This is a genomic window from Chitinibacter sp. GC72, assembly GCF_009760905.1.
Lineage (GTDB): Bacteria > Pseudomonadota > Gammaproteobacteria > Burkholderiales > Chitinibacteraceae > Chitinibacter.
Map to the genome: position 1 here is coordinate 1 of NZ_VIRW01000021.1, position 49,650 is coordinate 49,650.

Annotated in this window: 43 protein-coding genes and 1 rRNA gene; 25 read left to right on the forward strand and 19 right to left on the reverse strand. The window is 54.7% G+C overall.

The genetic code is table 11. The annotated features are described in order from the left end of the window. Both FLS37_RS13925 and FLS37_RS13930 read left to right on the forward strand, forming a co-directional pair. The coding region (locus FLS37_RS13925; protein ID WP_198314570.1) for a transposase at positions 1 to 161 on the forward strand (161 nt) is incomplete at its 5' end. 97 nt (positions 162 to 258) lie between these two features. Beyond that, positions 259 to 1,422, forward strand: coding sequence for an MFS transporter (locus FLS37_RS13930; RefSeq protein ID WP_198314640.1), 1,164 nt, complete (start codon positions 259 to 261; stop codon positions 1,420 to 1,422). A gap of 105 nt (positions 1,423 to 1,527) precedes the next feature. On the opposite strand, the gene FLS37_RS13935 is transcribed toward FLS37_RS13930, so the two are convergent. From FLS37_RS13935 to FLS37_RS13985, 11 genes are all read right to left on the reverse strand, one after another. Continuing rightward, the gene (locus FLS37_RS13935; RefSeq protein ID WP_157670582.1) at positions 1,528 to 2,289 is read right to left on the reverse strand and encodes a flagellar brake protein; all 762 of its coding nucleotides are present in this window, start codon (positions 2,287 to 2,289) and stop codon (positions 1,528 to 1,530) included. 3 nt (positions 2,290 to 2,292) lie between these two features. Then, on the reverse strand, positions 2,293 to 2,871 hold the full coding sequence (locus FLS37_RS13940; protein ID WP_157670583.1) for an SCO family protein: 579 nt from the start codon (positions 2,869 to 2,871) through the stop codon (positions 2,293 to 2,295). A 41-nt stretch (positions 2,872 to 2,912) separates the two neighbouring features. Then, the gene (bioD, locus tag FLS37_RS13945) at positions 2,913 to 3,635 is read right to left on the reverse strand and encodes a dethiobiotin synthase (protein ID WP_232522613.1); all 723 of its coding nucleotides are present in this window, start codon (positions 3,633 to 3,635) and stop codon (positions 2,913 to 2,915) included. Further along, positions 3,635 to 4,537 (reverse strand): malonyl-ACP O-methyltransferase BioC, encoded by a 903-nt coding sequence (gene bioC, locus FLS37_RS13950; protein WP_157670584.1) that lies wholly within the window; start codon positions 4,535 to 4,537, stop codon positions 3,635 to 3,637. The genes bioD and bioC overlap by 1 nt, the downstream gene beginning before the upstream one ends. Beyond that, complete coding sequence (locus tag FLS37_RS13955) at positions 4,534 to 5,172, reverse strand: DedA family protein (RefSeq protein WP_157670585.1); 639 nt, start codon at positions 5,170 to 5,172, stop codon at positions 4,534 to 4,536. The genes bioC and FLS37_RS13955 overlap by 4 nt, the downstream gene beginning before the upstream one ends. A gap of 125 nt (positions 5,173 to 5,297) precedes the next feature. Beyond that, complete coding sequence (gene secF, locus FLS37_RS13960; RefSeq protein ID WP_157670620.1) at positions 5,298 to 6,233, reverse strand: protein translocase subunit SecF; 936 nt, start codon at positions 6,231 to 6,233, stop codon at positions 5,298 to 5,300. A gap of 18 nt (positions 6,234 to 6,251) precedes the next feature. Next, entirely contained in the window at positions 6,252 to 8,081 is a 1,830-nt protein-coding gene (secD, locus tag FLS37_RS13965) for a protein translocase subunit SecD (protein WP_157670586.1), read from the reverse strand. Positions 8,082 to 8,140: 59 nt separating this feature from the next. Further along, positions 8,141 to 8,464, reverse strand: a complete 324-nt coding sequence (gene yajC, locus FLS37_RS13970) for a preprotein translocase subunit YajC (RefSeq protein ID WP_157670587.1) — start codon at positions 8,462 to 8,464, stop codon at positions 8,141 to 8,143. A 214-nt stretch (positions 8,465 to 8,678) separates the two neighbouring features. Beyond that, the gene (locus FLS37_RS13975; RefSeq protein ID WP_157670588.1) at positions 8,679 to 10,646 is read right to left on the reverse strand and encodes a DUF3488 and transglutaminase-like domain-containing protein; all 1,968 of its coding nucleotides are present in this window, start codon (positions 10,644 to 10,646) and stop codon (positions 8,679 to 8,681) included. Further along, the gene (locus tag FLS37_RS13980; protein ID WP_157670589.1) at positions 10,643 to 11,623 is read right to left on the reverse strand and encodes a DUF58 domain-containing protein; all 981 of its coding nucleotides are present in this window, start codon (positions 11,621 to 11,623) and stop codon (positions 10,643 to 10,645) included. The genes FLS37_RS13975 and FLS37_RS13980 overlap by 4 nt, the downstream gene beginning before the upstream one ends. After that, the gene (locus FLS37_RS13985) at positions 11,624 to 12,556 is read right to left on the reverse strand and encodes a MoxR family ATPase (RefSeq protein WP_157670590.1); all 933 of its coding nucleotides are present in this window, start codon (positions 12,554 to 12,556) and stop codon (positions 11,624 to 11,626) included. Positions 12,557 to 12,763: 207 nt separating this feature from the next. Between FLS37_RS13985 and FLS37_RS13990 the strand changes: the two genes are divergently transcribed. The 6 genes from FLS37_RS13990 to astE all read left to right on the forward strand — a co-directional run bounded on the left by FLS37_RS13990 (position 12,764) and on the right by astE (position 19,358). Continuing rightward, positions 12,764 to 13,651 carry a histone deacetylase family protein gene (locus tag FLS37_RS13990; protein ID WP_157670591.1) on the forward strand — a complete coding sequence of 296 codons (888 nt, stop codon included), beginning with the start codon at positions 12,764 to 12,766 and terminating at the stop codon, positions 13,649 to 13,651. Then, positions 13,644 to 14,180 carry a C40 family peptidase gene (locus FLS37_RS13995; RefSeq protein WP_157670592.1) on the forward strand — a complete coding sequence of 179 codons (537 nt, stop codon included), beginning with the start codon at positions 13,644 to 13,646 and terminating at the stop codon, positions 14,178 to 14,180. The genes FLS37_RS13990 and FLS37_RS13995 overlap by 8 nt, the downstream gene beginning before the upstream one ends. Positions 14,181 to 14,319: 139 nt before the next feature. After that, complete coding sequence (gene astA / locus FLS37_RS14000) at positions 14,320 to 15,342, forward strand: arginine N-succinyltransferase (protein WP_157670593.1); 1,023 nt, start codon at positions 14,320 to 14,322, stop codon at positions 15,340 to 15,342. 3 nt (positions 15,343 to 15,345) lie between these two features. Beyond that, the gene (astD, locus tag FLS37_RS14005) at positions 15,346 to 16,824 is read left to right on the forward strand and encodes a succinylglutamate-semialdehyde dehydrogenase (RefSeq protein ID WP_198314641.1); all 1,479 of its coding nucleotides are present in this window, start codon (positions 15,346 to 15,348) and stop codon (positions 16,822 to 16,824) included. Beyond that, on the forward strand, positions 16,824 to 18,206 hold the full coding sequence (gene astB, locus FLS37_RS14010) for an N-succinylarginine dihydrolase (RefSeq protein ID WP_157670594.1): 1,383 nt from the start codon (positions 16,824 to 16,826) through the stop codon (positions 18,204 to 18,206). Before astD ends, astB begins: the two co-directional genes overlap by 1 nt. 144 nt (positions 18,207 to 18,350) lie before the next feature. Then, on the forward strand, positions 18,351 to 19,358 hold the full coding sequence (gene astE, locus FLS37_RS14015; RefSeq protein ID WP_157670595.1) for a succinylglutamate desuccinylase: 1,008 nt from the start codon (positions 18,351 to 18,353) through the stop codon (positions 19,356 to 19,358). Between the two features lie 23 nt (positions 19,359 to 19,381). Here astE and arsJ read toward each other — a convergent pair whose 3' ends face one another. The 4 genes from arsJ to FLS37_RS14035 all read right to left on the reverse strand — a co-directional run bounded on the left by arsJ (position 19,382) and on the right by FLS37_RS14035 (position 23,368). Then, positions 19,382 to 20,602 carry an organoarsenical effux MFS transporter ArsJ gene (gene arsJ, locus FLS37_RS14020; protein WP_157670596.1) on the reverse strand — a complete coding sequence of 407 codons (1,221 nt, stop codon included), beginning with the start codon at positions 20,600 to 20,602 and terminating at the stop codon, positions 19,382 to 19,384. 178 nt (positions 20,603 to 20,780) lie between these two features. Then, a complete protein-coding gene (locus FLS37_RS14025) occupies positions 20,781 to 21,674 on the reverse strand; it encodes a hypothetical protein (protein WP_157670597.1) in 894 nt (297 codons plus the stop codon). A gap of 185 nt (positions 21,675 to 21,859) precedes the next feature. Beyond that, positions 21,860 to 22,867, reverse strand: coding sequence for an ArsJ-associated glyceraldehyde-3-phosphate dehydrogenase (locus tag FLS37_RS14030; RefSeq protein ID WP_157670598.1), 1,008 nt, complete (start codon positions 22,865 to 22,867; stop codon positions 21,860 to 21,862). A gap of 18 nt (positions 22,868 to 22,885) precedes the next feature. Further along, positions 22,886 to 23,368, reverse strand: a complete 483-nt coding sequence (locus tag FLS37_RS14035; protein WP_157670599.1) for an arsenate reductase ArsC — start codon at positions 23,366 to 23,368, stop codon at positions 22,886 to 22,888. A gap of 78 nt (positions 23,369 to 23,446) precedes the next feature. On the opposite strand from FLS37_RS14035, the gene FLS37_RS14040 reads away from it, so the two are divergent. From FLS37_RS14040 to FLS37_RS14115, 16 genes are all read left to right on the forward strand, one after another. Beyond that, complete coding sequence (locus FLS37_RS14040; protein ID WP_157670600.1) at positions 23,447 to 23,812, forward strand: helix-turn-helix transcriptional regulator; 366 nt, start codon at positions 23,447 to 23,449, stop codon at positions 23,810 to 23,812. Beyond that, entirely contained in the window at positions 23,809 to 24,870 is a 1,062-nt protein-coding gene (gene arsB / locus FLS37_RS14045; RefSeq protein WP_157670601.1) for an ACR3 family arsenite efflux transporter, read from the forward strand. Before FLS37_RS14040 ends, arsB begins: the two co-directional genes overlap by 4 nt. Next, positions 24,867 to 26,156, forward strand: a complete 1,290-nt coding sequence (locus FLS37_RS14050; protein ID WP_198314642.1) for a hypothetical protein — start codon at positions 24,867 to 24,869, stop codon at positions 26,154 to 26,156. Before arsB ends, FLS37_RS14050 begins: the two co-directional genes overlap by 4 nt. Positions 26,157 to 26,167: 11 nt before the next feature. Beyond that, complete coding sequence (locus tag FLS37_RS14055) at positions 26,168 to 26,683, forward strand: tyrosine-protein phosphatase (RefSeq protein WP_157670602.1); 516 nt, start codon at positions 26,168 to 26,170, stop codon at positions 26,681 to 26,683. Between the two features lie 161 nt (positions 26,684 to 26,844). Beyond that, positions 26,845 to 32,553, forward strand: a complete 5,709-nt coding sequence (locus FLS37_RS14060) for an alpha-2-macroglobulin (protein ID WP_157670603.1) — start codon at positions 26,845 to 26,847, stop codon at positions 32,551 to 32,553. Positions 32,554 to 32,610: 57 nt separating this feature from the next. Continuing rightward, positions 32,611 to 34,779 (forward strand): penicillin-binding protein 1C, encoded by a 2,169-nt coding sequence (gene pbpC / locus FLS37_RS14065; RefSeq protein WP_157670604.1) that lies wholly within the window; start codon positions 32,611 to 32,613, stop codon positions 34,777 to 34,779. 365 nt (positions 34,780 to 35,144) lie between these two features. Then, positions 35,145 to 35,948 carry a hypothetical protein gene (locus FLS37_RS14070; RefSeq protein ID WP_157670605.1) on the forward strand — a complete coding sequence of 268 codons (804 nt, stop codon included), beginning with the start codon at positions 35,145 to 35,147 and terminating at the stop codon, positions 35,946 to 35,948. Positions 35,949 to 36,001: 53 nt separating this feature from the next. Then, entirely contained in the window at positions 36,002 to 36,439 is a 438-nt protein-coding gene (locus FLS37_RS14075) for a DUF1877 family protein (RefSeq protein WP_157670606.1), read from the forward strand. A gap of 37 nt (positions 36,440 to 36,476) precedes the next feature. Beyond that, entirely contained in the window at positions 36,477 to 36,818 is a 342-nt protein-coding gene (locus FLS37_RS14080; protein WP_157670607.1) for a ribonuclease E inhibitor RraB, read from the forward strand. A gap of 131 nt (positions 36,819 to 36,949) precedes the next feature. Then, on the forward strand, positions 36,950 to 37,582 hold the full coding sequence (upp, locus tag FLS37_RS14085; RefSeq protein WP_157670608.1) for a uracil phosphoribosyltransferase: 633 nt from the start codon (positions 36,950 to 36,952) through the stop codon (positions 37,580 to 37,582). Positions 37,583 to 37,590: 8 nt separating this feature from the next. Next, a complete protein-coding gene (locus tag FLS37_RS14090; RefSeq protein ID WP_157670609.1) occupies positions 37,591 to 38,820 on the forward strand; it encodes a uracil-xanthine permease family protein in 1,230 nt (409 codons plus the stop codon). A 198-nt stretch (positions 38,821 to 39,018) separates the two neighbouring features. Further along, positions 39,019 to 40,704, forward strand: a complete 1,686-nt coding sequence (locus FLS37_RS14095; RefSeq protein WP_157670610.1) for a glutamine--tRNA ligase/YqeY domain fusion protein — start codon at positions 39,019 to 39,021, stop codon at positions 40,702 to 40,704. A 120-nt stretch (positions 40,705 to 40,824) separates the two neighbouring features. Continuing rightward, a complete protein-coding gene (locus FLS37_RS14100; protein ID WP_157670611.1) occupies positions 40,825 to 41,250 on the forward strand; it encodes a hypothetical protein in 426 nt (141 codons plus the stop codon). Positions 41,251 to 41,320: 70 nt separating this feature from the next. Then, the gene (locus tag FLS37_RS14105) at positions 41,321 to 43,039 is read left to right on the forward strand and encodes an ABC transporter ATP-binding protein/permease (protein ID WP_157670612.1); all 1,719 of its coding nucleotides are present in this window, start codon (positions 41,321 to 41,323) and stop codon (positions 43,037 to 43,039) included. A gap of 62 nt (positions 43,040 to 43,101) precedes the next feature. Continuing rightward, the gene (gene hemE, locus FLS37_RS14110; RefSeq protein WP_157670613.1) at positions 43,102 to 44,169 is read left to right on the forward strand and encodes a uroporphyrinogen decarboxylase; all 1,068 of its coding nucleotides are present in this window, start codon (positions 43,102 to 43,104) and stop codon (positions 44,167 to 44,169) included. A gap of 391 nt (positions 44,170 to 44,560) precedes the next feature. Next, positions 44,561 to 46,741, forward strand: coding sequence for a primosomal protein N' (locus FLS37_RS14115; protein ID WP_198314644.1), 2,181 nt, complete (start codon positions 44,561 to 44,563; stop codon positions 46,739 to 46,741). A 69-nt stretch (positions 46,742 to 46,810) separates the two neighbouring features. Here FLS37_RS14115 and FLS37_RS14120 read toward each other — a convergent pair whose 3' ends face one another. The 4 genes from FLS37_RS14120 to grxC all read right to left on the reverse strand — a co-directional run bounded on the left by FLS37_RS14120 (position 46,811) and on the right by grxC (position 49,152). After that, the gene (locus FLS37_RS14120; protein ID WP_157670614.1) at positions 46,811 to 47,803 is read right to left on the reverse strand and encodes an NAD(P)H-dependent glycerol-3-phosphate dehydrogenase; all 993 of its coding nucleotides are present in this window, start codon (positions 47,801 to 47,803) and stop codon (positions 46,811 to 46,813) included. Positions 47,804 to 47,823: 20 nt separating this feature from the next. After that, positions 47,824 to 48,273 carry an SH3 domain-containing protein gene (locus FLS37_RS14125; protein WP_157670615.1) on the reverse strand — a complete coding sequence of 150 codons (450 nt, stop codon included), beginning with the start codon at positions 48,271 to 48,273 and terminating at the stop codon, positions 47,824 to 47,826. Further along, a complete protein-coding gene (gene secB / locus FLS37_RS14130; RefSeq protein ID WP_157670616.1) occupies positions 48,254 to 48,742 on the reverse strand; it encodes a protein-export chaperone SecB in 489 nt (162 codons plus the stop codon). Before secB ends, FLS37_RS14125 begins: the two co-directional genes overlap by 20 nt. Positions 48,743 to 48,885: 143 nt before the next feature. After that, the gene (grxC, locus tag FLS37_RS14135; protein ID WP_157670617.1) at positions 48,886 to 49,152 is read right to left on the reverse strand and encodes a glutaredoxin 3; all 267 of its coding nucleotides are present in this window, start codon (positions 49,150 to 49,152) and stop codon (positions 48,886 to 48,888) included. A gap of 422 nt (positions 49,153 to 49,574) precedes the next feature. Between grxC and FLS37_RS14140 the strand changes: the two genes are divergently transcribed. After that, positions 49,575 to 49,650, forward strand: a 16S ribosomal RNA gene (locus FLS37_RS14140); the annotation flags it as partial.

Here is a 49,650-nt window from a genome sequence, read left to right on the forward strand (position 1 = left end):
GGCAATTTGGTGGTAGGACGAAAAACTTCACCGGTGAAGTTTTTTGGGCGCGCGGCTATTTTGTTTCGACGGTGGGTTTGGATGAAGCAATGGTCAGAGCCTATATCCGAAATCAAGAAAAGGAAGATGAGCGTTACGACCAGATGAAGCTGGGGTTGTGACTCGCCGCCTTGGGCGGCACTTGGTTTGTTGACGCCTTCGAGGCGTTCCTCTAATAAGCCCCCAGCTTTGCTGGGGGTCATTTAACTCGGATTCTTCGTGACGACTTCTACCCTCAGTACCATGCCATCTCCCGCTAATGGCCACTCTATCCGCCGCACCCAGCTGGCTGTGGCTACGCTATTTCTTGTACTGGGCTTCAATTTTGGGACCTGGGCGTCCCGCATTCCGGCCCTGAAAGTCCAGCTGGGCCTGTCAACTGCCGAGGTGGGCTTTTTGCTGCTGGCCAGTGGTTTGGGCGCGGTATTTTCATTTCCAGTCACGGCGACTATTTTGCACCGGCTGGGCTCCAAGGCTGCTTGCCTGATCAGTGGCGCGCTGCTGCCGGTGGTGTTGATTGGTCTGGCGCTGGCGCCAAACTATCCGGTGGCTTTATTGATGATGCTGCTTGAAGGCGTGCTGGCTAGCCTGCTCAATGTGGGCATGAATGCACAAGGTGTGCAGGCGGAAACAGTCGGCAAGCAGGCCATTATGTCGCGCCTGCACGCCGTATTTAGTCTGGGTGGTTTGGCCGCGGCATTGTTTGCCTCCGGTATGACGTTTTTTACTGATGTGATCTGGGTACATTTTCTGTTGGCGGCGCTGATTTTGTGGCTGGCCGTCGCTGTCTCCATCCCGTATTTGCTGGCAGAAAAGCCGCAAGCCCAAGCCGGTGGAAAACGTTTTGCCCTGCCCGAAGGTGTAGCGTTGTGGCTGGGCCTGCTGGCATTGTGCGGCACTGTAGTTGAGGGCTCCATGGCCGATTGGTCGGCGCTGTATCTGAAAGATGCGGTGATGGCCAGTGCCCAGATAGCGCCGCTGGGCATCGCCTTTTTCTCAATCACCATGTTTATTGCACGCTGGTTTGGCGATGCCTGGCGCATGCGTTTTGGTGCGCCAAAGATGCTGTTGTGGGGCGGTCTGCTGGCAGGCGTTGGTTTGTCAGCAGCTTTGCTGCTGGGGGGGCTGATTCCAGCCCTGGTCGGTTTTGCCCTGGTCGGCTTGGGTATGGCGGCCGTATCGCCTTGCGTTTATACCCAGGCCGCGAAGCAAGGCGCAGTAGCGCTGGCCGCAGTGACCACCATGGGTTCGATCGGCGCCTTGATGGGGCCGCCGATGATCGGCTTTGTGGCGCATGAAACCAGCTTGAGCTGGGGAATGGGGCTGGTGGCGTTGGCCGCGCTAATGATTGCTGCGCTGACACCACGAGTGAAGTGGGATTAGATGGTTTGAGCTGGAATGACTAAGGGGTATATGGCTGTGGGCTAATTTAAAAATGGCCGACAGTCATATACCCCTTCTGCATAAGTGCAGAATTCCTTATTCAATTTAGCCAGTGAGGGCTTTCTGCTCTCTTTCCAGCTGGACCATCAATTTTTGCAGCAAGCTCTCATTGGCTCGCGACAGATTCATAAATTGCACGCCCAACATCCAGCGTGTCATCCCTTGTTTTAAATACACTGTGTGCAGATTGCGTAGTTCAATATCGGCCTGAATCCGACCTGCTGTGCCCAGATCGATACTGGCCTTGTGCACGACATCGCCCAGGTTGAACAGCTTTTTTTGCTGCTCGTCCTTGAGCCAGAGCCCGACGCCGCCCAGTGAAATATCGTGCAATTCCAGCGTAAGGCTACCGCTGGCCAGTGGCAAAGCAATGGTGTAGGGGCTGGAGATTGGCGTGGTGAGGCGGAAGAACTCCCGTCGCTGCAGTTTGACCATATCATTGGGCAGGCTCACCATAAACGCCGTTTTGCCTTCAAACAAGACGCGGCCGGGCTTGACGGTGCTGAACTGGATTTTCACACCGTCCAGATCGCCGACGAACAGCAATTTGTCGGCTAGCAGCAAGGCGGCATTGGTCGGCTCATGCCCGCTGATGTCAAATACAAATTGTTTGGCTTTGGCGTCGGCGCTCAAGATGCGCGTCAGCATCATATCGTGGCCGGTATTAAAGTAGATGGCAATATTGCTATGTGCCTGCTCCAGCAGGCGCAGCACATAGGCGATTTCCAGCGGTGTTTTCAGCAGGAAAGGCGCAATGTCTTGCTCGGTGTGGATCGGGTTTGGCCCCTGGTTTTCTTCTTCGTTCATGCTTTATTCGGCCAGAAGTAATTGGATGTCATGTGTAAAAGTGGCGGCACCTACGCCGTAATTGACCAGAACGCGGGTTTGACCGCTGCGATCAAGCAGATAGCTACCAGCAGTATGATCGACCGTATAATTTTTATCTTTACCCTGCTTTTGGTAAATCGCGCGATAACTTTTAACCACCGCGTCAATCTGCGCCTTGCTGCCGCTTAGGCCGATAAAGCTGGGATGAAAAGCCGGAACGTACTGGCTAAGCAGCGACTGGGTATCCCGTTCCGGGTCCACGCTGATAAACAGCACCTGAACATCCTTGGCCTGTTCTTTAAGTTCTGCCATCGTGGTGCGCAGCTCGGCCAATGTGGTCGGGCAGACGTCGGGGCAGGAGGTGTAACCAAAAAAGATCACGACCACCTTGCCGGCATAATCGGCCAGTCGCACCGTTTTGCCATGATGATCGACCAGCTCAAACTCGCCGCCAATTTTGGTCTGACTAAGATCACTGCCTTGAAATTGGGGCTTGCTGCATGCTTGCAGGGCCAGAGCGCACAGTACGGTAGCAATTGCGGCAAAAATTCGGGATTTCATGGAAAGCCAATAAGAAGGACTGATGCGATGGTAAGTTAGGATTACAAGTTCTGCAATTTAAGTAGCTCAAATGCCTGAGGATTGAGACAACCCAAGGCGGCATCGGCGCTATGCTCAATCACCGCGAGGCAGGGCGCCGGAATATGCGTTTGCAAATAGGTCAGATTTTCTGCAAAACGTGACATGTCCGGATCGATGCAATTGGCGATCCAGCCTGCCAGCGGTAGGCGAGCTTGCAAGATGGCCTCGGCTGTCAGTAGTGCATGATTAATGCAGCCCAGACGCATGCCGACGACCAGAATCACTGGTGCTTGCAGCGCCATGGCCAGATCGGCAATCCGCAGCGTATCGCTCAGTGGCGCATACCAGCCGCCAGCGCCTTCAATAACTATCGTGCTGGCGTATTGGCGCAGCGCCGTAGCGCAATCGAGAATATGATCGAGTTCAATGGTAACACCGGCTTCGCGAGCGGCCAGATGCGGTGAAATCGGCGGCAGAAATCGATAAGGATTCTGCAGTTGTTCCGGTACCGGAATCGGGCTGGCCTGCTGATGGGCTTCAACATCGGCATTAAGGAGTATATCTCCCTGAGCCATGCAGCCCGATGCTGCTGGCTTCATACCTATGGTAGGTATGCCGTTATGATTCAGGCAGCGTATCAGTTGCGACGCGGCAATGGTTTTGCCGGCATCGGTATCTGTTCCGGTGATGAAATAATACGGCGCCAGCGTTGCTCCGGTCTGGCGGGTTTGACCATTGGCCATCAACTGGCTGCCCGTGGGCGAAATTCGATGATCTGGCTGCCGTCAGCCAGCTGCTTGGGCGCTTTGGGCTCGTTCTTCCATGCATGGCCATAGACCACTTCGTAGGTGCAAGGCAGCTTGCCATCGCGCCGCAGCGTTTCGTACTGCGCCTGAACCCGTTGCCAGGCCTGTTTGCCAAACATGCCGGTGCGTCGTCCGTGCATGCTATTGTGCGCGCCAATGCCTTTTAGATCATTCATCACCGATCTGGCGTCCTGATAAGTGAGCGTAATGTATTCCATGTCCATCACGGGCGTGGCAAAGCCTTGCTGCACCAGCGCATCGCCCAGATCATGCATATCAATGAAACGGTTAACGTGCTCATAGCCATCAACACCAGCAAAAGCGGTTCTCAGTTCTTTGAGCGTATCGGGGCCCAGCGTGGCAAACATCAGCAGCCCGCCCGGCTTGAGCACACGCCGAAATTCGGCAAACGCCGCATCAGGCGTATTGCACCATTGCAGGGTGAGGCTGGACCAGATCAGATCAATTGAGTTATCGGCAAAAGGCAGGCGCTCGATGTCGCTGCACACTTGTGCAGGCTGGCGCTGGCTTAATTGCCGGAATAGTTTCTTGACACCAGAGCCCATTTGCTTGTCGCGGGAGACGCACAGCATGCTGTGCGCCAGATCCAGCTCGATCAGCTGTGCCGCGCCAAAACGCTGCTGCAGTTTGGGTACGGCATAGCCTGTGCCGCTGCCCGCATCAAGCACGCGCTGCGGCGTCAGGCGAATCAGCTCCAGCCGCTCAAACATCCGGTCAACGATTTCCCGCTGCAAAACAGCCGCCGCATCATAGTGAGCGGCGGCTTTGTCAAAAGACGCGCGAATGGCTGATTTTTGCGTATGAAACTGCTCGCTCATGCGGCCTTGCCCAGCTTGTGTTTGGCGATCTCAATAATGCCCGGCAGGATAGACAGGAAAATAATGCCCAGAATAATCGCCGTCAGGTTTTTCTGGATAAAGTGAATGCCACCCAGCAAGTAGCCTGCATACAGCAGCGAGCCTACCCAAACGGCTGCACCAATCACGTTGTAGGCAAAAAATTTGCGATAAGTCATTTCGGCCATACCCGCGACGAAAGGCGCAAAGGTGCGAACAATCGGGACGAAGCGCGCAATAATGATCGTTTTGCCGCCGTATTGTTCAAAAAAGCTATGCGTTTTATCCAGGTATTCGCGGCGGAAAATTTTCGAATCCGGATTGGCAAACAGTTTGTGACCAAAGTAGCGGCCGATGGTGTAATTCACCGCGTCCCCAAGTACGGCCGCGATAAACAGCAGTAGCGCGAGCAGATGCACATTCATCGCGCCGCTGGCGGCAATCATTCCGGCGACAAACAGCAAGGAGTCTCCCGGCAGAAAGGGCGTAACGACAAGGCCGGTTTCGCAAAAGATCACAGCAAACAGGATGGCGTAAATCCAGACGCCATAGCTTTGCACCAGCTGGGCCAGATATACATCCAGATGCAGGAAAATATCGATCAGGTTAAATTCCATTTGGCTCTCTCAAAGAAAACGCCGACAAGGGCCGGCGTGTAGCAAGTATCCGCACAAAAGTTGTATGGCAAGGCGGGACAACCATGCCAGGCAACTTTTGCCGATCTACTTAAGTGGTTCGGAAGTTAAACGACCGCTTCTTCTTTAATTCGTTCCGGTTTAATCATGCGATCTCGCGTTACGCCAAACATCAGCAGCAGTGGCGAGGCCACCAGTACCGATGAATAAATACCAAACACGATACCAATGGTCAGTGCCATAGCAAAACCATGCAGCGCTGCGCCACCAAAGATCAGCATCGCCAACACCATGGCTTCGGTCGAGCCATGGGTAATAATAGTCCGGCTCAACGTGGCCGTGATCGCATTGTCGATCACTTCCGGTACAGATTTGCCGCGCAGATTGGGCTTGCGGAAGTTTTCCCGGATCCGATCGAATACAACGACCGATTCATTCACCGAATAGCCCAGCACCGCCAGAATACCCGCCAGCACGGTCAGGCTAAATTCCCACTGGAAAAGGGCAAATACACCCAGAATGATCACCACGTCATGCATATTGGCAATGATGGCTGAGAAAGCAAAGCGCCATTCAAAACGCAGCATCAGATAGGCAACGATGCCCACAATGACTAGCACCAGTGCAGTTGCGCCATGCTTGAACAGTTCATCACCAACTGATGGGCCAATAAACTCGACTTTGCGCAATTCCACATCGCTGCGTTCTTTTTTTAGGTTATCGAGTACTTCATTCGAGAGCTGGGCGCTGCTTTTTCCTTTGATGTTCGGGATGCGAACCATCACATCCTTGGTCGTGCCCAGTGACTGGACTTGCACTTCACCATATTTCAGACTTTCAATTCGGTGTCGTACTTGACTGACTTCGACCGATTGGGAATAGCGCAATTCCATTACCGTGCCGCCTGTAAACTCAACACCGAAATTAAGTCCTTTTATCACCAGGAAAAAGACTGCCAGCACAAAAGTACCCAGAGAAATCGCCGTGGTGAGCTTGCCATAGCTCATAAACGGGATGTCGCGTTTTACATGGAAAAATTCGATCATTTTAATCTCCCGCTTTTACACTGACAGCGTAGTCAAGTTGCGACGGCGGCCATAAATCAGATTAATCAGGGCGCGGGATACAAATACCGCGCTGAACATCGAGGTCATAATCCCCAGGCAATGCACCCAGGCAAAACCGCGAACCGCACCCGAGCCGAAAATCAGCAAGGCCAGACCCGCGATCAGCGTGGTGATATTCGAGTCCAGAATGGTATCGAAAGCGTGCTGATAACCGTTCTGGATCGCCATATGCGGGCTTTGACCGTCGCGTAATTCTTCACGCACCCGCTCATTAATCAGTACGTTCGAGTCAATTGCCATACCCAGCGTCAAGGCAATCGCCGCAATACCCGGCAAGGTGAGTGTGACGCCAAGCAATGACAGCAGCGCGATCAGGAATAACAGATTCGCACCCAGTGCCAGCGTGGAAACCACGCCGAAGACGCGGTAGTAAATCATCATAAATAGGGCAATCGCGGCAAAACCATACAGCGTTGAGTTAAAGCCCTTGCTGATATTTTCCTTGCCAAGGGTAGGGCCAATGGTGCGTTCTTCAACAATATCCATTGGCGCTGCCAGTGAGCCAGCGCGCAGCAGCAGGGCGGTGTCATTGGCTTCGGTGACATTCATTGAGCCCGAAATCTGCACCCGGCCACCACCAATTTCGCCACGCACCACGGGTGCTGTGACGACTTCGCCCTTGCCTTTTTCAACCAGAATCATCGCAATACGTTTGTTGACGTTTTCGCGTGTCAGATCCTTGAAGATGGATGCACCTGTTGCATCCAGACCCAGATGTACCGCAGGGGCATTCTGTTCATCAAAACCAGCCTGTGCATCGTTGATGTTTTCACCGGTCAGCTCTACTTCCTTGCGCAGCAAGATAGGCACACTTTCACCCTCGCTGCCACGGCGCTCGGTCATCAGCTCGAAGCCGGCCGGCACATTGCCATTGATCGCTTCGGTCAGTTTGGCCTGATCATCTTCAACCAGACGAACTTCCAGTGTGGCAGTCCGGCCCAGAATGTCTTTGGCCTTGGCGGTGTCCTGCACGCCAGGCAACTGAACGACGATACGGCCTTCGCCCTGCTGCTGGATCACCGGCTCGGCAACGCCCAATTCGTTTACCCGGTTATGCAAGGTGGTGATGTTCTGTTTGACTGCATCATTTTTCAGTTGCAGCAAAGCCGCTTCTGGGTAGGTGACGATCAGTTTGTAATTGCCATCGCTGTTTACCGTTTCAACTTTCAGATTGACCAGTGTGTCACGCAGCGCCTTGTTGGCCGCCGCCAGCGTTTCGGCGTCGCGCAGTTGTACTTCGACGCGGTCACGTTCCTTGCTGATTTTGCCATAACGCACTTTCTTGGCTTTCAGGTCGCGGCGAATGTCGCCAGCGGTTTTTTCCAGTGCTTTGTCAACCGCCGCTTTCATATCCACTTCGAGCAGAAAGTGCACGCCGCCACGCAAGTCCAGGCCCAGTACCATGGGCTTGGCGTGCAATTTGGCCAGCCAGGCGGGTGTGTCTGAAACCAGATTCAGTGCAATTACATAATCGCTACCCAGAGCGGCCTGAATCGCATCCTTGGCCTTGATCTGGCTGTCGGTGTCTTTAAACCGCAGCTTGACCGAGCCCGCCTCGAAGTAAGCGTCGATAGGTGTCACGCCTGCAGCTGCCGCAATTTTGCTGGCTTGCTGCACCATGGCATCTGTCACTTTTACCGTGACTCGTCCGCTGGAAACCTGGACTGCCGGGCTTTCACCAAAGAAATTGGGGAGGGTGTACAAAGTTGCCAGGACAAGCGTGACAATCAGAAGGACATACTTCCAGAGTGGATAGCGATTCATGCTGAACCCCTGAGCTGCGGCAAGGCTGCCGCCAGCTCGGTTAGTAATTATTTTGTGGATTACTTGTTTGCTTTCAAAGTGCCTTTTTCCAGGCGCTGGCCAATCGCCGCACGCTGGATCACAACTTCAACACCGTCAGCTACTTCCAGAGTCACGTACTGATCGTTCAGTTTGCTGATACGGCCTAGCATGCCGCTGCTGGTCGTCACTTCATCGCCCTTTTGCAGCGCGCCGAGCATGGCCTGGTGTTCTTTGGCTTTTTTCTGTTGCGGACGAATCATCAAGAACCAGAAAATCACGAAAATCACGATCATTGGCAGGAAAGACATGAACGCGTTTGGCTCTGCCGGAGCGGCCGATGCGAATGCAGGAGTGATAAACATAAAAATAGTTTCCGTTTGTAAGCCCAACAAAGGCGGATCATTCTAGCCTTTGAAGCTATTAAAATCTACCGAATTACGGTCTTTTGTCCGTCCGATGTGAGCTGGGATTGATTTGAGGCACAGCCTTGGCCGACTATGACGATGAAGTGACGTGAAAGTTTCCTGCGAGGCAAGTCAGAACCGCTGTTCGGGCTGTCAGTTGACAGCCCATTTTTCAGGGTTGGCGGGCTCGTGGCATTTGCCGGACTGCTTGTTCAAGCGCTGGCAAGGCGGCCGGATCATTGCCGTAGCGGGCGTTTAAATAGAGGTGTGTGATTGCTTCGATGTGCTTGGCCAGATGCGGGTATTGCGCCTGAGCACGTGCTGCAAAGGCTTGCGCAGTTTCGCTAGCGGCTTTGTCCATGGGGGCGAGTTTGCGGATAAAACGCCGAAAGATACGGCTGGCAGCGTCAGGCCGCGGCGGCTGGCTTTTATACAGCAGCCATGCGGCAAAACTGCCCAGAATCGCCAGTAGCCCGCCAATCAGCCACAGCAAAAAAGCGCTGGATAGAAAATCATCAATCCCCAGTTTTTTCAGTAACTCGTTCTGGCGTTTCTGATCGTAGCCAACTACCCACTGATTCCAACCGTGAACGAGGATATCAGCCTTGAGGCGCAGGTTTCTGAGCCAGGCATTATCCTGACGCATCATAAACGGTAGCTCGGTACTATCAATGCTCAATCCGATACCCGCTGTAATTCGTGAAGGGGAAATCACAAAAGTGGGGTCTACGCGTTGCCAACCTTGGTCGGCATACCAGACTTCAGTCCAGGCATGCGCATCAGCCTGCCGGACAATCCAGTAGTCAGCATTTTGCTGTGCGCCCTGATAACCGGTGACCACCCGCGCAGGCAATCCTGCTGCCCGCATCATGAAAGCAAACGCGCTGGCATAGTGTTCGCAAAAGCCTTGCCGGTGTGTAAATAGAAATTCGTCGATGCGATGGCGGCTGGTGAGTACCGGCGGGCTAAGGGTGTAGCTGAAATCATTATTGCGCAGCCAGTTGAGCCCCGCGGCAACGCGATCCCGGGGGGGCAGATGAGCCCAGCTTAGGGCGAGCGCACGGCTTTTCGGGTTTAGATCGGCAGGCAGGATCAGGCTGCGCTCGATCTGGCGCGGGCTGTCGTTCACCGTGCGCCAGCTGAGTTGTGCGCTCAGCTCGATGCGTTTTTTCTCGCTGACCACCTGATTGCTGACAATTTGCAGACGATTACTCAGATTGGCGTTGGCAGGTATGTGTGTTGGCATGTCCAGTGCCAGTAGCCAGCTTTGCTGATGCGGTTCCAGCGTGATGCTGTAGCTGTAAACCTCGCCTTCACCGATGATTTTGGGCACGGCCTGAAAGCGCAGGGCATTCTGATCGCGATTTTGGCCGTAGGCTGGTTGCCAGCTGATGCCATCAAAATCTTCAAAGACCGGTCCGCGCCAGTACATATTTGCCTGGGGGGGGGCTTTATCCTTGAAGCTGACGCGGAAAGCAACGCTTTCATCCTGGATCATATTGCCGATGCTGCCCGGGGTCATCTGATCGCCAGAAAGGCCTGTTTTGGCACTCGAGTGATCGGGGATCGCCCACAATGGCGCAGGTAGGCGAGGAAAAAGTACGAATAGCAGGATGGCAATTGGTATACCTTCCAGAATCATTCTGGAAGAGCTTTTCAGATTGATACCCATGGGGAGTGTATTGCCCAGCTCAATACGCTGAGCCGCATACAGAACAGCCAGTGTACTGATAAGGGCATAGGCTGCTTGCCAAGGTGCCTGACCATGCAATAAAGCCAGACCTGAGAGCAGAAACATCAGCAGAAGTAATCCACGAACATCGCGTAGCGTGCGGGTCTCCAGCAGTTTGACAATGCTAAGTGCCATCAGAATGGCTACGCCGCCTTCACGGCCGACCAGCGTTTGGTAGGCTTGAAACACCAGTACAGCGACAACCGCGCCCAGAATCAGATGGCTATAGCGCGGCAGGCGCGCACGCTGATCGGCGCTCAGCCGCGTGAGTACCAGCAAGATGGCCGCCAGACTTAGCGCCAGCCAGAGTGGTTGTTCCAGCAAATGTGGAAAACAGCTGAGCGCCAGCGCACCGCCCAGCCATTGCAAATCACTGGCGCTGACCAGCCGCAATCGTGACGGAGTCATGTCGCTCCTCCCGGATACTGTGCCAGCGCGCTAAGGCAGCGATGCAAATGATCATGGCCCAATGCGGGTGGGAACTGCTGTGCCGGTAAAGCCAGCCCGTAAGGGCGCTGGGTGCTTTCGGCCTGCAATATCCAGGCCGTGAGGCGCGATAGCCGCACTTCAACGGGCAGGCCTGCCAGTTCGTCAAAATTGAGCCAGAGTGTGGCGCCAATCGGCGACTGATGTTGGCGGATCAGGATTTGTTCGGTGCGTGCGCTTTGTTTCCAGGCAATATCGTGCAGCGCATCGCCACGCTGAAACTCGCGCAAGCCGGCAAAATCCTCGTTACCGGAAGCCTGCATTTTTTTGCCATCGCTCAATGCGCCGTGATCGGGTAAAGGTGGCGGATCCGGTTCAGGCTGCGGATAAACCAGCGCCACGCCATCGAGTGCCAGATAAGTCCAGCAGCGAAAAAAGCCCAGCGGCATGGTGCTGCTGATCGTCAGGCGGGGCAGGGCCAGCAAGCCGCGCTGCCGGCTTTTTACCGGCAGAGCCAGCAATTGATGATCCTGTCCAGGAATGTGGGTGCTGGCTGATTCGGCTTGCTGCCTAGCTTGAATGTTGACGCCAAAACGCGGCTGGCGTTTTTCATTGAGCAAAGTGAGTGGAAAATACACATTTTCACCGGCAAACACTGGAATCGGCGTGCCGCAACTGAGTTGCAGCCCCAGCAAATTGGCGTAAGTGCGCAGCAAAATCGCATGTGCAACCCCCAGCAGCAAAAAGGCAAAGAAAAACCCCAGGCTGAGCTGATAATTGAGCGCGCCCACCAACATGGTGATGAAAATCATGCCAAAACCCAGGCCATACAAGGTAGGCAGGATATACAAACGCTGGTGGCGAATGCGTACTTTGCCGCTCTCGACGGGGTGACGTCGGGCCAGAAAACGCTGCCAGTAGGGCCGCCAGAATGACAGGAGTGCAGCGGTCATCGGCATTTACGGAATCGCTACGCTGTACATCAGCTGCTCGGCAATATGCGGGTCAGAGCGCCCGCTTTGGCGCAGAATCAGCCGGTGTCCGGCCAGTGCTGGGAATATCCGCTGCACATCCTCAGGAATCACCATGCTGCGCGCTTCCAGCCAGGCGCTGGCCTTGCAGGCTTGCACCAGACCCAGTGCGGCGCGTGTTGACAGGCCGCAGCTGAAACGCTGGTCTTCCCGGGTGGCCGAAATCAGCGCCTGAATATAATCGAGCAAGGGCTCGGCCAGCTTGATCTGCGCAATATCCTGCTGCGCTTCTTGCAATTGCTCGGCAGACAGCATGGGGCTCAGCCCGGAGAGTACATCCTGGCGGCTGATGCCCTGCAATAAGGCGCGCTCGGCTTTGGCGTCCGGATAACCCAGCTCGAGCCGGAGTAAAAACCGATCCAGCTGCGATTCTGGCAAAGCAAAAGTACCAATCTGGGCCTGCGGGTTTTGGGTGGCGATTACAAAAAACGGCGTTGGCAGCGCGTTTGTCTCGCCGTCTATCGTCACTTGCTGCTCGGCCATGGCTTCCAGTAGCGCAGACTGGGTTTTGGGCGTGGCGCGGTTGATCTCGTCGGCCAGCAGTACTTGGGTGAAAATTGGTCCGGGATGAAAGCGGAAAGCCTCCATGCTGCGCTCGTAAACCGACACACCGAGCAAATCGGCAGGCAGCAGATCACTGGTAAATTGCACCCGGGCAAAGCGCAGTCCGAGCACGGTGGCCAGAGCATGCGCCATCGTGGTTTTACCTACGCCGGGCACGTCTTCCAGCAGCAGATGGCCGCGCGCCAGAATGCCGATCAGCGCCAAGCGCATGGTGGCGGCTTTGCCCAGAATGATCTGATTGAGCTGCTGCTCGGCCTGATGCAAGCGTTGCAACATTTCACGACTTTGGGGTGTCATTCTTTTCCTCACTGCGTCTGGGGCGTAAACTTTAGAAACATTAGACAGACAAAAGTTTTCAGACAAGGCGCTGGCGAAATCCAAACACTGCCAAGCATCGATGGGTGGAAACTTTTGCTTTGGTATTTAAAGCATACAGCTAAATAGGTAAAGCCATTGTACGGTTCTAGCGGCGCAACTGCATTGATCGGGCATTCTGCATGCAGTATGCATGAAATGGGAAAAGGGCACCCGGAATGTCCGGAGCGCATTGCGGCGATTAGCGACCGATTGATGGCCTCGGGCATCTGGGACTATTTATTACACATCAATGCTAACCCTGCCACCCGCGAGCAGCTCGCCCGCGTTCACCCCGAAGCCTATCTGGACAAGCTGGCGCTGATGTCGCCAGCGACCGGTCATGTGCATCTGGAACCCGATACGGCGATGAATCCATACTCACTCAACGCCGCCTACTATGCCGCTGGCGCCGGGGTGCAGGCCGTGGATATGGTCATGAGCGGCAAGGCGCAAAACGCATTTTGTCTGATCCGCCCACCGGGGCATCATGCCGAGCGCGAGCGGGGTATGGGTTTCTGTTTCTTCAATAATATTGCCGTGGCTGCGCGCCACGCGATCGTGCAATATGGTTTGGAGCGTGTGGCGATTGTCGATTTTGATGTCCATCACGGCAATGGCACTGAAGACGCTTTTTACGACGAGCCCAAAGTGCTGATGGTCAGCATTTTCCAGCATCCGTTTTTTCCTTACAGCGGCGATGTGCCCAAAGGCGCCAATATGCTCAATGTGGCCATGCCGCGTGCCAGCCGTGGTGCCGAGTTTCGCGAAGTGGTGCAGGAAAAATGGCTGCCAGCACTCAATGATTTTGCGCCACAATTGCTGCTGATTTCGGCCGGGTTTGATGCGCATCTGGAGGATGATATGGGCTCGATGGGGCTGGTTGAAGCCGATTACGCCTGGGTCACCAAACAGCTGATGAAAGTGGCTGAAACGCACGCCCAAAAGCGCATCGTGTCCTTGCTGGAGGGCGGTTACGATTTATCCTCGCTGGCGCGCAGCGTGACCGAACACATCAAAGTGCTGGCCGATGTTTAAGCGCACAGTCATAATCGCCCGCTCGCTCACGCTCTTGCTGGTGCTGGGCTCAATACTCTGGGGGTGTAGCAGCACCAAGCCCGCACCCAGTAAGCCCCACAAGCCTATACCCTCCAAGCCCAGCTTAAGCAAAATTCAGGTTGATGGTGATGCACGCGAAATCATCATGGTGGCGCTTGGCTTGCTTGATACCGGCTACCAGTTTGGCGGCAATAACCCGGAAGCCGGGCTCGATTGCAGCGGTCTGGTCAAATATGTGTATAAAAATGCGCTGCAGGTCGATCTGCCGCGCACCGCCGCCGACATGGCGCAAGCCGGCCGCACGATAGACCGTGCCGATTTGCGTCCAGGTGATCTGGTTTTTTTTAATACGCTAGGTCGGCCTTTCTCGCACGTAGGCATTTATATGGGCGATGGCAATTTCATCCACGCGCCGTCGAGCAAGGGCAAGGTGCGGATCGAGTCGATGAGCAATAGCTATTTTGCCAGCCGCTTTGAGGGCGCGCGCAGCCTGTTGCTCAGGCGCTAGGTGCTGCCCTTCTGAGTTTTACGGCTGCGCCGAGCCAGCTCTGGCAGCCTTTCATCCCTTGCGGATAGACCCAATACGCTTTGCAATAGGCCTTTGCTACATTGAGTAAGTCTTGTCTTTCGACTTTAGGCTTATCTCAATGCTGATCCGTCCCACCCGTCTTTCCGATCTTGATGCAATTCTGGCGCTGGCCAGCAGCGCAGGTGTGGGCGTTACTACTTTGCAGGCCAATCCCGAGCGATTTACCAAACGCATCGAGGCCAGCATCTCCAGCCTCAATGGCGAGCCCGAGCTGGGGCAGGCGAGCTATCTGTTTGCGCTCGAAGACGATGAAACTGGCGCTCTAGCTGGCATTTGCGGCATCGAGGGCGCTGTCGGCATGGATGACACATGGTATAACTACCGCGTCGGTCTATCAGTGCACGCTTCGCGCGAGCTGGATATCTATAAACAACTACCAACGCTGTTTCTGACGTCCGATCTCACCGGCGCCAGCGAGCTGTGCACGCTGTTTCTATCGCCCGATTACCGCAAAGACGGCAATGGCGCTTTGCTGTCCAAATCGCGCTTTTTATTTATGGCCGCCAGCCCTGAGCGCTTTAGCCCGCGCGTTATCGCCGAAATGCGCGGCGTGTCGGATGAAGCCGGGCGCTCGCCATTCTGGGAAAGTCTGGGGCGGCATTTTTTCAAAATGGATTTCGCCCGCGCCGATTTTCTGTCCTATGTCGGCAGCAAATCGTTTATCGCCGAGTTGATGCCCAAATACCCGATTTATACCTGCCTGTTGTCCGACGAGGCGCAGGCCGCCATCGGCCACGTCCATCCAGCCACCATGCCAGCACGCGCGATGCTTGAAGCCGAAGGATTTCGCTATCAGGGCTATATCGATATTTTTGACGCTGGCCCGAGTCTGGAATGCCCGCGCGACACGATACGCGCAGTCAAAGACAGCCGCGTCTACCAGAGTCTGGCCGTGGCGCATCCACCCAAAAACGGTACAGCCTGGCTGGTGAGTAATGGTGAATTGGCCGATTTTCGCGCCACGATAGCCTATACGCGGCCACTGGAAGACAGCCTGCCGCTGACTGCCGATGTCTTGCAACGACTTAATCTTGAAGACGGTGCGAATGTGCGCGCCGTTGTACTCTCTGCTAAGGGGTAAGTAATGAATGCGATTCATGGCAATTTGATTCACGGTCAATGGCAATCAGGCTCTGGCGAGGTTTTTTCGTCGAAAAATCCCGTTTCACAAGCGATCATCTGGCAAGGTCGTGCGGCGAGTGCTGCTGAAATTGATGCAGCGATTGCCAGCGCGCGCTCGGCTTTTGTCGCCTGGCGCGATCTGGATCTGGCCGCGCGCATCGCGCTGATCCGCAATTTTGGCGAGCTGCTCAAAGCCAATCAGGCCGATCTGGCTGCGACCATCGGCATGGAAACCGGCAAGCCGCGCTGGGAAGCGCTGACCGAAGTGACGACGATGATCAATAAAATCGACATTTCGATCAAAAGCCATGAAGAGCGCACCGGCTACAAAGAAGCGCCGCAGGGTGACGCGATTGCTGTCTTGCGTCATCGCCCGCACGGCGTGGTGGCCGTGTTCGGCCCCTACAATTTTCCCGGCCATCTACCCAATGGTCATATTGTTCCGGCCCTGCTTGCCGGTAATTGCGTGGTGTTTAAGCCATCCGAACTTGCCCCGCTGACGGCACAAAAAACCGCCGAATTATGGCTGGCCGCAGGCCTGCCTGCTGGTGTGCTCAATGTGGTGCAAGGCGCGCGCGAAACTGGCGTTGCACTGGCGGCGCATTCACAAATTGACGGGCTGTATTTCACTGGCAGTGCCGGAACGGGCTACGCCTTGCATAAGCAATTTGCTGGTCAGCCCGAAAAAATCCTCGCGCTGGAAATGGGCGGTAATAATCCGCTGCTGGTCGAGGAAGTCGCCGACGCTAATTTGAAGGCCACGCTGCATCATGTGATCCAGTCGGCGTTTATTTCGGCTGGCCAGCGCTGTACCTGCTCGCGCCGTTTGCTGGTGCCAAAGGGCGAGTGGGGCGATGCTTTCCTGGCACGCCTAGTGACCGTTGCCGAGTCTTTGCAAGTCGGCGCATGGGATTCCGAGCCGCAGCCGTTTATGGGCGGCGTGGTGTCGCTTGCCGCCGCGAACAATATGCTCGCAGCGCAGGCACGTTTAATCGCCGCAGGTGCGGTCAGCCTGCTGGAAATGCGTAATCTGCAGGCTGGAACGGCATTACTCTCGGCGGGAATTCTGGATGTCAGTGCCGTTGAAAACCTGCCCGACGATGAATACTTCGGCCCGTTGCTGCAAGTACAGCGCTACGCCACATTTGAAGACGCAATGACTCTGGCGAATGCCACCCGCTTTGGTCTCGCTGCCGGGATTTTGAGCGATTCGCGCGAGCAGTACGAACGCTTCTGGCGCGAATCGCGTGCCGGGATTGTGAACTGGAACAAACCGCTCACTGGCGCATCAAGCGCAGCGCCGTTTGGCGGCGTCGGTGCTTCGGGCAATCACCGCGCCAGCGCCTACTACGCCGCCGATTATTGCGCGTATCCAGTTGCATCGATTGAAGCCGAACAACTGACCTGCCCAGCCCAATTGCCTCCGGGGATGACACTGTAATGACTGCAAACACCGCTATTGAAGCCGCCACCAGCTGCGAAGCCAATTTCGACGGTCTAGTTGGCCCGACTCACCATTATGGCGGGCATTCTTTTGGCAATGTCGCGTCAACCGGCAACGCCAAGCTGGTCGCCAATCCGCGCGAAGCTGCGCTGCAAGGCCTGGCCAAAATGAAGGCGCTCGCCGATATGGGCTATCAGCAGGGCGTGCTGCCGCCGCAGGAAAGACCAGCTACCTGGCTGATGCGCGAGCTGGGGTATACGGGTAGCGATCAGGATATGATTGCTGCTGTGGGCAATACCAATCCGGGGTATTTATCGGCGATGTGCTCGGCCTCAAGCATGTGGGTGGCCAATGCGGCAACGGTGAGCCCGTCGGGTGATACCGGTGATGGGCGTGTGCATTTCACCGTGGCCAATTTGCAGAACAAATTTCACCGCGCGATCGAGCATCGCCAGACCGAACGCACACTGAAAGCCATCTTTGCTGACCCGCGGCATTTTAATGTGCACGCGGCCTTGCCGATGATGGCCGCTTTTGGCGACGAAGGCGCGGCCAATCACACGCGTTTTTGCAGCGACTACGCCGGGCAGGGCGTTGAATTTTTTGTGTATGGTCGTCAACACTGGGGCGATGCGGCTGGGAGAGTCGAGCCGCAGCGCTTTCCGGCGCGGCATACGCTGGAAGCCAGCCAGGCCGTTGCTCGCCTGCACAGTTTGCGCGACACGCATACCGTTTTTGCCCAGCAAAACCCGGCCGTGATCGACGCTGGCGTGTTTCACAATGACGTGATCGCTGTGGGTAATCAAAATGTGCTGTTTTGCCACGATCAGGCGTTTTTGAATGCGCCGCAGGTCTACGCCGAGCTGAGCCAGAAGTTTGGCGCGGGCTTGGAAATTATCGAAGTGCCAAGCAGTGCGGTCAGTGTGGCCGACGCGGTGAAATCGTATTTATTCAATAGCCAGCTGCTCGCCAAAGCCAATGGCAAACAACGCTTGCTGGTGCCTGAGGAGTGCGCCAACACGCCTGCTGTGTGGGCCTACCTGCAGCATCTGGTCCATGACAAGCGGGCGATTGACGAATTGCTGGTGTTTAATCTCAAGCAAAGTATGCAAAACGGCGGAGGCCCGGCGTGCCTGCGTCTGCGTGTGGCTTTAACCGAAGCTGAAATTGCCGCAGTTAATCCGGCAGTCTGGATGAACGATACGTTGTACGCCGCGCTGACGCATTGGGTACAAAAGCACTATCGCGACCGCCTGCATGAAAACGATCTGATCGACCCGGCTTTGCTCACCGAAGTACGCACCGCGCTGGACGAGCTGACGCAGATTTTGCAGCTGGGCGCGATTTACCCCTTCCAGCGGCAAGGGCGTGACGTTTAATCGAGAGAGCTTGAGCGAGATCGGGCTCAATGGTGAATGTCGCGACAAGCACCGCGCCGAAAAAGCCAGATTGGGTGAAGGCTGCTAAACTGACGCCCGCGCAGCCGTTTGCCTTCTCGCAAACCCGATTCAACGAGGTCAACCATGTCACACATCACCTTTTTACAAAAAACACTCGCAGGCGAAACCTCAATGGGCCTGCAGTATTGCTTGCCAAATGGGATGTGTGTGCAGGTGCTCGATGAGGGTGTAATCCGCTTCGAGCCGCACGACGCCAGCCATAGCGTGCTCGATCTGGTGGTCTCTTGCGGCATTCACGGCAATGAAACCGCGCCGGTCGAGCTGGTCGAGCAATTGATCGAGCGCATTTTGCGGCAAGAATTGCGCGTTAAATCGCGTGTGCTGTTTATTTTTGGCAATGTGCCCGCCTTGCGCGCGGGTCAGCGCTTTATTGAAGAAGACATGAACCGGCTGTTTAACCGCGAGCCGGAAGTGGAAGATGGCACCGAAAAGCGCCGTGCCATGATGCTGGAAATGCACGTCGGGCGCTTTTTCGGCAGCAATACCACGCCGCGTTTTCACTACGATCTGCACACCGCCATTCATGGCTCATTGATCGAAAAATTCGCCATTTACCCGCTGCCCAAGCCGGGTTGCCGCTTTAGCGCGCAAGAAATTGCCCGCTTGAGTCTGGCCGGGGTTGATACGGTCTTGCTGCAATCGACCACATCCAGCACGTTTTCCTATTCATCGAGCTTCAATTACAACGCGCATTCGTTCACCATTGAGCTCGGTAGCGCCCGCCCGTTCGGGCAGAACACGGCGATTGATCTCTCCAAAATGGACGCTTACCTGAGTGGGCTGATCCAGGGCGAGCTGCCGCAGCCCGAGCTAATCCCACCGCAAGTGCAGATTTTCCGCGTATCACGCGAGATCCCGAAAACCAGCCATGATTTCAAATTTGCCATCGACGGCAAAACCGACAACTTCACAACGCTGCCCAAGGGCATGCTGCTGGCCGAAGACGCTGGCGTGCCTTTTTCGATCATTGAGGACGACGCCCGGATTATTTTCCCCAACCCCGATGTACCGCCGGGGCAAAGGGCAGGGCTGGTGATTATCCCTGCGCGGGATTTTCTGGCCGAGCAATAATCTAGAACCGGCGAGAGGCGGGTTTATGCCCTTGGCTGCCGTGGCAAAGCAATCGAAATGATTGCCGCTAAGGCGATAAAGCCGACTGATATCCACAAACACGCCGCCAAGCCTGCCGCTTGGTAAACCCAACCCGACAGCACCGTACCGATCAGCCGCCCCATCGCGTTGGCCATATAGTAAAAACCGACGTCGAGCGAAGCGCCGTCTTCTTTGGCGTAGCTAACGATCAAATAGCTGTGCAGCGACGAATTAATCGCAAACAGCACGCCAAAGGCGAGCAGCCCACCGACCAGTATTAGCTGCAAATCTAGATTGAAATTGATCCCCAGAGCAATACCAGCGGTGAGTATTGTCAACGGCAAGGCCCACAACACCGCCGCGCGGCCATCGGGCACTTTGCCCGCCTTTTTGCCGGTTAAATACGGCGCCAGCGATTGCACAATGCCGTAGCCGATCACCCAGCAGGCAAAAAACGCGCCGACCGCCCAATCGGCCCAGCCCAAAGTCGTCGCCATAAACACCGGCAGCGCGACGACAAACCACACATCGCGCGCGCCAAACAAAAACAGCCGCGCTGCCGACAAAATATTCACCGCGCGGCTGCTGGAAAACACCTCGCCAAATTTAGGCTTATTTTTCGCCTTGCCCAAATCCGCCTTCAAACTCAATAAACTCGCCACCCAGACCAGCAGCAGCACCAGCGCCATCGCCCACATTGCGCCAGCAAACCCCAAGCTCGCCAGCAATACGCCGCCAAGGAAAAAGCCAACGCCTTTGAGCGCATTTTTTGATCCGGTCAGCAGCGCCACCCATTGATACAGCCGCCCTTCCCCCGCCGCGCTGCCGGTGGGAATCAGCGCCTTAACGCTACTTTTCGCGCTCATTTTATTCAGGTCTTTCGCAATCCCCGACAGCGCCTGCGCCGCCATCACCCACGGCACAGTCAGCAGCGCCGTTGGCACCGTCAGCGCCAGCAGCGCAATCACCTGCAGGCCAAGGCCGATATTCATTGTTTTATTGAGGCCAATGCGCGCACCCAACCAGCCACCGACCAGATTGGTGACGACGCCAAACAACTCGTAAAACAAAAACAGCAGCGCGATATTCAGTGGCGAGAAGCCCAACTGATGAAAATGCAGCACCACCAGCATGCGCAAAGCGCCATCGGTCAGCGTGAACGCCCAATAATTGCCGGTGATGATTAGATATTGGCGGATGGCAGGGGAGAGGGTGGAAAGCATGGTTAGTCCGGCTATAGGGTATTGGCTTGAGGATATTTTTGATCAATGATTACAGGTAAATACTTGGCTGGGTATGGCTAATATAGCTCCGATGGGCGGAGCGAAATCGGAGTCTGCTGCGATTTCTCACGTCCGATTACGCTGCACTAATCGGACCTACGGTGCTTCATTGTCAGTATCATTGCGCGCGTCCTGTGACAACGTGCCGTCCAAGTGAAGTCATGCGGGAGTTTCGTGCAACGAGCTTCAGGCGTACATCATCCCAGTCCAAAAGGATTGGGATAGTTTCTTGTATCCCTTCGGGGGATGTGTTGAATGCGGTGAGCCCAACAACTGAACCATTATTTTGTTCGGCATACCTACAGAGATGTTCTTCAATCGTTTGCCTTGCAGCTTTCACCTTTTCACTAAAGTGATCACGGACAAGTTGATGAAGATCGCCAATGCACTGAAGATATTCACGGATTACAAGTGTTAACGCCACCTGTTCAGGCATCTCACTTAAAATCGCCTTCTTAAAATTATTGTTTTCTAGGTGCTGGCGTTCGGTAAACGGTTGTATTGAAAGTTCAAGTACTCTAGTTTCATCCTCTCCAACCCATTTTTGACTTTGACTCAACCGGTGAACTGCTAGGCCACAATGCTGAACATGATTACGTAATGCTTCAAGAAATCGATACCCGAAAGTCGCGTCGTAATGGTGGTGCGTTCGTTGTTTGAATTCGATGCGAGCATTTTCAGGGGTTGTTGCACAATCAGTCAGGCGTTGCGGCGTTTGATCTAGGTAAAGGCGTGTTGCGGTTAATAAGTTGACAACGCGGCGATTGATTGTGGATCTAAGCTCAAAGAAATCGTGATATTCATTTAACCGCCGAACCGAGTTCGAGGCTGCAGCCATGAGCAATTCCTGCTCGAATTCCACATAGTTACCAATTAAAAGGTCATTAGATTCCTCAAGTGCAAACGCCGCACTCAAAACTGTCCGAGCCGCTGCCGCGGCCTTAAATTGTTCATCCGTGATGGGTAATTTAGGTACTGTCCCGAGTACGTTTTGGCGAAGATAAGGGTTCATGATGTCCTAATGTTTTTTCAAGAGTCGGTTGGCGCATGCGGCCTCATCGCGCGTAGGTTGGATGAGCCGCAGGCCTTATCCGACTCGATGCTATTGGGTAACGCTACGTTCACCCAACCTAATCAGTGTATTGCTATGCAGGCATTATTAAGCAAAGCCTACAGAGCAATACCCCATCATGGAATTTACTGATCCGCCAAGCCCACCTGCCGTACCAACTCCGCCGTACGATTCACATAACCCCACTCATTGTCGTACCACGCGTACAGTTTCAATTGCGTGCCGTTGATGACCATCGTCGATAGCGCGTCGATGATGGACGAGCGCGCGTCGCCGCGGTAGTCGATCGACACCAGCGGGCGTTCTTCGTAGCCCAAGATGTCTTTCAGATACGTTTCCGACGCGGCTTTCAAGAGGCCATTCACTTCTTCGACGGTGGTGGCGCGTTCGAGCTCGAACACGCAATCGGTGAGCGAGGCGTTGGTTAGCGGTACGCGGACGGCGTGGCCGTTCAGGCGGCCTTTCAGTTCGGGGAAAATCTCGGTGATCGCGGTGGCCGAACCAGTCGACGTTGGGATCAAACTGGTGCCGCACGAGCGCGCGCGGCGCAGGTCTTTGTGCGGGGCGTCGATGATGGTTTGCGTATTGGTCAGATCGTGGATCGTCGTCATGCTGCCGTGGCGGATGCCGAGTTGCTCGTGGATCACTTTGACGACCGGCGCGAGGCAGTTGGTCGTGCAGCTGGCGGCGGTGACGATGCGATGGATGCTAGGGTCAAACAAATGATGATTCACGCCAACGACAACATTCAAAACGCCCGGCTCTTTGACTGGCGCGGTGACGACAACGCGTTTAACGCCTTGATCGAGGTAGGCTTGCAGCAGCGCGGTGGTGCGCATTTTGCCCGAGGCTTCGATCACCACGTCGCAACCGGACCAATCGGTGTCGCCAATCGCGGTATTGCGGGTGGTTTTGATGCGCTGATTACCAATAATGATCTCATCACCCTCGCTCGTGGCTTCGTGTGCAAAGCGGCCATGAATTGAGTCGAAGTTTAGCAAATGCGCCAAAGTCGCCGCGTCGCCCGCCGGATCGTTGATCTGTACAAATTCAATTTCTGGCCAGCCCCACGCTGCGCGCAGTGTTAAACGTCCCATACGGCCAAAGCCGTTGATGCCTACTTTGATGGTCATTTCTTTATCCCGTATTGCTTATTTAAGATTTGCCACGTGCTGCTTGAGTGCGAGGTGGTCGAGTTTTTCAAATGGCAGTGCCACAAGTAAATCAAGGCGGTGGCGCAAGATGGCTAAGGTGTGATTAAAGCTGTGCTGTTGAGTCTCTTCATCACCTGCACAATCGGGATGCTCAATACTCCAATGCGAAATCATCGGCACGCCAGGCCAAGCAGGGCAAGTTTCACCAGCGGCGCGATCGCACAGCGTGAAGACCAAATCCATCTCGGGTGCGCCGACCTGAATGAATTCATCCCAGCTTTTACTGCGTAAATTGTCACAAGCGATGTGGGCATGCTCTAGCGCTTTAAGCGCCATCGGATGGATTTGCCCGCTCGGCAGGCTGCCGGCGCTATATGCTTTAAAGCGGCCATGACCAATGTGGTTGAGTAAGGCTTCTGCCATTTGGCTGCGCGCGGCGTTTTCGGTGCAGATAAACAGCACGTTGTAATAGTCTTTCATGCATCACCTTATTTCTGATTTTTTCAACATGGTAATCATAGTAGTTCAATATTTCAATAATTGTTGTATAGTTAAGATATGGAAAAAAATACTGCTACGACCATTTTTGAAACCCTATCGTCCGGCGTGCGGCTTGATGTCTATCGCCTGCTCGTGCGTCAGGGCAAAGCCGGGTTGGTTGCCGGTGAAATCGCCGCCGCGCTGGATCTGCCAGCGACCAATTTATCGTTTCACCTCAAATCCATGGTGCATGCCAATGTGGTCACGGTAGAGCAGGAGGGGCGCTATATGCGCTATCGCGCCAATCTGGCGCAAATGCTGGAGCTGATCGCCTACTTGACCGAAGAGTGTTGCGAGGGCAATCCCGAACAATGTTTGCCGCTCTTGTCATCGCCGTGCGCGCCCGAATCATCATGCTGCCCCAAGCCGGAAGAAACCCAATGAACAGTCAAGCCTGCGCCGACGAATCGACGTCGCAACAGTTGAGTTTTCTGGATCGCAATCTGACCGTATGGATTTTCCTCGCGATGGCGCTGGGTGTGGGCATCGGCGTGGTGTTTCCACAGGTGGCGCAGCTCAATGAGGCGATGTCGGTCGGCACGACCAATATTCCGCTGGCCATCGGCCTGATTCTGATGATGTATCCGCCGCTGGCGAAAGTGAATTACAGCCTCTTGGGCGAAGTCACCCGCGACAAACGCGCAATTACGCTGTCTTTGATCATGAACTGGATCGTTGGCCCGATTTTGATGTTTGTGCTGGCGATTACCTTTTTGCGCGATCAGCCGGGCTATATGGTCGGGCTGATTCTGATCGGGCTGGCGCGGTGCATCGCGATGGTGCTGGTCTGGAATGATATCAGCGGGGGCAGCAAGGAATACGGCGCGGCGCTGGTTGCGCTCAATAGCGTGTTCCAGATTATCACTTACAGTTTTATGGCTTGGCTGTTTATTACCGTCTTGCCGCCGCTATTTGGTCTGCAAGGTTTTGCGCTCGATATTACGATGTGGGACATTGCCAAAAGTGTACTGATTTATCTCGGAATCCCTTTTCTGGCTGGTTTTTTAAGCCGCAAGTGGCTGGTCGCCACCAAGGGCGAAGCCTGGTACAACACGGTGTTTATCCCGCGTATTTCGCCAATCACGCTGATTGCCTTGCTCGCGACCATCGTGCTGATGTTCAGTTTAAAAGGCGAAATGATGGTCGAGCTACCGCTGGATGTATTGCAAATCGCGATTCCGCTGGTGATTTACTTTATGGTGATGTTTTTTGCCAGCTTCTGGATCGGCAAAAAAATGGGGCTGCCCTACGATCAAAACGCGTCGATTGCGTTTACCTCGAGTGGCAATAATTTCGAGCTGGCGATTGCGGTGTCGATTGCCGTTTTTGGCCTGAGCTCTGATCAGGCCTTTGCCGGTGTGATTGGCCCGCTGGTTGAAGTGCCGGTCTTGATTGCGCTGGTAAATGTCGCGCTCAGAATGAAGCGGAAATACTACTCATGAGCGCGACCATCAACATGAACGCGCCTTGCACCGCCGAGTGGCTGAACAAGCAATGCGCTTGCCGGTTTCTGGATTCCGCTTTGCTCAAGGCCGAGCTGGAAGCGAGCCCGGATTTGGTCGGTCTGGCCGACGAGATCGCGCAAACCCGGCCGCATCTGTTTTCGGCCACGATGGTTTTTATTACCCCTGCGCAGCGCGATCAGATGCAGGACATTATTCGCGCGGTCAGCGATCTGGCGGCCATGCCTTCCTGGCAAAATCAGGTTTTGGCGAATGCCCCTGCTGCGGCGCAAATCGACTTTGGTCAAGATGGTGTGTTTTTTGGCTACGACTTTCATCTGAGTGAGGGCGTGCCGCAACTGATTGAAATCAATACCAATGCAGGTGGCGCAATGCTCAATCTGGCTTTGGCTCGCGCGCAAACAGCGTGTTGCAAAGCCTGCCCACCGCTGACTGCCGCGCCCAAAACGCTGGATGAACTGGAAAATACCTGGCTGGCGATGTTCGAGCAGGAGTGGCAAGCGCAGCGAGATACGCCTCGCCCGCGCCGAATCGCCATTATTGATGAAGCGCCGAAACAGCAATACCTCTACCCTGAGTTTCTGCTGTTTCAGCGTCTGTTTGAAAAGACCGGGATGACTTGCCTGCTTGCCGATCCGGGCGAGTTGCGCTGGCACGATCAGAGATTGTGGCTCGGTGATACCGTGATTGATATGGTCTACAACCGCTTGACCGATTTCTATTTTGAACAAGACAATTCGCAAGCCTTGCGGCAGGCTTTTGCCGCCGGTGATGTCGTCGTTACGCCAACACCCCGCGCGCATGCGCTGTACGCCGACAAGCGTCACCTCGCCGAGCTGAGCTCGCCGGAGCAAATGGCGGCCTATCCGCTTGCTGGCTCGAGTATAGCCACCCTGCAAGCCGGCATTCCGAGCACCTTTTTAGTCACCCCAGCCAATGCCGATGAACTTTGGGCGCAGCGGCGACAACTTTTTTTCAAGCCAGCAAGCGGCTACGGCAGTAAAGCCACGTATCGCGGCGATAAGCTAACTAAGCGGGTGTGGGGTGAGATTCTGGCGGGTGGCTATGTCGCGCAAACGATTGCGCCGCCGAGCGAGCGCTATGTGGCGATTGAAGCAAACCAGACCGCTGATTTGAAGCTCGATATTCGCGCCTATGTGTACCGGGGCGAAATCCAGCTATTTGCCGCCCGCCTGTATAGCGGGCAAACGACCAATTTCAGAACGCAGGGCGGCGGATTTGCGCCTGTTTACATTACTAATTGAGGAGGCCCATTTTGACCCATCCATACGACATCATGCCCTTAGCCGAAGGCGGTGGCCTGATTTTTACCCCGTGCCCCGGCACCAAAGATGCCGATTTGCGCAGTGCTTTGCAGGATTTGCACACAGCAGGCGCTTCGGCGTTGATTACGTTGATGCCAAGCCATGAGCTGCAGGAAAACAATGCCACCGATTTGCCCGCAGTCTGCGCCGAGCTAGGCATGAGCTGGTTTCATTTTCCGGTTGAAGATGACGCCGCGCCAAGCGACGAATTTGCCAGCCAGTGGGCATTGCACAGTGCCGATATTCTGCAGATGCTCGCTGAGGGCAAAACCATTGCCGTGCATTGCAAAGGCGGCTCGGGTCGCACCGGGCTGATGATTGCCAACATCCTGCTGGCACGGCAGGTGCCGCTGGACGAGGCGATGGCGCAGGTGCAAGCCATCCGTCCCAAATCATTGCGCATTCCCGCACATATTGCGCATTTGCAAGCCTTCGCCGAGGGTGACGTTGCAGATAGGGCTGTTTAATACACTTCAGCGTCTGGGCAGCAAGTGAATCTGCGGCGCATTTATCGTGACTGTGCGGTAAATGTCTCGTCTAAAGCTTTCTGATTCAATACAATTAACATCAAATTTTTGAAAGTTAATTGGGCAAGGGCATTTAACTTGTCTGAATGGGAGCAAGATCAATGTCCGGATCACTCAATGCCTTCTGGGCGGCCTGCCTGCTGCTGGCCGCCACTCATACCACTGCCCAGGCCGCCACGGTCACTACCTTTAGCCCGCAGGGTGAAATCAAGCAGCTGACGCAGGTGCGGGTCAGCTTTGATGCGCCGGTGGTTGCGCTGGGCAATAGCGCGGCGCCTGCGCCACTGAGCTTTAATTGCGCCTTGCAAGGCAAGAGCCATTGGGTGAATGACAGAACCTGGGTGCTCGATGTGCAGCAAAGCCCGCCCGCCAATACCGATTGCCGCTTTACGCCCAAGGCGGGCTGGAAAGATCTGCAAGGCAATAGCTTGCCTGCCAACTTGAGCTACCGTTTTTACACCGGCTTGCCCATCGTCACACAGCACTGGCCTGCCGAAGGGCAGATCGAGGAAGACCAGAGCTTTGTGCTGCAAAGCAATGGCCCAGCGCCAGCTCTGGCGTCGCTGTATTGCCAATCGAGTAGTTCCCCTGAACGTATCCCCATGCAGGCCTTATCCAGCAAGGAGCGCAGCGATATACTCCGCCATCTTGGGCTGGAGAAACGCGAGGCCAGCATTGCCACGGTGCGTTGCGCCCAGCGCCTGGCGCCCGATAGCAAGCTGACGCTGGTGCATGTGCGCGGCAAAAGCACGCCGGATCGTTTCGACTTTAGTGTGCGCCCGCCGTTTCGCGCCACGCTAAGCTGCCAGCGCGAAAACGCAAAGGGTGCGTGTATTCCGTTCAAGCCGATTACGCTGAGCTTTAGCTCGCCCGTTCCGGCCAAACTCGCGCAGGCGATCCGTTTGCAGGGCGAGGGTGGCGAGCGCTCGCCCAAGGTGGATCAATACAATAAAGGCGAGCCAGTTGAAGAAATCAGCTTTGCGCCGCCTTTTGCGCCGCTGGCCGAGTTCAAGCTGGCTTTGCCATCTGATTTTGCCGATGAAGTGGGCCGCGAGCTGGTGAATGCGGATCGTTTTCCGCTGACGATCAAGACCTCAGACTACCCGCCGCTGGCCAAGTTTGCCGCCGCGCCGTTCGGCATTATCGAGTCGGGCAGCGATGCGGCCTTGCCGATTACCCTGCGCGGTGTCGAGCGCGACTTGAAAATCCAGTCGGTGCAACTGAGTGGCCAATCGCTGCGCGTGGGCGATGACGCCAGCATGATGCGCTGGCTGGCCAAAGTGATTGAATATGACGAATCCACCATCACCATCGGCAAAAAAGACGTTCAATCCCGCCGCTTGTCCTTGCTGAAAAAAGAAGGCTCAGCGCAGCCGATCAAGCTGCCGGGGCAGACCAATGCCAGTGGCCAGTGGCCGTTTGAAGTGGTCGGTGTGCCGCTGCCCAAGCCGGGTTTTTATGTGCTGGAAGTGTCGTCGCAATTGCTCGGCAAAGCGCTGCTGGGCGAGAACAAACCGATGTATGTGCGCACCGCCGCGCTGGTCACCAATATGGCCGTGCATTTAAAGCAGTCGAGTGAAAATACGGCAGTCTGGGTCACCACGCTAGACAAGGCGCGGCCAGTGCCTAATGCGGCGATTCATATTTACGATTGCAGTGGCAAGCCGCTGTGGTCGGGGCAGGCCAATGCGCAGGGCATGGTGCTGATCAATCAGGCCTTTAACGCCGGTGGGTGCCGTGGCGATCAGCTCGATGGCCTGTTTGTTACCGCCCGCGCCAAAGATGCGAATGGGCATGATGATGTGTCCTTTGTTCGCTCGGGCTGGAATCGTGGTATCGAATCTTGGCGCTTTCCATACCCGACTTATTACGATGAAACTTCCAATATCACTGCGCACAGCGTGATGGATCGCACTTTGCTGCGCGCCGGTGAAACCGTGTCGATGAAACATTTCCTGCGGCTCAAAGGCAGCAAGGGTCTGGCTTTGCTCAAAGGTGGGCAATTGCCGCAGCAAGTGCGGATTGTGCACGATGGCAGCGGCGACGAAATCAATATCCCGCTGAGCTGGCGCAAAGACCGTTATGCCGAGTCGAGCTTTGCCATCCCCAAGCAGGCCAAGCTGGGTAGCTACTCGCTGTATCTGGAGCGCAAGGGTAGCCGCAGCAAGGCCGATAGCGGCAACAAAGCCAGCCCGGAACTCGATGGCTATTCACTGCAAAGCGGCAGTTTCCGCGTTGAAGCATTCCGCCTGCCGGTCATGACCGGGGGTATTGCCTCGCAAAAATTAGCAGGCATAGCCGCTAAAGAAATACCCCTGAATGTATCGCTGGCCTGGGGCAATGGCGGCCCGGCCAAAGCCTGGCCAGTCCAAGTGAGCGCGATGCTGGCCGAGAGCTACGAGCGGCCCAAAAATTACGAGCTGTATTCCTTCACGCCACCTAGCGTGCCGGAAGATAAAAAAACGCCTTCAAATCCTTCAAATCAGTCGCTGGATGGCAAAGTGGTGCTCGATAAAGCCGCCGTGCTGCTCGACGCCAACGGCAATGGCAAAACCAAAGTCAGCAATTTGCCGGCGCTTGATCGCCGCTACGATCTGGTTAGCGAAATGGCGTTTAGCGACCCGAATGGCGAAGTGCAAACGATTACCCGCCGCCTCGCTTTATGGCCGGCGGCACTGCAAGTTGGCCTCAGTGTCGAGAGCTGGATCAGCACCGGCAAAGCCTTGCAGCTCAAAGCCGTCGTGCTCGATACCAATGGCAAGCCAGCAAAAGGGAAAGACGTCAAAGTCAGCCTGCGTGAGCGCAAATACCTGAGCGCGCGCAAACGCCTGGTCGGTGGTTTTTACGCCTGGGATACCAGCGAAGAAATCGCCGACAAAGGCGAAGTGTGCAGCGAAACCAGCGACGCGCAAGGCATGGTGTTCTGCGAAATCAGCTTTAAAGACGCCGGCAATATGGAGCTGATCGCGCAAGTTAAAGACGATAAAGGCAATGCGGCGCGCAGCGCGCAGGACGTGTGGGTCAGCCAGCACGAAGAGCTGTGGTTTGATAGCGATAACAATGATCGCATCGACGTGATCGCCGAAAAAACCAGTTACGAGCCCGGTGAAACCGCCAAATTCCAAGTACGCATGCCGTTCCGTAAAGCGACAGCTTGGATTGGGATTGAGCGCGAAGGCATTTTGGAAACGCGCGTTGTCGAGCTGGACGGTAAAACGGCGAGTTTCGAGCTGAAAATTGCGGATAACTGGACGCCGAATGTCTACGTGTCGGTGCTCGCGGTACGCGGCCGCGTGCGTGATGTGCCGTGGTACTCGTTCTTTACGTGGGGTTGGAAAACGCCGGGCGAGTGGTGGAACGTGTACTGGAACGAGGGCAAAGATTTTGTCGCGCCTACGGCGATGGTTGATTTGTCGCGCCCCGCGTTTAAATACGGCGTCGCGGAAATCAAGGTCGGCGACGCGGCTAAGCGTTTGCAAGTGGAAGTCACCCCTGCGCGTGCAACGTACGGCATACGCGAAATGGCCGACGTGACGATCAAAGTGAAATTACCGAATGGCAAACCCGCGCCCGCAGGTACTGAGGTGGCGTTTGCCGCGGTAGACGAGGCGCTGCTTGAGCTGCAGCCCAATACCTCATGGAATATTCTGCAGGCCATGTATCAGCGCCATAGTTTTGGCATTGAAATGGCCACTGCGCAGCTCGAAGTAGTCGGCAAGCGCCATTACGGCCGCAAAGCCTTGCCGCCGGGCGGCGGTGGCGGCAAAGCGCCAACGCGTGAGTTGCTCGATACCCTCTTGAGCTGGCAACCTGCGGTGGTGCTCGATGCCAATGGCACGGCCAAAGTCAAAGTGCCGATTAACGACGCGCTGACCAAGTTCCGCCTCGTTGCCGTGGCCGATGTGGGCAACGATCAGTTTGGCACCGGCGAGGGCAGCTTTGTCGTGCGGCAAGACTTGCAGCTGACATCGGGCATCCCGCCAGTCGTGCGTGAAGGCGATCAACTCGCGGCGGGCATCACGCTGCGCAATGGCAGCGAGCGCAAGATGGTGGTGAAAGTCAGCGCCAACGCTTCCGGGATTGCGGGATTGAGTCCGCAGCAAGTCGAATTGCCCGCTGGCGAAGCGCGCTTTATCAATTGGCCGATCACGGTGCCGAACAACCTCAAGCAGCTCGATTGGGTGTTTGCGGTGCAAGAGGTGAATGGGAAAGCGGCTGATAAACTCGCGGCTACACAGCAGGTCGAGCCCGCCGTGCCAGTCACCGTCGAGCAAGCGACACTGCAGCGCGTCAGCAGCGGCGAGCTGCAAATCCCGGTTGCGCTGCCGCCGAATGCACTCGCAGGCCGCGGCGGCATTAGCGTGTCCTTGCAGAATAAGCTCGGCAACGAGCTACCGGGTGTGCGCCGTTGGTTTAGCGAATATCCGTACTCCTGCTTGGAGCAGCGCACCTCGGTCGCGCTGGGCTTGGGTGATAAAGCGCGTTGGCAAAAGCTGATGGCCGAGCTGCCGCTGTATTTGGATAACGATGGATTGGCATGGTATTGGCCGCTAAGCGAATCTGGATATCGCTTTGGTAGCGATACCCTGACTACCTATCTATTGGCTGTCTCACACGAGTCTGGCGAAGCCATCCCCGATGCGCCGCGCCAGCGCATGCTGAACGCCTTGGTCGCCTTTGTCGAAGGTCGCCTGAAACGCGATTTGGCCTACAACAGGCAAGACGCCGATGTGCGTCGTTTGGCCGCAATGGAAGTGCTGGCGCGCTACGGCCTATTTAAACCGGCAATGCTTGATGTGGTCGAGCTGAATCCGCAAAAAATGAGTACGGCAATGCTGGTCGATTGGTTGTCCTTGCTTAATCGTGCCAAAGGCATTCCGAATCAGGCCGCGAAAATCACCGAGGCGAGCAATCTGCTGCGCGCGCGCCTCACTTACCAAGGTACGCGCATGGTATTTAGCACCGAGCGCGACGATGTGGCGTGGTGGTTGATGGGCAGCCCCGATGTGAATGCTGCGAAGCTGATTTTGACGACACGTTTGCTGTCCGATTGGCAAGCCGATATGCCGCGCGTGTTAACCGGATTGCTGGCGCGCCAGAGCAAAGGCCATTGGCAAACGACGACGGCCAATCTGTGGGGCACGCTGGCGGTTGGCGCATTCTCGCGACAGTTTGAAAACACACCAGTGGCAGGCGCAACCAGCGCGGCTTTGGGCGAGCAAAGCTTAAGCCTGAACTGGCCTAAAGAAGGCGTGCAAAACTTAGGTACGCTGGCTTGGCCAAGTGCAGGTAAGGGTACGCTGAGTATCAAACACACCGGCAGCGGCGAGCCTTGGGCGACGGTGCAGGCCAGCGCAGCCGTGGTACTGAAAGCGCCACGCTATGCCGGTTACAGCATTAAGAAAACCATCATGCCAGTGAGCCAGAAAGTGGCCGGGCAGTATCAGCCGGGCGATGTGGTGAAAGTGCAGCTCGACATCACCGCGCAGGCCGATATGACTTGGGTGGTGGTGAACGACCCGATCCCAGCGGGCGCAACGATACAGGGCAGTGGTCTGGGGCGTGATTCGGCGATTGATAGCAAAGACGCTACAGGCGGCGACTATGCCGATTTTATCGAGCGTACCTTCAGCAGCTATCGCGCCTTCTACAGCTATGTACCGCGTGGTGGGCTGAAGGTGGAATACACGATGCGGCTGAATAACGTCGGTACTTTCCAGATGCCACCAACCCGCGTCGAAGCAATGTATGCGCCGGATGTATTTGGGATGTTGCCGAACGCGGCGATGAAAGTGGTCGCGGCGAAATAATTATTAATAACAAAGCAATCAGCGGCGCAATGCCGCTGTTTGCTTTTTGGAAGTTACATGAAGTTTTATCTCTGGCCGCTCGCAGCGGCGCTTGTCGCTGCGCCGGTGTGGGCCAACCCCAGTTTTAAAGAAGTCAAATCCGCTTGGCGCTCGTCCGATGTGCTGGTGCTGGATCGTCAAGGCGCGCCGCTGCAGCGGATTCGCGTCGATATGAAAACGCGCAAGCTCGATTGGGTGGGTTTGCAAGACATTTCGCCCGCGATGCGCCACGCATTATTAATCTCCGAAGACAAACGCTTTTACCAGCACAGCGGCGTCGATTGGTCCGGCGTTGCTGCTGCGGCGTGGGGCAATGTGTGGAATAGTAAAACGCGCGGCGCATCCACCATTACGATGCAGCTTGCTGGCCTGCTCGATGAAGACCTCAAGGCGCGCAATCAGGGGCGCAGCGTGTGGCAAAAAGTCGGCCAATCGTGGTCGGCGACGTGGCTGGAGCGCGAATGGAGCAAGGCCGAAATTTTGGAGGCCTACTTAAATAAAGTCAGCTTTCGCGGCGAAATCGTTGGCCTGTCTGCGCTATCGCACACGCTGTTTGGCAAAACGCCAGCCGGTTTGAATATCACCGAGGCGGCGATCGCCACCGCGCTGATTCGCGGCCCGAACGCCAGCGTCGATCGCGTTGCCAGCCGCGCGTGCAAAATTGTGCAAGATTTGGGGCGTAGGGTCGCGTGTTCGAGCATCAAGGTCGATACCGAAATCGCCATTTCGCGCAGCAAAGCGCCCAATCCCTTGGCCGAAAATAATGCACCGCATTTTGCGCGCAAACTGATCTCGCAACAGAATATCTCCGCCGGTAGCACAGTGAAAACCACGCTGTCGCTGCCGTTGCAGCAATACGCCAACACGATACTCAAACGCCATTTGGCCGCGCTCTCGCAACGTAATGTGCAAGACGGCGCAGTGATCGTGCTCGACAATCGCAGCGGCGATATTCTGGCTTGGGTTGGCTCGGCGGGGGCGGCAACGTCGAACGCGGCGGACGTCGATGGCGTCACCGCGCTGCGTCAGGCAGGTTCGACGCTAAAACCTTTTCTGTACCAATTGGCGATTGAAAAAAAATACCTGAGCGCCGCCTCTTTGCTCGACGATAGCCCGCTGGCTTTGCAAACCGGCGGCGGGCTGTACGCGCCGCAAAATTACGCCAAAGATTTTAAAGGCTTTGTGTCGGTGCGCTCGGCGCTCGGCGCTTCGCTCAATGTCCCTGCGGTGCGCGCGATTGAAATGGTCGGCGCCAACGCGCTGCGCGATCGGCTGTTTGACTTAGGGCTGAGCAGTTTGCAGCAAGATGGCGATTACTATGGCGCTAGCCTTGCGCTCGGCGCAGCCGATATGAGGCTGATCGAATTGACCAATGCCTATCGCACATTGGCGAATGCAGGATTATGGTCTGCGCCGCGCTGGACTGTGGCCGAAGCCGCTGCAAAGCCCACCGCAAAACTTGATCCTGCCAGCAGCTTTATCGTGTCAGATATTTTGTCCGACCGCACCGCGCGCGCGCGCACTTTTGGGCTGGAAAGCGCGCTGTCGACCCGCTACTGGAGCGCGGTAAAAACCGGTACCAGCAAAGATATGCGCGACAATTGGACGGTGGGCTTTTCGCGCAACTTTACGGTTGGCGTCTGGGTTGGCAACGCCAGCGGCGAGCCGATGTGGGATGTGTCGGGCATGTACGGCGCCGCGCCGGTGTGGCAAGCGGTGCTCGATTTCGCGCAGCAATCCGCGCCCGCCTCACGCGCGCCGACGCCACCCAAATATGTCACCAGTCGCCAAGTGCGCTATCAAGACCAGATTGAAGCGACTCGCAAAGAATGGTTTCTAGCCGGCACCGAGCGCGATCTCATCGTTGCCGAAACGCAGCCAGAACAAAACCAAGCGCCGGGCATTATCGCGCCGCTCGACGGCAGCATCTTCGCACTCGACCCCGACGTACCACCCAACAATCAGCGTATGGTTTTCCGCGCGCGTGGCGTAGCGAACGCGCAATGGTGGCTAGACGGCAAACAAATCGGCCGCGGCAACCAGACCAAATGGTTCCCATGGCCGGGACGGCACCAGCTCGAATTGCGCGATGGGCAGGGGAAGATGGTTGAGACCGTGAAGTTTGAAGTGCGCGGGGCAGTGCTTGCTGATAAATTGTCAGCATCCATTAAGGCAGTTAAAAAATAATAAGCGCAGCGCGCAGGATTTCAGGGGAAGGTATGACTTATCAAATTGTTGTGATGGATATTGATTCCGACACGCGAAATGGCAACATCGTGGCGTGGCTCGTTTATACCGAAGAGCATGTCTAGTCTGCGATTAAGAATTTTAGCGAGGTGGGGATTCCACCCAATGGGAAGCAGCAACTGCGCTTGAATCGCTTTGCCAGCCGATTACTCAGCAACATTGCGCCGAGTGATCCAATTTGGGGCGGGCAAGATCCGCGTGTGGCGGTGAAGTCGTTGCAAACCAAAGGCTGGCTAATCTCGGTTGCGCCAGAACATGCAGAACGCCTATTACGCGCCGTATTGCCACTAGCGCGTCATCTGCGTTTGGCCATCGCCGATCTGCAAACGGGTATCTATTTCGAGCCGGACGAAGAAAATAAGGTCATTCCTGAGACGGCGCTGCCAATGCTACAGGCGCTCGACTCCGAGTTAAAGCCGCGTAATAAGCCACTCACTAAAGCGCAGATTTATGAGGGTTTTGCTGAACGTCTTGCTGCGCCATTGGCTGTGCTCGGGTTTAGCCGTTATGACCCAGGCTACAACCCGTCGTGCGAATTTAGGCGTGAGAAAAATGGCGTTTGCTGCGAGTTGTCGGTGATGAGTGAAGGTAGACCACATAATCTCCGCGCAAAAATAAAATTCAATGTTTATAGCGAACGTGCTGGAATGCTGCGTGCCAAAGCAGAGCAAGATCTGCTGGGGGTGCCTGCAGAAAAAGCGAGCCACTTTAATTTAGTGGTGAACCTCCCAGCCGCGGGAGAGGTATGGACCAAAACAGGGCAAGTGATTTCTTACGATTTCTGCCGTTCAATCGAGGAAATGAATTGGCTATTCGAGGTGGCCTTGCAGCGTGTACCGACGATGGTCAACCTCAGCGACAGCATTGCCGGTATCAATACGCTTAAGCGTGAGCATTTACGTAGGTTCAGTACAACACAAAATAGTTTAGGGCAACTATTTGACTACGCTTACCTGATCTGGGGTAATCAGTTGGCCGAATTTGAAGAGCTGGCTGCACGGCAGTTGGCTCGTCAGCGGGAAACTGGATCGACCTATGGATTTGATGTCGAGCAGTTAATCGCCTACTGCCGCGATACGCTCAAACCCGATCCGGATGGCTTGCCTTGATGGGTATTTGCCTGTAGCTATTTATCAATAATAACTCCAAGGATATACCTTGTATGAATATGAGTTTCTTTTTGCAGGCATTTACTGCTGCGCAGCTTGAGCAAATGCGTGATGATCCTGAGTGCATTAACACGCTGGTCGATGGCCAGCAGGCGCAGGCGGCGATTGATCTGGATGATGTTGGCGATGCCTTGCGCGTCGCGCTCAATGGCGTGGGCTTTGCCAGTGATGAGATGGTGGGTGAGGTGCTGTCTTTCGGCTGTATGCTGGTCGATCCCGAATTGGTGAAAGTGCAGGCGGCCATGCTGGCACGCTGGGATCAGCCGCGCTTGATGGCGCGGGTGGAGGAAATGTACAACGATGAAGATGCTGAAGAAATGCCGGATGTGCCGGTGTCTGGCCCAGCACTGTGGCCGCACTTTGTGACGCTACAGCAGTTTTATCAACAGGCTGCGCAGCAAGGCTGGGTGGTGCTGATTTATCTGGCTTAGCACTTAGCCGCCAATTACGGCATCTTTTGAGGATTTTATGATCACCCTAGCCCAACTCGAAGAAATGTTCGCCAGCATCCGTGACAACACCGACTGGGATTTATCCGCGCCGCTGCTGTGGGGCTATTTTTTTACTGCTGATCAGGATGAGCAGCTCACCGATGTGATCCCGCTGCTTGAAGCGCAGGGTTATACCTTTGTCGATTTGTTTATTCCGCAACTTGAAGCGGGCGAGCAGGAGTATTTTGTACTGCACGTGGAAAAAGCCGAAGTGCATACCACGGCATCGCTGTTTGCGCGCAATGCTGAGTTGGTCGAGTTTGCCACGCAGCATGGCTTGCGCAGTTACGACGGGATGGATGTTGGGCCGCTGGGCTGAGTGGCTTGGGCGCTTCGGAGGAGGGCTGCTTTTTTGATGCAGGGCAAAGCAGCTGCGAACACAGGAATTTCCTCAATAGCGATTTTGCGGCAAATATCTACAATGGCGCCATTGAAAAAGAGGATAAAAATATGCAAATCACCGTCGTCAACCACCCCCTGGTGCAGCACAAACTGGCTTTAATGCGCGAAGCCGATGTGTCGACCAATAAATTTCGCCTGCTCACTGAAGAGCTGGCGCGTTTGCTGGCTTATGAAGCCACGCGTGATCTGGCGCTTGAAGATGTCACGATCCAGGGTTGGTGCGGTGATGTGCAGGTCAAGAAGATCAAAGGCAAAAAACTGACCGTGGTGCCGATTCTGCGTGCGGGTTTGGGCATGCTCAATGGCGTGCTTGATTTGGTCCCTTCAGCCAAGATCAGTGTGGTGGGCTTGGCGCGTGATGAAGAAACATTGCAGCCGGTGCCGTATTTCGAGAAATTCGTCGGTGATCTGCAAGATCGTCTGGCGCTGATTATCGATCCGATGCTCGCGACCGGCGGCTCGCTAGTGGCCACAGTGGATATGCTCAAGCGCAATGGCTGCAAAGAGATTATTGCGATTGTGATGGTCGCCGCACCAGAAGGCGTCAAGCTAATGAATGAAAAGCATCCCGATGTGAAAATCGTCAGTGCGTCACTTGATTCGCATCTGAACGAGCAGGGTTACATTATTCCGGGCTTGGGTGATGCGGGCGATAAAATCTTCGGTACCATCAATAAATAAGGCGCGCTATGTTCAACGAAATGAAGCAGTTTATTTCCGGCGCGCAAATTCTGTTTGTCGCCTTTGGCGCGCTGGTGCTGGTGCCTTTGCTCACCGGCTTAAATCCGGCCATGGCTTTGCTTGGCGCTGGTGTTGGTACGCTGATGTTTCAGCTGATTACCAAACGCCAAGTGCCGATTTTCCTCGGTTCGTCATTTGCGTTTATTGGCCCGATTATTTTTGCGATGCAAACTTGGGGTCAGGCCGCAACGCAGTTCGGGCTGTTTTTCGCCGGGTTTATGTATTTCATTATCGCTGGTTTGATTAAATGGCGCGGCATGGGCTTTATTCATAAATTACTACCGCCAGTGGTGATTGGCCCGGTGATTATGGTGATTGGTTTGTCGGTGGCGGTGGCCGCTTCCGGCATGGCGATGGGGCAGGGCGGCGGTAAGCAGCTGGTGCCGTATGGCGTATCGCTGCTGCTGGCGACGATTTCACTGACGACGACCATTATCGTGTCGGTGTTTGCCGGTGGTATGTTGCGCCTGGTGCCGATTTTATCGGGTGTCGTGGCGGGCTATATCGCGGCGGTATTTTTGGGCGTGGTGGATTTATCCGGTATTGCCAATGCGCCATGGTTTGCGATGCCGCATTTTGTAACGCCCGAGGTGAACTGGGCGGCGGCGCTGTTTATGTTGCCAGTGGCGATTGCGCCAACGATTGAGCACATCGGCGGTGTGATGGCGCTGGGCAAAGTGACTGGTAAAGATTACACGGTCAATCCCGGCCTGCATCGCACCTTGGGTGGTGATGGCATGGGCGTGTGTTTTGCTGGCTTGATCGGCGGCCCTCCGATTACCACCTACGCCGAAGTGACTGGTGCACTGATGATTACGCGTAACTTCAATCCGGTGATCATGACGTATGCGGCCATTTTGGCGGTGATTTTGGCCTTCTTTGGCAAATTTAATGCCATTTTGGTGTCGATCCCAATGCCGGTGATGGGCGGGATTATGGTCTTGCTGTTTGGTACGATTGCCTCAATTGGCCTGAAAACACTGATCGATAGCAAGGTTGATCTGATGCTGCCGCGCAATCTGGTGATTGTATCGGTGGTGCTGACCTGCGGGATTGGCGGCTTGATGGTGCAAGTGGGTAACTTCAATCTGGTGGGGGTGGGGCTAGTGAGCGTGTTGGCGATTGTGCTGAATCTGCTCTTGCCCAATCCGCCAGCAGAGCCTGCTGCCGAGATTTAGTTTTTCATGGGTATATGCATATAAGCTAATCTAGGCGTGCTATGTAGCCATATACCCTTGTATTTATCCAAAATGGCGAGCCAGACTCGCCATTTCTTATCGTGCCGTGAAAATCGCCACACCTTTAAGACAGCCCGCGATGCGGCTGGGTTTGGTAGAATCACGGCTTAAATTCAATTTATTGTCGAACCGAGTGTTATGAGCCAAGAAAACGCAGTTGCCCCGACCAGTAATTTTGTCCGTCAAATCATTGATGCCGATCTGGCTAGCGGTAAACATCAGGCAGTCCAGACGCGCTTTCCGCCCGAGCCTAATGGCTATCTGCATATTGGTCATGCCAAATCGATTTGCCTTAACTTCGGTATTGCCGCTGATTACAAGGGCTTGTGCAATCTGCGCATGGACGACACCAACCCGGAAAAAGAAGAAGACGAATACGCCGCGGCGATCGAAGCGGATGTGCGCTGGTTGGGTTTTGAGTGGAATGGCGACGTGCGCCATACCTCGGATTATTTCGATCAGCTTCACGGCTACGCCATTGAGCTGATCAAAGCGGGCAAAGCTTTCGTTTGCGATCTGAACGCGGAAGAAATGCGTGATTACCGTGGAGACTTTCAAAAGCCAGGGCGTAATAGCCCATACCGTGATCGCTCGGTGGCAGAAAACCTCGATCTGTTCGAGCGCATGAAAAACGGTGAATTTGCCGATGGCAGCAAAACGCTGCGCCTGAAAATCGATATGGGCTCGCCCAATCTGAACCTGCGAGACCCAGTGTTCTATCGCATCAAGCGTGCGACGCACATCAAAACTGGTGATAAATGGTGTATCTACCCGATGTACGATTATTCGCACTGCATTTCCGATGCGCTGGAAGGCATTACGCACAGCCTGTGTACGCTCGAATTTGAAGACCATCGCCCGTTGTACGACTGGGTACTCGACAACATCACGATTGCGGCTCACCCGCAACAGATCGAGTTTTCGCGCCTTGAGTTGCTGTATTCGATCACATCGAAACGCAAACTCAACCAGCTCGTGACTGAAAATCTCGTCAGCGGCTGGGATGACCCGCGTTTGACGACAATCAGCGGTATGCGCCGCCGTGGTTACAGCCCCGCCGGTATTCGTCTGTTTGCGCAGCGCATTGGCGTGAGCAAGGGCGAGAACATCATCGACTTTTCAATTCTTGAAGGCGCGGTGCGTGAAACGCTGGAAACTGAAAGCCCACGCGTGATCGCAGTCGTCAATCCACTGAAAGTAACGCTGACCAATTTTGAAGCTGGCGTCACCGGCAGCCGCTCTGCACCATTCCATCCGCATCATGAAGAGATGGGCGAGCGCGAGATTCCAATTTCGCCCACACTGTGGATCGAGCGTGATGACTTTGCCGAAGAACCACCGAAAGGCTGGCAACGCCTCACTTTGGGCGGTGAAGTGCGCTTGCGCTACTCCTACGTGATCAAGTGCGATGAAGTGGTAAAAGACGCCAACGGAGAAATCGTTGAACTCAAATGCTCGATTGACCCGAAAACACTGGGCCAGAACCCCGAAGGCCGTAAAGTGAAAGGCGTGATCCACTGGATCTCGGCCGAGCATGCGATCGAGGCTGAAGTGCGTTTGTACGAGCGCCTGTTCACTGAGCCACGCCCGGATGCCATTCGTGGTGAAGACGGGCAGTATGTGGATTTCAAGCAATTCATTAATCCTGAATCGCTGAAAACCATCACCGCCTATGTCGAGCCTTGCGTGCGTGATGCCGCACCAGAAACGCGCTATCAGTTTGAGCGTTTGGGCTACTTTGTCACCGATCGCCATGACCACCAAGCGGGCGGCAAGCCCGTGTTTAACCGTACGGTGACGCTGAAGGATTCTTGGGCGAAATAATCAGCACGGCGCAATCGTCGCAGCGATTGCGCCGCTTGAATGATGTATTGGCGTATTGCCGCTGCGCGTCAAATAGGCCCTACATCCCGCAGATTTCGACTTCACATTTGGATTAAACAGATGAAACCAATATTGAATATGGCATTGCTGGGCTCGACACTGTTGCTGTCATCGCTGGTGATGGCGGAAGACACCGCCACTGCAGTGACCAAGGTTGATGTCGTGATTGCCAAAGGCAAGGTTGGTCAAGCACCCGTTCAGGTGGTGTATGACTATCTGGCTGACCGGATTAGCGATGAATATGGCGTGGGCGAATATCAGAATCTGCATATCAGCCAGAAAGCCGCAGGTGCGGAAGATTTTCACCAGGTTGCGTTGGAAGTGGTGCAATCAGGCTTGATGGATGATGCGATTGCTTCGCAGCGCTATCGCTTTGTTATGAGTGTCAACGAAGAAGCCAAGGTGTGGCAGATCAAATCGGTCACGCAGGATTGGCAATGCCGCCGTGGCAAGGGCAAGGCCTGGACGCAGAAACCTTGTAAATAAACTTGGCTTGAACCTGTAACGAGCGCGTTGGCGCTCGTTTTTTGCATTTGCGCATGATTTGGATCTGAGTATGTCGGCCGCTAAAGCTCCCACTGTTCGTCATTTGTTCCGCAATTTCTGGCGCATCGCCAAACCGTATTGGGTTTCAGAAGACAAGTTATATGCTTGGGGCTTGCTGGCGCTGGTGATTAGCCTGTCGCTCGGTTTGGTGTTTATGAATGTCCAGTTTAATAGCTGGTACAACGAGTTTTATAACACGCTGCAAAACCTGGACGCCAAAGGCTTTAAAGCGGCTTTGTATAAGTTTGGCTATCTGGCTTTTGCCTATATCGTGATTGCAGTGCACGCAATCTGGTTTCAGCAAATGCTGGAAATTCGCTGGCGCAAGTGGGCAACGATTCATTACACCAATAAGTGGCTAAATGAAAATAACTTTTACCGCCTGCAATTGACCGATACCCATACCGACAACCCCGATCAGCGTATTGCCGAAGACGTTGGCCAATTTGTGTCGATCTCGCTATCTCTCTCCTTAGGCTTATTGCGCTCGGTGGTGACGCTGGTATCGTTTATCGGCATTTTGTGGACGCTGTCCGGCCCACTCAAATTCATGCTTGGTGGCTCGGAAGTCACTATTCACGGCTATATGGTGTGGGTGGCAATTATTTATGCGCTGATCGGTACCGGCATCACTATTTTGCTCGGCCGACCTTTGGTCGGGCTGAACTTTATGCAGCAGCGCTACGAAGCGGATTTTCGTTTTGGCCTAGTGCGCGTGCGTGAAAACGCCGAATCGATTGCGCTGTATGCTGGTGCGAAAGATGAACAGGAGCGCTTGGCTTATCGCTTTTTGAATGTGGTGAATAATTTCTGGTCGCTGATGCGAATGAATAAACGCCTGACGTGGTTCACGTCGTTTTGGGGACAGTTGGCGATTATTTTCCCGCTGATCGTCGCTGCGCCACGCTTTTTTGCCAAAGAAATCCCGCTTGGTGGCCTGATGCAGATTAATTCGGCGTTTGGTCAGGTTTATGGCGCGCTCGATTTCATTATTGGTAGCTTTAGTACGCTGGCCAATTGGAAGGCGGTGATTGATCGTCTGACCACCTTTGAGCACAGTATCGAAACTGCTGCCGATTTGCCACGCATTAGCGCCCAGCCCATTAGCGGTGGCTTGCAATTAAAACAGCTCAATATCACCAAACCGAATGGCGAGATGCTGCTGAACGATCTTAATCTGACATTGCTCGCCGGTGATTCGGTATTGATTCGCGGAAAATCAGGCAGCGGCAAATCAACATTACTACGCTCTCTGGCAGGTATATGGCCCTATGCCCAAGGTTATCTTGGCGTGCAAAGCAATACCCGTAGTTTGTTCCTGTCACAAAAACCGTATATGCCGCTGGGTAGTCTGCGTGCTGCGCTGTATTACCCCAATGATGTAGCGTCCGATGATGGCGCTATCACCGAATTGCTGATAATGGCGGGATTAGCTCATTTGCTGCCGCGCCTCGATGAAATCGATGCGTGGTCACATGTCTTGAGTTTGGGTGAGCAGCAACGAATTGCGTTATTACGAGCGATTTTGGTCAAGCCCGATTTCCTGTTTATGGATGAATCAACTTCGGCGCTCGATGCCGATGGCGAAGCTGTGCTCTATCAGGCGGTACGCGAAGCAATGAAAGACGGCGTGATGATCAGCGTGGGCCATCGTGTTGGGCTTACCGAGTACCACGCCCAGGTGCTTGATTGCTACGGGAACGGCCAATGGGCATTGAATCCGCTGTAACGTAATGTGGATTTTGAATTGATTAATGATGAAAAGCCCGCTGGCGGGCTGATTGGAAAAACATGCTAAAAAATGACACCTTCCTGCGTGCGCTATTGCGCGAACCCGTTGACTACACGCCAGTGTGGATGATGCGCCAGGCGGGACGCTATCTGCCTGAATACTGCGCGACGCGCAAAAATGCCGGCTCGTTTTTGCAATTGTGTAAAAACACCGAGCTGGCGACCGAAGTGACTTTGCAGCCGCTCGATCGTTTCCCGCTCGACGCAGCGATTCTGTTTTCCGATATTCTGACTGTGCCCGATGCGATGGGCTTGGGGCTGTATTTTGCTGAAGGCGAGGGCCCTAAATTCGAGCGCACGGTGCGTACCGAGGAAGACGTGGCGAAACTCTTTGTTCCCGACGTCGGCACTGAATTGAAATACGTCACCGACGCGGTGAGCTCGATTCGCAAGGCTTTGGATAACCGCGTTCCGCTGATCGGCTTTAGTGGCAGCCCGTACACGCTGGCTTGCTATATGATCGAAGGCGGTAGCTCTAGCGACTACCGCAATATCAAAACCATGATGTATGCGCGTCCAGACCTTTTGCACCGTATCCTGGAGGTCAATACCCTCACGGTGATTGATTATCTGAATGCGCAAATTGAAGCGGGTGCGCAGGCGGTGCAGATTTTTGATAGCTGGGGTGGCTCGCTGCCATTCGGTAAATACCAGGAATTCTCACTGCAATATATGGCGCGGATTGTGGCTGGCCTGAAGCGCGAAAATGAAGGTCGCAAAGTACCGGTGATTGTGTTTACCAAGGGTGGTGGTCAATGGCTGGAAGACATCGCCGCGACGGGGTGCGATGCGATTGGTCTGGATTGGACCACCGATATTGGCGAGGCACGCCGCCGTGTGGGCGACAAAGTGGCGTTGCAAGGCAATTTTGACCCGGTAGCGCTGTTTGCACCGCCTGCGGCGATTGAGGCCGAGGTTAAACGTATTCTCGATAGCTACAGTAGCGCTGGGGATGTTAAAACCGGCCATGTTTTTAATCTGGGGCACGGTATTTCCCAGTACACCAACCCCGATCATGCCGCTGAGCTGGTGGCTGCGGTGCATCGCCATTCTGGTAAAAAAGGCTAATTCTTACGGTTGGTTAATGTTTTGTAATGTTGCGTATAATCAGTGACTTGGCGTGATGTTTTGAAGTGCTGTACAGCAAACAAACGCCAAGTTATTCACAAATAACATTGCTGTCTTTTTATCTTGTCAAGCGCTAATCAAAAATAATCTTTAAACCATTGACAAACAGTAAGTACATGAATTTATTGGTTTATTTTTTTCAGCTTAATTTTTGTGCAATCTAAACATCATCAAGTGCGCATTGGGTTTTTTCCGGTTTTCAATGCTTAGTCCACAAAACTATCCACAGAAACTGTGAATAACCATTTTTTGCTCAGTTTTATGCCCAATCAGCTGGACAAAAGCGCCACGGGATGATTTCACAACCTCAAAAACAGGGTACGCAGACACGGTGAGCGGCAGTTTTGTGATGGTGGCGCTGGATGTGCCGCTCAATCGTCTTTTTGGCTATGGTGTGGGTGATTTTGACCCGCAAGTCGGTCAGCGCGTCATTGTACCGTTTGGTCCGCGTCAGCTCTCGGGCTTGGTGATCGAGCGTCGTGCCGATGCTGGCGATTTCACTGGCAAAACCCGCAATATTCTGGCGGTGCGCGATGATTTGCCTGCCTTGCCGGCAGCAACGCTGGCTCTGTGTCAGTTTGTAGCTGATTACTATCACCATCCTTTAGGCGCGGTGATTAGCAGTGCCTTGCCAACGGTATTTCGCAATGTCCCCGCGTTTAAAGCGCCCGCGCCAGCCTGCGTTTACTACACGCCCGATTTAGCGCAATTGCTGGCCAGTATTGGCAAACGCGCGCATGCGCAGCGGCGCGTGGCTGAATCCCTGGCTTTACCCCATACCCCCGCAGCGCTACGGCGGGTGCATGATAGTGGTGTGAAATGGGCGAAGGGCTGGCTTGAAGCGGGCTTGATATGTACTGCGGCTGAAACCTCGTTACTGGCAGCGCCTAGCCCGTGTTTGCCACTCAATTCCGAGCAAAGTTATGCCGTGAGCCAGCTCAGCTCAGCGCAAGGTTTTCAGCCATTTTTACTGTATGGCATTACCGGTAGCGGTAAAACCGAGGTTTACCTGCAAACGATTGCTGCCGTGCTTGCGCGCAATGAGCAGGTGCTGGTCCTGATTCCCGAAATTAACCTGACCCCACAGCTCGAAGGGCGTTTTCGCGCGCGTTTTCCCGGCGTGCATATGGCCTGCCTACACAGTGGCTTGAACGATACCGAGCGGGCCGTTAATTGGCTGGCGGCGCTATCAGGCGATGCGCGCATTGTGTTAGGGACACGTTTGGCGGTGTTTACTCCATTGCCACAGCTGGGGATGATCGTGGTCGATGAAGAGCACGACCCATCGTTTAAGCAGCAAGATGGCTTACGCTATTCGGCGCGCGATGTGGCGGTCTATCGCGCCCGTACCGTGGATGTGCCGATTGTATTAGGGAGTGCTACCCCCAGTATAGAGAGCTGGGCCAATGCCCGTGCAGGTCGCTACGATATACTCCCCCTTAGAGAACGAGCCGTTCGCGGCGCCGTGCTGCCCAAAATCACACTATTGCCGGTAAAAAAAGCGGGCCTGATCGATGGCTTTAACCGCATGGCCTTCGCCAAAATGCACGAAGTGCTTGAGCGTGGCGAGCAGGTCTTGGTGTTTATTAACCGCCGTGGCTATTCGCCGGTGCTGCAATGTGGCGAATGTGGCTGGATGGCCTCCTGCAAGCATTGCTCGGCGCGGCTGGTGCTGCATTTGCGTGATCGCCGCCTGCGTTGTCACCACTGTGGTTTTGAAGAAGCGATTACCCACGCCTGCCCCGATTGCGGCAATCAGGATCTGAAACCGGTCGGGCAAGGGACACAGCGGCTGGAAGAATCGCTCGCCACACATTTCCCCGGCAAAACAATCTTGCGCATTGACCGCGACAGCACGCGCCGCAAGGGCGAAATGGATGCAGCATTGGCGCAGGTGCATTCGGGTGAGGCTGATATTCTGATTGGCACACAAATGCTGGCTAAAGGGCATGATTTTGATCGACTCAATCTGGTGATAGCGCTCAACGCCGATACCGGCTTATTCAGCGTTGATTTTCGCGCCGAAGAGCGGCTGTTTGCGCTGCTAACCCAAGTGGCAGGCCGAGCAGGGCGGCGCGAAACACCGGGCGAGGTGATGATACAGACTGCGTTTGCCGATCACCCGTTTTATCATCAATTGCTGGGGCGCGATTACACGCCGTTTGCCGAGCGCACCTTGCAAGAGCGCACTGAAATGTTGCTCCCACCCGCCGCCGCGTGGGCGCTATTTCGCGCCGAAGCACCCGATATCGAGCTGGCCTTGGGGATTTTAAAATTGATCCGTGCGTGTTTTGAGCAATTGGATGGCAGCTTGTTGCAGCCGATCACGCTCAATCAGCCGGTGGCGGCCACGATGGTCAAACGCGCCGGTGTTGAGCGCGCCCAGCTATTAATCGCCGCACCGCAACGCGCACAGTTGCAGCGCGCCCTGCATCAGGCGATGCCGCATGTCGAAGTTATTAAAACAGGAAAAGGGCGCTGGACGCTGGATGTAGACCCAATTGAAATTTAGTCTGCTTGCCGATTAATGTCTGCGAAGCCGCGTAAAGCCATCAATTATTGCTTTAGCGGCTTATTTCTCTCAGATGGAGGCTTCCATCTTCGGGCTACGCCCCATTAGGTCGGTAATGATGTCGCTAACGGCGACATTATCAAACAGCACTTGGCAGACCGAGCGGGTGATTGGCATTTCAATACCAAGCTCCTCAGCTTGGCGCAGTACTTCGCGCGCAGTCGGTACGCCTTCGGCGACGTGGCCGAGGTTTTTCAGTACGCCGTCCAGACCCAGCCCTTGTGCGAGCAAAAGGCCGACGCGGCGGTTGCGCGATAAATCGCCGGTGGCGGTTAGCATTAAATCGCCAATGCCCGCCAATCCCATCATCGTTTCCGTTTTGCCACCTAAAGCTACACAGAAGCGCGCCATTTCAGCCAAACCTCGGGTCAGCAGCGCGGCGCGAGCGTTCAGGCCAAGGTTGAGACCATCAGCCACGCCAGCGGCAATCGCCATGATGTTTTTCACCGCCGCGCCGATTTCAACGCCGATGATGTCGTCTGAAGCATACAGGCGCAGGATATTGGTATTCAGATCATTGACCACTTGCTGTGCAAAAGTGGCATCGCTGGCGGCGATGGTGACCGCAGCGGGTAGGCCTTTGGCGACTTCTTGTGCAAAGCTCGGGCCAGAGAGCATGCCGCGCGCGATATGAGCGGGCATTTCTTGTTCAGCGACTTGGTGCGGCAGCAGCATCGTGCCAGCTTCCAAGCCTTTGCAGGCCCATAGTACGGGCGCTGTGTTGCCCAGTTCAGCCAGTGCTTTCAAGGTGCCGCGCAATCCCGACATCGGGGTAACGATCAAAATAAGTCCCGCGTCCGTAATTGCTTCGGCCATCGAGTGGCTAACGGTGAGCGTAGCAGGGAAAGGGGCATTCGGTAGATAACGGGTATTGCAGCGTTCTTGCTGCATTTGCGCAACTTGATCTGCTTCGCGTGACCACAGGGTAACAGCTTGACGATCGGCGAATCGAATCGCCAAGGCGGTGCCCCAGGCACCTGCGCCTAACACGGCCAGTTTCAAAGGAATTCTCCTATCCAGGTTTAAGCGCCCCAGACATCTTCGATGCGGATGTAGCCAGTGGCGCCATCACGGTGTTTGATTTTCAGCCAGCCGGTGCGGGTGTCTTGCTGTAATTCAAGCAATACATTGCGCTCGACTTTAAATAGCAAGCTGGAGCCGGGGTTGGCTTCTTTGCGTACTTCGGCCAAGCGATTGGCCTGTACGTAGCGGACAGTGCTGGTGTCTGCTTTGGCTAACCAGGCTAAGGTGCCGTCACGGTCGCGAATACGCAGCCATGTGCCTTGTTCGGCCAGTACTTCAAGTGGGATATTGGCGCTCAGTACAAATCGCTTTGCGCTGTTCTCGCTGGGGGATTCGTACAGGATGACGCCAGTGCGGCTGGTGGAGCGGTATTCGACGGCAAAAACACTACTGGCAGCGCCTGCCAGCAGTGTCGCAATCAATACCGGCTTAATGAGTTGTTTGCTCATTGGCTTGCTGTGCTGCAGCTTGCTGGCGTTGTTGGATGTAAATGGCTTCGAAGTTGATTGGCTGCAGCAGCAGCGGCGGGAAGCCAGCGCGCGTTGTCAGATCCGATACCGCTTCGCGCAGATAAGGGAACAGAATACTTGGGCAACCAATGCCCAGTAGTGGGTCAAGCTCTTGTTCCGGGATGTTTTCAATCTGGAATAGACCAGCTTGCGTTACTTCAACCAGGAAAATCGTGCGATCTTCGGCTTTGGCAGTGGCTGTTACTGTCAGGCTGGCTTCAAAAAAGCCATTGTCAAAGCTGCGTGCCTGGTTGCGGAACTGGATATTGAATTCAGGCTGGCCTTCTTCCATAAATGCATTCGGCGCAGAAGGCGATTCGAGGGAAATGTCGGTGACGTACAGTTTTTGTACAGCAAAAACAGGTTGCTGAGATTCTTCTTGTTGTACAGCTTGGTTTTCTTCGCTCATGGTCCATCCCTTGTGAGTCGTTTGGTTTATATAAAGCCTTGCATGGCGTGCATGGAGCCACGCGCCGAAATCATCGCACAAAACCAGCTGCGCTGACCATTGCGGCAACTCGTATGCCGGTATTTGTCGTGGCTGAGCAGCATTTACCCTGCGTTACCGTTTAGAAGCGGAATTAATTTGCCAGCGTGATCGAGCGCTGCCAAGTCATCAAAGCCACCAACGTGATAATCATCAATATAAATTTGCGGCACGGTACGGCGCTGTGTGCGTTCCATCATGATTGCACGTTGTGCCGGGTCTTGGTCAACACGGATTTTTTCAATCGATGTTACGCCACGCTGCGTTAGTAGTCGCTCGGCGCGATCACAGTAGGGGCAGTAGCCTGTACTGTACATAAGCACTTTGGGCATTTGGACTCCAAATTTGGGCTTGGCCATTACGCCTAGCCCTGATTATTCATGCTGATGTAGATAGGGATGGTTTGGGATTCTGCAAGAGCCGTTTGGTGGTGGTGCTTTCTGTTTCCTTTGAAAACAGCCGCTTATCACCTTTGTATCATTTCATTTGCATGTAGGTGTTGACGGGTTTCAGGCCTGTGGGTATAGTTCGGCCTCTCTGCTGATGACGCAGCGAAACAAAACAAGTTTCTCTCTGTCTCGCACCGATCTTTAACAAATTACAGCCGATGAGTGTGAGTGCTTGATTCGTAAGTCGAAACAAGTGCTTGCACTCAATTGAAAAGAAAGTAAAACAAGACGAACTTTATTGTTCATCTCGTTTTTTTCTTTGAGTATTGAAGTACAAGCCAAGTAGTACATTTAGCTTAGTGATTAAACGAAAGAGTTTGATCCTGGCTCAGATTGAACGCTGGCGGCATGCTTTACACATGCAAGTCGAACGGCAGCACG

What these genes read in the sequence shown, in the direction of transcription:
- FLS37_RS13990 (WP_157670591.1), top strand. Translation starts at nt 12,764, where the DNA reads ATGCATGAAATGGGAAAAGGGCACCCGGAATGTCCGGAGCGCATTGCG.
- secD (WP_157670586.1), bottom strand. Translation starts at nt 8,081, where the DNA reads ATGAATCGCTATCCACTCTGGAAGTATGTCCTTCTGATTGTCACGCTT.
- FLS37_RS14090 (WP_157670609.1), top strand. Translation starts at nt 37,591, where the DNA reads ATGTTCAACGAAATGAAGCAGTTTATTTCCGGCGCGCAAATTCTGTTT.
- hemE (WP_157670613.1), top strand. Translation starts at nt 43,102, where the DNA reads ATGCTAAAAAATGACACCTTCCTGCGTGCGCTATTGCGCGAACCCGTT.
- grxC (WP_157670617.1), bottom strand. Translation starts at nt 49,152, where the DNA reads ATGCCCAAAGTGCTTATGTACAGTACAGGCTACTGCCCCTACTGTGAT.
- astB (WP_157670594.1), top strand. Translation starts at nt 16,824, where the DNA reads ATGACTGCAAACACCGCTATTGAAGCCGCCACCAGCTGCGAAGCCAAT.
- astA (WP_157670593.1), top strand. Translation starts at nt 14,320, where the DNA reads ATGCTGATCCGTCCCACCCGTCTTTCCGATCTTGATGCAATTCTGGCG.
- FLS37_RS14100 (WP_157670611.1), top strand. Translation starts at nt 40,825, where the DNA reads ATGAAACCAATATTGAATATGGCATTGCTGGGCTCGACACTGTTGCTG.
- FLS37_RS13935 (WP_157670582.1), bottom strand. Translation starts at nt 2,289, where the DNA reads ATGAACGAAGAAGAAAACCAGGGGCCAAACCCGATCCACACCGAGCAA.
- FLS37_RS13975 (WP_157670588.1), bottom strand. Translation starts at nt 10,646, where the DNA reads ATGACTCCGTCACGATTGCGGCTGGTCAGCGCCAGTGATTTGCAATGG.
- FLS37_RS14030 (WP_157670598.1), bottom strand. Translation starts at nt 22,867, where the DNA reads ATGACCATCAAAGTAGGCATCAACGGCTTTGGCCGTATGGGACGTTTA.
- FLS37_RS14125 (WP_157670615.1), bottom strand. Translation starts at nt 48,273, where the DNA reads ATGAGCAAACAACTCATTAAGCCGGTATTGATTGCGACACTGCTGGCA.
- FLS37_RS14095 (WP_157670610.1), top strand. Translation starts at nt 39,019, where the DNA reads ATGAGCCAAGAAAACGCAGTTGCCCCGACCAGTAATTTTGTCCGTCAA.
- astE (WP_157670595.1), top strand. Translation starts at nt 18,351, where the DNA reads ATGTCACACATCACCTTTTTACAAAAAACACTCGCAGGCGAAACCTCA.
- secB (WP_157670616.1), bottom strand. Translation starts at nt 48,742, where the DNA reads ATGAGCGAAGAAAACCAAGCTGTACAACAAGAAGAATCTCAGCAACCT.
- FLS37_RS13985 (WP_157670590.1), bottom strand. Translation starts at nt 12,556, where the DNA reads ATGACACCCCAAAGTCGTGAAATGTTGCAACGCTTGCATCAGGCCGAG.
- FLS37_RS14035 (WP_157670599.1), bottom strand. Translation starts at nt 23,368, where the DNA reads ATGAAAGACTATTACAACGTGCTGTTTATCTGCACCGAAAACGCCGCG.
- upp (WP_157670608.1), top strand. Translation starts at nt 36,950, where the DNA reads ATGCAAATCACCGTCGTCAACCACCCCCTGGTGCAGCACAAACTGGCT.
- arsB (WP_157670601.1), top strand. Translation starts at nt 23,809, where the DNA reads ATGAACAGTCAAGCCTGCGCCGACGAATCGACGTCGCAACAGTTGAGT.
- yajC (WP_157670587.1), bottom strand. Translation starts at nt 8,464, where the DNA reads ATGTTTATCACTCCTGCATTCGCATCGGCCGCTCCGGCAGAGCCAAAC.
- FLS37_RS14040 (WP_157670600.1), top strand. Translation starts at nt 23,447, where the DNA reads ATGGAAAAAAATACTGCTACGACCATTTTTGAAACCCTATCGTCCGGC.
- FLS37_RS14050 (WP_198314642.1), top strand. Translation starts at nt 24,867, where the DNA reads ATGAGCGCGACCATCAACATGAACGCGCCTTGCACCGCCGAGTGGCTG.
- FLS37_RS13940 (WP_157670583.1), bottom strand. Translation starts at nt 2,871, where the DNA reads ATGAAATCCCGAATTTTTGCCGCAATTGCTACCGTACTGTGCGCTCTG.
- FLS37_RS13955 (WP_157670585.1), bottom strand. Translation starts at nt 5,172, where the DNA reads ATGGAATTTAACCTGATCGATATTTTCCTGCATCTGGATGTATATCTG.
- FLS37_RS14060 (WP_157670603.1), top strand. Translation starts at nt 26,845, where the DNA reads ATGTCCGGATCACTCAATGCCTTCTGGGCGGCCTGCCTGCTGCTGGCC.
- FLS37_RS14025 (WP_157670597.1), bottom strand. Translation starts at nt 21,674, where the DNA reads ATGAACCCTTATCTTCGCCAAAACGTACTCGGGACAGTACCTAAATTA.
- astD (WP_198314641.1), top strand. Translation starts at nt 15,346, where the DNA reads ATGAATGCGATTCATGGCAATTTGATTCACGGTCAATGGCAATCAGGC.
- FLS37_RS14105 (WP_157670612.1), top strand. Translation starts at nt 41,321, where the DNA reads ATGTCGGCCGCTAAAGCTCCCACTGTTCGTCATTTGTTCCGCAATTTC.
- pbpC (WP_157670604.1), top strand. Translation starts at nt 32,611, where the DNA reads ATGAAGTTTTATCTCTGGCCGCTCGCAGCGGCGCTTGTCGCTGCGCCG.
- arsJ (WP_157670596.1), bottom strand. Translation starts at nt 20,602, where the DNA reads ATGCTTTCCACCCTCTCCCCTGCCATCCGCCAATATCTAATCATCACC.
- bioC (WP_157670584.1), bottom strand. Translation starts at nt 4,537, where the DNA reads ATGAGCGAGCAGTTTCATACGCAAAAATCAGCCATTCGCGCGTCTTTT.
- FLS37_RS14075 (WP_157670606.1), top strand. Translation starts at nt 36,002, where the DNA reads ATGAATATGAGTTTCTTTTTGCAGGCATTTACTGCTGCGCAGCTTGAG.
- FLS37_RS13980 (WP_157670589.1), bottom strand. Translation starts at nt 11,623, where the DNA reads ATGCCGATGACCGCTGCACTCCTGTCATTCTGGCGGCCCTACTGGCAG.
- FLS37_RS13995 (WP_157670592.1), top strand. Translation starts at nt 13,644, where the DNA reads ATGTTTAAGCGCACAGTCATAATCGCCCGCTCGCTCACGCTCTTGCTG.
- bioD (WP_232522613.1), bottom strand. Translation starts at nt 3,635, where the DNA reads ATGGCCAATGGTCAAACCCGCCAGACCGGAGCAACGCTGGCGCCGTAT.
- FLS37_RS14080 (WP_157670607.1), top strand. Translation starts at nt 36,477, where the DNA reads ATGATCACCCTAGCCCAACTCGAAGAAATGTTCGCCAGCATCCGTGAC.